This window comes from Parasphingorhabdus sp. (genome assembly GCF_048269915.1).
Classification (GTDB): domain Bacteria; phylum Pseudomonadota; class Alphaproteobacteria; order Sphingomonadales; family Sphingomonadaceae; genus Parasphingorhabdus.
In genome coordinates, this window is record NZ_JBLWTY010000010.1 from 1 (window position 1) to 53,575 (window position 53,575).

At 55.1% G+C, this 53,575-nt stretch carries 53 protein-coding genes, 1 tRNA gene, 1 rRNA gene and 1 pseudogene; 18 read left to right on the forward strand and 38 right to left on the reverse strand.

Annotation, left to right across the window (positions count from 1 at the left end; translation table 11 throughout):
- Positions 1-26 precede the first annotated feature (26 nt).
- The 9 genes from rplD to ACN0WX_RS14735 form a co-directional block, all read right to left on the reverse strand.
- Positions 27-653, reverse strand: a complete 627-nt coding sequence (gene rplD / locus ACN0WX_RS14695) for a 50S ribosomal protein L4 (protein WP_417623094.1) — start codon at positions 651-653, stop codon at positions 27-29.
- Between the two features lie 3 nt (positions 654-656).
- Positions 657-1,478 (reverse strand): 50S ribosomal protein L3, encoded by an 822-nt coding sequence (gene rplC / locus ACN0WX_RS14700; protein ID WP_417623095.1) that lies wholly within the window; start codon positions 1,476-1,478, stop codon positions 657-659.
- Positions 1,479-1,674: 196 nt separating this feature from the next.
- Complete coding sequence (gene rpsJ, locus ACN0WX_RS14705; RefSeq protein WP_417623096.1) at positions 1,675-1,986, reverse strand: 30S ribosomal protein S10; 312 nt, start codon at positions 1,984-1,986, stop codon at positions 1,675-1,677.
- 122 nt (positions 1,987-2,108) lie between these two features.
- The gene (gene tuf, locus ACN0WX_RS14710; protein ID WP_417623097.1) at positions 2,109-3,299 is read right to left on the reverse strand and encodes an elongation factor Tu; all 1,191 of its coding nucleotides are present in this window, start codon (positions 3,297-3,299) and stop codon (positions 2,109-2,111) included.
- Between the two features lie 152 nt (positions 3,300-3,451).
- Positions 3,452-5,545 (reverse strand): elongation factor G, encoded by a 2,094-nt coding sequence (fusA, locus tag ACN0WX_RS14715; RefSeq protein WP_417623098.1) that lies wholly within the window; start codon positions 5,543-5,545, stop codon positions 3,452-3,454.
- 149 nt (positions 5,546-5,694) lie between these two features.
- Positions 5,695-6,165, reverse strand: a complete 471-nt coding sequence (gene rpsG / locus ACN0WX_RS14720) for a 30S ribosomal protein S7 (RefSeq protein ID WP_089132924.1) — start codon at positions 6,163-6,165, stop codon at positions 5,695-5,697.
- Between the two features lie 22 nt (positions 6,166-6,187).
- Positions 6,188-6,559 (reverse strand): 30S ribosomal protein S12, encoded by a 372-nt coding sequence (rpsL, locus tag ACN0WX_RS14725; protein ID WP_067198316.1) that lies wholly within the window; start codon positions 6,557-6,559, stop codon positions 6,188-6,190.
- Between the two features lie 245 nt (positions 6,560-6,804).
- Entirely contained in the window at positions 6,805-7,161 is a 357-nt protein-coding gene (locus tag ACN0WX_RS14730; RefSeq protein ID WP_417623099.1) for a hypothetical protein, read from the reverse strand.
- A gap of 285 nt (positions 7,162-7,446) precedes the next feature.
- A complete protein-coding gene (locus tag ACN0WX_RS14735) occupies positions 7,447-7,833 on the reverse strand; it encodes a host attachment family protein (protein WP_417623100.1) in 387 nt (128 codons plus the stop codon).
- 337 nt (positions 7,834-8,170) lie between these two features.
- Between ACN0WX_RS14735 and ACN0WX_RS14740 the strand changes: the two genes are divergently transcribed.
- Positions 8,171-10,498, forward strand: a complete 2,328-nt coding sequence (locus ACN0WX_RS14740) for a TonB-dependent receptor (RefSeq protein WP_417623101.1) — start codon at positions 8,171-8,173, stop codon at positions 10,496-10,498.
- Between the two features lie 402 nt (positions 10,499-10,900).
- On the forward strand, positions 10,901-11,989 hold the full coding sequence (locus tag ACN0WX_RS14745; RefSeq protein ID WP_417623102.1) for a diguanylate cyclase domain-containing protein: 1,089 nt from the start codon (positions 10,901-10,903) through the stop codon (positions 11,987-11,989).
- Between the two features lie 97 nt (positions 11,990-12,086).
- On the opposite strand, the gene ACN0WX_RS14750 is transcribed toward ACN0WX_RS14745, so the two are convergent.
- From ACN0WX_RS14750 to ACN0WX_RS14765, 4 genes are all read right to left on the reverse strand, one after another.
- A complete protein-coding gene (locus ACN0WX_RS14750; protein ID WP_417623103.1) occupies positions 12,087-12,470 on the reverse strand; it encodes a DUF1304 domain-containing protein in 384 nt (127 codons plus the stop codon).
- 344 nt (positions 12,471-12,814) lie between these two features.
- Positions 12,815-13,357: an isoprenylcysteine carboxyl methyltransferase family protein gene (locus ACN0WX_RS14755; RefSeq protein WP_417623104.1), complete on the reverse strand. Its 543-nt coding sequence runs from the start codon at positions 13,355-13,357 to the stop codon at positions 12,815-12,817.
- Positions 13,354-14,403, reverse strand: coding sequence for a type III polyketide synthase (locus tag ACN0WX_RS14760; protein WP_417623105.1), 1,050 nt, complete (start codon positions 14,401-14,403; stop codon positions 13,354-13,356). Before ACN0WX_RS14760 ends, ACN0WX_RS14755 begins: the two co-directional genes overlap by 4 nt.
- A gap of 393 nt (positions 14,404-14,796) precedes the next feature.
- Positions 14,797-15,060, reverse strand: coding sequence for a hypothetical protein (locus tag ACN0WX_RS14765; RefSeq protein WP_417623106.1), 264 nt, complete (start codon positions 15,058-15,060; stop codon positions 14,797-14,799).
- Between ACN0WX_RS14765 and ACN0WX_RS14770 the strand changes: the two genes are divergently transcribed.
- From ACN0WX_RS14770 to ACN0WX_RS14780, 3 genes are all read left to right on the forward strand, one after another.
- Positions 15,047-15,571: a phasin family protein gene (locus ACN0WX_RS14770; protein ID WP_417623107.1), complete on the forward strand. Its 525-nt coding sequence runs from the start codon at positions 15,047-15,049 to the stop codon at positions 15,569-15,571. The two genes, ACN0WX_RS14765 and ACN0WX_RS14770, sit on opposite strands and share 14 nt — an antisense overlap.
- Positions 15,572-15,791: 220 nt before the next feature.
- Positions 15,792-16,127, forward strand: a complete 336-nt coding sequence (clpS, locus tag ACN0WX_RS14775) for an ATP-dependent Clp protease adapter ClpS (RefSeq protein ID WP_417623144.1) — start codon at positions 15,792-15,794, stop codon at positions 16,125-16,127.
- Positions 16,128-16,146: 19 nt separating this feature from the next.
- Positions 16,147-16,806: a DsbA family oxidoreductase gene (locus ACN0WX_RS14780; RefSeq protein WP_417623108.1), complete on the forward strand. Its 660-nt coding sequence runs from the start codon at positions 16,147-16,149 to the stop codon at positions 16,804-16,806.
- Between the two features lie 6 nt (positions 16,807-16,812).
- Here ACN0WX_RS14780 and ACN0WX_RS14785 read toward each other — a convergent pair whose 3' ends face one another.
- The 4 genes from ACN0WX_RS14785 to ACN0WX_RS14800 form a co-directional block, all read right to left on the reverse strand.
- On the reverse strand, positions 16,813-17,610 hold the full coding sequence (locus ACN0WX_RS14785; protein ID WP_417623109.1) for a DUF1295 domain-containing protein: 798 nt from the start codon (positions 17,608-17,610) through the stop codon (positions 16,813-16,815).
- Positions 17,607-18,245, reverse strand: coding sequence for a lysophospholipid acyltransferase family protein (locus tag ACN0WX_RS14790; protein ID WP_417623110.1), 639 nt, complete (start codon positions 18,243-18,245; stop codon positions 17,607-17,609). The genes ACN0WX_RS14785 and ACN0WX_RS14790 overlap by 4 nt, the downstream gene beginning before the upstream one ends.
- A 123-nt stretch (positions 18,246-18,368) precedes the next feature.
- Positions 18,369-19,343 carry a cation diffusion facilitator family transporter gene (locus ACN0WX_RS14795; RefSeq protein WP_417623111.1) on the reverse strand — a complete coding sequence of 325 codons (975 nt, stop codon included), beginning with the start codon at positions 19,341-19,343 and terminating at the stop codon, positions 18,369-18,371.
- A gap of 127 nt (positions 19,344-19,470) precedes the next feature.
- Positions 19,471-19,650, reverse strand: a complete 180-nt coding sequence (locus ACN0WX_RS14800; protein ID WP_417623112.1) for a PspC domain-containing protein — start codon at positions 19,648-19,650, stop codon at positions 19,471-19,473.
- A gap of 615 nt (positions 19,651-20,265) precedes the next feature.
- On the opposite strand from ACN0WX_RS14800, the gene recF reads away from it, so the two are divergent.
- The 3 genes from recF to mobA all read left to right on the forward strand — a co-directional run bounded on the left by recF (position 20,266) and on the right by mobA (position 22,738).
- On the forward strand, positions 20,266-21,339 hold the full coding sequence (gene recF, locus ACN0WX_RS14805; RefSeq protein ID WP_417623113.1) for a DNA replication/repair protein RecF: 1,074 nt from the start codon (positions 20,266-20,268) through the stop codon (positions 21,337-21,339).
- A gap of 170 nt (positions 21,340-21,509) precedes the next feature.
- Positions 21,510-22,106, forward strand: coding sequence for a CHAP domain-containing protein (locus tag ACN0WX_RS14810; RefSeq protein ID WP_417623114.1), 597 nt, complete (start codon positions 21,510-21,512; stop codon positions 22,104-22,106).
- A gap of 41 nt (positions 22,107-22,147) precedes the next feature.
- Positions 22,148-22,738, forward strand: coding sequence for a molybdenum cofactor guanylyltransferase (gene mobA, locus ACN0WX_RS14815; RefSeq protein WP_417623115.1), 591 nt, complete (start codon positions 22,148-22,150; stop codon positions 22,736-22,738).
- A gap of 65 nt (positions 22,739-22,803) precedes the next feature.
- On the opposite strand, the gene ACN0WX_RS14820 is transcribed toward mobA, so the two are convergent.
- The gene (locus ACN0WX_RS14820) at positions 22,804-23,070 is read right to left on the reverse strand and encodes a hypothetical protein (RefSeq protein ID WP_417623116.1); all 267 of its coding nucleotides are present in this window, start codon (positions 23,068-23,070) and stop codon (positions 22,804-22,806) included.
- Between the two features lie 202 nt (positions 23,071-23,272).
- On the opposite strand from ACN0WX_RS14820, the gene ACN0WX_RS14825 reads away from it, so the two are divergent.
- A complete protein-coding gene (locus ACN0WX_RS14825; protein WP_417623117.1) occupies positions 23,273-24,703 on the forward strand; it encodes an amidohydrolase in 1,431 nt (476 codons plus the stop codon).
- 3 nt (positions 24,704-24,706) lie between these two features.
- Here ACN0WX_RS14825 and ACN0WX_RS14830 read toward each other — a convergent pair whose 3' ends face one another.
- From ACN0WX_RS14830 to ACN0WX_RS14875, 10 genes and pseudogenes are all read right to left on the reverse strand, one after another.
- Complete coding sequence (locus ACN0WX_RS14830) at positions 24,707-27,916, reverse strand: amidohydrolase family protein (RefSeq protein WP_417623118.1); 3,210 nt, start codon at positions 27,914-27,916, stop codon at positions 24,707-24,709.
- 84 nt (positions 27,917-28,000) lie between these two features.
- Complete coding sequence (locus ACN0WX_RS14835) at positions 28,001-28,951, reverse strand: XdhC family protein (protein WP_417623119.1); 951 nt, start codon at positions 28,949-28,951, stop codon at positions 28,001-28,003.
- A gap of 377 nt (positions 28,952-29,328) precedes the next feature.
- Positions 29,329-29,709, reverse strand: a complete 381-nt coding sequence (locus tag ACN0WX_RS14840; RefSeq protein ID WP_417623120.1) for a hypothetical protein — start codon at positions 29,707-29,709, stop codon at positions 29,329-29,331.
- A gap of 54 nt (positions 29,710-29,763) precedes the next feature.
- On the reverse strand, positions 29,764-30,357 hold the full coding sequence (locus ACN0WX_RS14845) for a hypothetical protein (protein ID WP_417623121.1): 594 nt from the start codon (positions 30,355-30,357) through the stop codon (positions 29,764-29,766).
- A gap of 71 nt (positions 30,358-30,428) precedes the next feature.
- The gene (locus ACN0WX_RS14850; RefSeq protein ID WP_417623122.1) at positions 30,429-30,734 is read right to left on the reverse strand and encodes a hypothetical protein; all 306 of its coding nucleotides are present in this window, start codon (positions 30,732-30,734) and stop codon (positions 30,429-30,431) included.
- 184 nt (positions 30,735-30,918) lie between these two features.
- A complete protein-coding gene (locus ACN0WX_RS14855; RefSeq protein WP_417623123.1) occupies positions 30,919-31,680 on the reverse strand; it encodes a helix-turn-helix transcriptional regulator in 762 nt (253 codons plus the stop codon).
- Between the two features lie 236 nt (positions 31,681-31,916).
- Positions 31,917-32,311, reverse strand: a pseudogene (locus ACN0WX_RS14860) (integrase core domain-containing protein); the annotation flags it as partial.
- Positions 32,312-32,647: 336 nt separating this feature from the next.
- Positions 32,648-33,679: a 4-hydroxy-2-oxovalerate aldolase gene (gene dmpG / locus ACN0WX_RS14865; RefSeq protein WP_417623124.1), complete on the reverse strand. Its 1,032-nt coding sequence runs from the start codon at positions 33,677-33,679 to the stop codon at positions 32,648-32,650.
- Entirely contained in the window at positions 33,676-34,620 is a 945-nt protein-coding gene (locus tag ACN0WX_RS14870; RefSeq protein WP_417623125.1) for an acetaldehyde dehydrogenase (acetylating), read from the reverse strand. The genes dmpG and ACN0WX_RS14870 overlap by 4 nt, the downstream gene beginning before the upstream one ends.
- The gene (locus tag ACN0WX_RS14875; protein WP_417623126.1) at positions 34,617-35,402 is read right to left on the reverse strand and encodes a 2-keto-4-pentenoate hydratase; all 786 of its coding nucleotides are present in this window, start codon (positions 35,400-35,402) and stop codon (positions 34,617-34,619) included. The genes ACN0WX_RS14870 and ACN0WX_RS14875 overlap by 4 nt, the downstream gene beginning before the upstream one ends.
- 105 nt (positions 35,403-35,507) lie before the next feature.
- Here ACN0WX_RS14875 and ACN0WX_RS14880 point away from each other — a divergent pair, with 105 nt between their 5' ends.
- Complete coding sequence (locus ACN0WX_RS14880; RefSeq protein WP_417623127.1) at positions 35,508-36,275, forward strand: IclR family transcriptional regulator; 768 nt, start codon at positions 35,508-35,510, stop codon at positions 36,273-36,275.
- A 342-nt stretch (positions 36,276-36,617) separates the two neighbouring features.
- Here the strand turns inward: ACN0WX_RS14880 and ACN0WX_RS14885 are convergent, their stop codons facing one another.
- From ACN0WX_RS14885 to ACN0WX_RS14915, 7 genes are all read right to left on the reverse strand, one after another.
- Entirely contained in the window at positions 36,618-37,202 is a 585-nt protein-coding gene (locus ACN0WX_RS14885; RefSeq protein WP_417623128.1) for a hypothetical protein, read from the reverse strand.
- Between the two features lie 58 nt (positions 37,203-37,260).
- Complete coding sequence (locus ACN0WX_RS14890) at positions 37,261-38,103, reverse strand: alpha/beta fold hydrolase (protein ID WP_417623129.1); 843 nt, start codon at positions 38,101-38,103, stop codon at positions 37,261-37,263.
- A 35-nt stretch (positions 38,104-38,138) separates the two neighbouring features.
- Complete coding sequence (locus tag ACN0WX_RS14895) at positions 38,139-38,891, reverse strand: SDR family NAD(P)-dependent oxidoreductase (RefSeq protein WP_417623130.1); 753 nt, start codon at positions 38,889-38,891, stop codon at positions 38,139-38,141.
- Positions 38,888-40,306 carry an FAD-dependent oxidoreductase gene (locus ACN0WX_RS14900; RefSeq protein ID WP_417623131.1) on the reverse strand — a complete coding sequence of 473 codons (1,419 nt, stop codon included), beginning with the start codon at positions 40,304-40,306 and terminating at the stop codon, positions 38,888-38,890. The genes ACN0WX_RS14895 and ACN0WX_RS14900 overlap by 4 nt, the downstream gene beginning before the upstream one ends.
- 8 nt (positions 40,307-40,314) lie before the next feature.
- A complete protein-coding gene (locus ACN0WX_RS14905) occupies positions 40,315-41,163 on the reverse strand; it encodes an isocitrate lyase/PEP mutase family protein (RefSeq protein ID WP_417623132.1) in 849 nt (282 codons plus the stop codon).
- Between the two features lie 3 nt (positions 41,164-41,166).
- A complete protein-coding gene (locus ACN0WX_RS14910) occupies positions 41,167-41,760 on the reverse strand; it encodes a cysteine hydrolase family protein (RefSeq protein WP_417623133.1) in 594 nt (197 codons plus the stop codon).
- A 91-nt stretch (positions 41,761-41,851) separates the two neighbouring features.
- Positions 41,852-44,122: a TonB-dependent receptor gene (locus ACN0WX_RS14915; RefSeq protein ID WP_417623134.1), complete on the reverse strand. Its 2,271-nt coding sequence runs from the start codon at positions 44,120-44,122 to the stop codon at positions 41,852-41,854.
- A gap of 136 nt (positions 44,123-44,258) precedes the next feature.
- Here ACN0WX_RS14915 and tcuA point away from each other — a divergent pair, with 136 nt between their 5' ends.
- On the forward strand, positions 44,259-45,716 hold the full coding sequence (tcuA, locus tag ACN0WX_RS14920; protein WP_417623135.1) for an FAD-dependent tricarballylate dehydrogenase TcuA: 1,458 nt from the start codon (positions 44,259-44,261) through the stop codon (positions 45,714-45,716).
- Here the strand turns inward: tcuA and ACN0WX_RS14925 are convergent.
- On the reverse strand, positions 45,713-46,615 hold the full coding sequence (locus ACN0WX_RS14925) for a LysR family transcriptional regulator (protein WP_417623136.1): 903 nt from the start codon (positions 46,613-46,615) through the stop codon (positions 45,713-45,715). The genes tcuA and ACN0WX_RS14925 overlap by 4 nt on opposite strands.
- Positions 46,616-46,740: 125 nt before the next feature.
- On the opposite strand from ACN0WX_RS14925, the gene ACN0WX_RS14930 reads away from it, so the two are divergent.
- From ACN0WX_RS14930 to ACN0WX_RS14960, 7 genes are read left to right on the forward strand one after another with little or no spacing between them, the layout of a single operon-like run.
- On the forward strand, positions 46,741-47,640 hold the full coding sequence (locus ACN0WX_RS14930; protein ID WP_417623137.1) for a VOC family protein: 900 nt from the start codon (positions 46,741-46,743) through the stop codon (positions 47,638-47,640).
- Position 47,641: 1 nt separating this feature from the next.
- Positions 47,642-48,214 (forward strand): flavin reductase family protein, encoded by a 573-nt coding sequence (locus ACN0WX_RS14935; RefSeq protein WP_417623138.1) that lies wholly within the window; start codon positions 47,642-47,644, stop codon positions 48,212-48,214.
- 10 nt (positions 48,215-48,224) lie between these two features.
- The gene (locus ACN0WX_RS14940) at positions 48,225-49,427 is read left to right on the forward strand and encodes an acyl-CoA dehydrogenase family protein (protein ID WP_417623139.1); all 1,203 of its coding nucleotides are present in this window, start codon (positions 48,225-48,227) and stop codon (positions 49,425-49,427) included.
- Between the two features lie 3 nt (positions 49,428-49,430).
- Complete coding sequence (locus ACN0WX_RS14945; RefSeq protein ID WP_417623140.1) at positions 49,431-50,231, forward strand: aspartate/glutamate racemase family protein; 801 nt, start codon at positions 49,431-49,433, stop codon at positions 50,229-50,231.
- Positions 50,228-51,577, forward strand: coding sequence for a flavocytochrome c (locus ACN0WX_RS14950; protein WP_417623141.1), 1,350 nt, complete (start codon positions 50,228-50,230; stop codon positions 51,575-51,577). Before ACN0WX_RS14945 ends, ACN0WX_RS14950 begins: the two co-directional genes overlap by 4 nt.
- Positions 51,574-52,323: a hypothetical protein gene (locus ACN0WX_RS14955; RefSeq protein ID WP_417623142.1), complete on the forward strand. Its 750-nt coding sequence runs from the start codon at positions 51,574-51,576 to the stop codon at positions 52,321-52,323. The genes ACN0WX_RS14950 and ACN0WX_RS14955 overlap by 4 nt, the downstream gene beginning before the upstream one ends.
- Positions 52,320-53,066: an electron transfer flavoprotein subunit alpha/FixB family protein gene (locus tag ACN0WX_RS14960; RefSeq protein WP_417623143.1), complete on the forward strand. Its 747-nt coding sequence runs from the start codon at positions 52,320-52,322 to the stop codon at positions 53,064-53,066. Before ACN0WX_RS14955 ends, ACN0WX_RS14960 begins: the two co-directional genes overlap by 4 nt.
- 140 nt (positions 53,067-53,206) lie before the next feature.
- Here ACN0WX_RS14960 and ACN0WX_RS14965 read toward each other — a convergent pair.
- Both ACN0WX_RS14965 and rrf read right to left on the reverse strand, forming a co-directional pair.
- Positions 53,207-53,283 (reverse strand) — tRNA-Met (locus tag ACN0WX_RS14965).
- 132 nt (positions 53,284-53,415) lie between these two features.
- Positions 53,416-53,530: ribosomal RNA gene (gene rrf, locus ACN0WX_RS14970) — 5S ribosomal RNA — on the reverse strand.
- Positions 53,531-53,575: the final 45 nt, after the last annotated feature.

The following is a 53,575-nucleotide window of genomic DNA, read 5'->3' on the forward strand; positions in this document are numbered from 1 at the left end:
AATGACGAATATCGACAGCTTCTTTTTTAGCCATTGAAGCGCGCCTCCAGCTTTTCTACCGCTGCGCGCGTCAGCACCAGGGTTTCATGGTTCAAAATGTCATAAACATTGGCACCAGCAGCTGGCATCACATTGACGCGCGGGATGTTGTTCGAAGCTTTCGCAAAAGCTTCATTCACCGCATCTCCGTCCATGATCAGCGCCGACTTGCCAAAACCGAGCTTCGCGATATTGGCCAGAAGCGCCTTTGTTTTGGCATCCTTCAGTTCAATATTCTCGAGCACGATCAAATTGTCGTTCTTAGCCTTGTCGCTCAGAGCCATTTTCAGACCCAATGCACGAACCTTCTTGTTCAGCGATGGGTTGAAGTCGCGCTTGCGGGCACCGTGGGCTTTACCACCACCAATGAAAATAGGAGCACGACGGTCACCATGACGAGCGGTACCACCACCCTTCTGGTTACCGAACTTCTTGCCGGTGCGAGCAATATCTGAACGCTCACGAGTCGGACGAGCCGTTCCGCGCGCTTTTTCACGCTGCCAATTGACGACACGGTGAAGAATATCTGCACGCGCCTCCAGGCCGAACACGTCATCGTTCAATTCGATGTCGCCCTTGGCTTTGGCGTCGAGGGTTATCACTTTCAATTTCATGGCTTAGCCCTCCTTCCCTGCGTCATCTGCAGCATCAGATTTCTCTTCAGCCGGCGTTTCTGCAGGAGCCTCAGCAACAGGCGCTTCGATTTCAGCATTCGCTTCAATCATTCCCGCTGGCGCATCTTCCGTTGCCGTTTCATCGGCATTGCGGCGCATGGCACCAGGGAATGGAACTCCTTCAGGAAGAGCGACTTTCACGGCATCCTTAACCAGCAACCAACCGCCTTTTGAACCAGGAACGCTACCGCGGACAAAGATCAAGCCGCGAGCGGCGTCTGTACGAACGATTTCCAGATTTTGCTGGGTGCGATTGCGCGCGCCCATATGGCCGGCCATCTTCTTGCCTTTGAACACCTTGCCCGGATCCTGGTTTTGACCAGTCGAACCATGCGCACGGTGAGAGATGGATACGCCGTGCGTTGCACGCATACCACCGAAACCCCAACGCTTCATCGCACCGGCAAAGCCCTTACCCTGGGTCACGCCCTGGATATCGACCATCTGGCCAGCAATGAAGTGATCAGCGGTTACGGTCGCACCGATCGGGAGCAAAGCATCTTCGCTATCAACCCGGAATTCGGCAACCCGCGCCTTTGGCTCAACTTCTGCCTTGGCAAAAGCTTCACGCTGCGGTTTGTTCACATTTTTCGCTTTGCGGGCACCTGCACCAAGCTGAACAGCAAAATAGCCGTCACGTTCTTGATTCCGGGCCCCAACAACCTGACATTCTTCCAGCGAAAGAACGGTAACCGGCACATGCCGACCGTCTTCCTGAAACAAGCGGGTCATCCCCATTTTCTTCGCGATCACGCCTGTACGCACGACCAATCTCCTTCACAGAGGCCGAACGAACCATTTCGCCCGGCGTGCCAACCCAAATTGTAATGCATCACCCCGTCCGGGCTGTAATTGTTCCGAAAACTCCGGAACGAGACGGGGGACGCTGCCCGGTAAAAACCGGCGGTATCCCTTGTTCGTCTGGATTTCTGCAAAAAACAGAAACCTTCGATCAAATGGCTCAGGCCAGCTTGATCTCGACATTGACACCGGCAGCAAGGTCGAGCTTCATCAAAGCATCAACAGTCTGCGGCGTAGGCTGCACGATATCGAGCAACCTTTTGTAGGTCCGAACCTCGAACTGCTCGCGGGACTTCTTGTCCACGTGAGGTCCGCGGTTAACGGTGAATTTTTCGATGCGCGTTGGCATTGGAATAGGACCACGGATGAGCGCGCCAGTGCGGCGTGCAGTTTCAGCGATATCACCAGTTGCTTGATCTAAAACCCGATGGTCAAATGCCTTCAAGCGAATGCGAATATTCTGCGTTTCCATGTACCTGTTACCAATGTCAAAGAGCCAAAAATAAACCGCCCCGATTTTCTAACGAAAAAGGCCGGAGCGGCGAGAATACTGGCTGCCCGAATCACCGATCCGGGCAGCGAGGCGTTTCTATATTACTTTGTTACGTTGCTGACAACCCCTGATCCAACGGTGCGTCCACCTTCGCGAATAGCGAAGCGCAAGCCGGGATCCATGGCGATTGGAGCAATCAGCTTGACGCCGATTGTCACGTTGTCACCAGGCATAACCATTTCAGTGCCTTCTGGAAGGATCACTTCGCCGGTTACGTCAGTCGTACGGAAGTAGAACTGTGGCCGATAGTTGGCAAAGAATGGCGTATGACGGCCACCTTCGTCTTTCGACAACACATAAACTTCAGCCGAGAATTCGGTGTGCGGAGTGATCGAACCGGGCTTGCAGAGAACCTGGCCACGCTCAACCGACTCACGGTCGATGCCGCGGATCAACGCGCCGATGTTGTCGCCAGCCTGACCGGAGTCGAGCAACTTGCGGAACATTTCCACACCGGTAACGGTGGTCTTCGTGGTATCCTTGATACCGACGATTTCAACTTCGTCACCAACATTCACGATGCCGGTTTCAACACGGCCGGTAACAACCGTACCACGACCGGAAATCGAGAACACGTCCTCGATTGGCATCAGGAACGGCTGGTCAACCGGACGTTCTGGCTGAGGAATATATTCATCAACCGCTTTCATCAGTTCAAGAATCTTGTTCTTGCCGATTTCGTCGTCACGGCCTTCAAGCGCAGCGAGAGCAGAACCCGCAACGATTGGAATATTGTCGCCGTCAAAATCATAAGAAGACAGAAGTTCGCGGATTTCCATTTCAACCAGCTCGAGCAACTCTTCGTCGTCAACCTGATCAACCTTGTTCATGAACACAACCAGAGCAGGAACACCAACCTGACGGGCAAGCAGGATGTGCTCACGGGTCTGTGGCATTGGACCGTCGGCAGCGTTAACCACGAGGATAGCACCATCCATCTGCGCAGCGCCGGTGATCATGTTCTTCACATAGTCAGCGTGGCCTGGGCAATCGACGTGTGCATAGTGGCGAGCTTCGGTTTCATATTCAACGTGTGCCGTCGAAATGGTGATGCCGCGCTCACGCTCTTCAGGAGCCTTGTCGATGTTTGCGAAGTCAACAGCGGTACCGCCAGTTGATTCAGCAAGAACCTTGGTGATCGCCGCAGTCAACGTCGTCTTGCCATGGTCAACGTGACCGATGGTGCCAATGTTGCAGTGCGGCTTGTTGCGCTCAAACTTCTCTTTAGCCATTTTATATTACCTCTGATTTTCTATCGTCTTGATAGTCTGCGCCGCGCTTTGGCGAGACTCTCTAATTCTGTCAACACCCTTTTGCCGGTCTGACGGATTTCCCGCCGGACCTGCGCAAAAGGAAAGCGCGTTACCTCGAAAAGGAGTGGCGGTTAGGCCATTTTCTCCTTGATCTCTTCGGCCACGTTACTCGGCACTTCCTCATAGTGAGAGAATTGCATCGAATATTGCGCACGTCCCTGACTGAAGGAACGCAGCTCGTTCACATAACCGAACATGTTGGCCAGCGGCACCATGGCGTCTACAGCCTGAGCGATACCGCGCGTATCCGTACCCTGGATCTGACCACGGCGGGAGTTAAGATCGCCGATCACGTCACCCAGATATTCTTCCGGGGTAATAACTTCAACCTTCATGATCGGTTCAAGCAGCTTGATGCCGGATTTCTGTGCGGCTTCGCGCATTGCTGCACGCGCCGCGATTTCAAAGGCCAGCGCCGAACTGTCAACATCATGATAGGCACCGTCATAGACACGGATGTTGAAGTCGATGATCGGGAAGCCAATCAGGGAGCCGGTATCAGCGGTTTCGCGCATGCCCTTTTCAACCGAAGGGATATATTCTTTCGGAATATTACCGCCCTTGATTTCATCTTCAAAGGTGATGCCGGAACCACGTTCGCCGGGAGTGACTTCAAACTTGATACGCGCAAACTGACCGGAACCGCCAGACTGTTTCTTATGCGTATAATCAATATCGACAGCCTTGCCGAGCGATTCTCGATAAGCCACCTGCGGCGCACCGACATTGGCCTCGACCTTGAATTCGCGCCGCATGCGATCGACAAGAATGTCGAGGTGCAGCTCGCCCATGCCCTTGATGATCGTCTGGCCCGATTCGTGGTCAGTCGTCACCCGGAAGGATGGATCTTCAGCAGCCAGGCGGTTCAGGGCGACGCCCATTTTCTCCTGGTCAGCCTTGGTCTTTGGTTCCACCGAAAGCTCGATCACCGGCTCGGGGAATTCCATGCGCTCGAGGATGATGGGATGAGCCGCGTCACACAGCGTATCGCCGGTAGTCGTCGTCTTCATACCCGCCAGAGCAACAATGTCGCCCGCGAACGCCTCTTCAATGTCCTTGCGGTCATTGGAGTGCATTTCGAGGATACGGCCGACTTTTTCCTTCTTGTCCTTGACCGAGTTCAGCAACGTGCCCTTTTCCAGCTTGCCGGAATAGATTCGGCAGAAGGTCAGCGTACCCACGAATGGATCGTTCATGACCTTGAACGCGAGCGCGGCAAATGGCTCATCATCGGACGATGGCCGCGTGTCTTCGGTTTCGCCGTCCAGCTTCACGCCCTTAATGGCAGGAACGTCGAGCGGGCTTGGCATATAGTCGACAACCGCGTCGAGCAAAGGCTGAACACCCTTGTTCTTGAACGCCGAGCCGCAAAGCACGGGAACGAAGCTCTGGTTCAGCGTGCCCTTGCGGATCAGCTTCTTGAGCGTTGCAACATCAGGCTCGTTGCCTTCGAGATATTGCTCCATGACATCATCGTCCTGCTCGACAGCAAGCTCGATCAGCTTTTCGCGATATTCAGCCGCTTCGTCAGCCATATCCGCAGGAATTTCACCATAAGTATATTCAGCGCCGAGATCTTCGTTCTTCCAGGTAATCGAACGCTGATTGACGAGGTCAACCAGACCGACCAGATCAGCTTCGATACCGATAGGAAGATAAAGAACGGCAGGCGTAGCGCCGAGACGCTCCACGATCGAATCGACACAGAATTTGAAGTTGGCGCCGGTGCGGTCGAGCTTGTTGATGAAGCACATCCGCGGCACTTTATATTTGTCTGCCTGACGCCATACGGTTTCAGACTGTGGCTCAACGCCGGCTACGCCATCAAAACAGGCAACCGCGCCATCGAGCACACGCAAGCTCCGCTCGACTTCAATGGTGAAGTCAACGTGGCCCGGGGTGTCGATGATATTGATCCGGTGCTCAGGGCCCTTGCGGTCTTCAGCATTCCAGAAACAGGTGGTCGCAGCAGAGGTAATGGTAATACCACGCTCCTGCTCTTGCTCCATCCAGTCCATCGTCGCCGCGCCATCATGCACTTCGCCGATCTTGTAGGACTTGCCCGTATAATAAAGAATACGTTCGGTGGTCGTTGTTTTACCAGCGTCAATATGGGCCATAATGCCGATATTGCGATATCGTTCGAGCGGATGGCTGCGTGCCATAGTCTTTACTCCAGTATGTGGGGAACCAAATTCTGGCCGCCCTATAGTGAAATGGGCTGAACAATGCCAGCCCTGTGATGGTCTAATCTATCAGTTATTTCACCGTAGCGGCGACCCGGCAGGTCACCGCTACGGCCAATAATATTTACCTACCAGCGGTAGTGAGCGAAGGCGCGGTTGGCTTCAGCCATCTTGTGCGCATCTTCCCGCTTCTTCACCGCGTTGCCGCGATTGTTGGAAGCGTCAAGAATTTCACCCGACAGACGCGCTGCCATTGTGGTTTCGCTGCGACCGCGAGCGGCGGCAATCATCCAGCGGATCGCCAGAGCCTGCGCACGTTCGGGACGCACTTCGACGGGAACCTGATAGGTCGCACCACCGACACGGCGGCTGCGCACTTCGATGCCCGGCTTGATGTTGTTCAATGCATCATGAAACAGTTGAAGCGGATCTTTTTTCGCTTTGGCTTCAACGCTGTCAAATGCACCATAAACAATCCGTTCTGCGGTGGATTTTTTTCCATCCATCATCAGGTTGTTCATGAATTTCGAAAGCACCAGATCCTTGAATTTCGGATCGGGCAAAATGACCCGTTTTTCGGGACGACGACGACGTGACATATCTTATAACTCCGAAACTGAATTATTTAGGACGCTTGGCGCCATATTTCGAACGGCTCTGCTTGCGGTCCTTGACACCCTGGGTGTCGAGAACGCCGCGCAGAACGTGGTAACGCACACCGGGAAGGTCGCGCACACGGCCGCCGCGGATCAGGACAACACTATGCTCCTGAAGGTTGTGGCCTTCACCGGGAATATAGCTGATGACCTCGCGCTGGTTGGTCAGGCGAACCTTGGCAACTTTACGCAGAGCGGAGTTTGGTTTCTTCGGAGTCGTTGTATAGACACGGGTGCAAACGCCACGCTTCTGTGGGTTAGCTTCCATGGCTGGCACCTTGGACTTCGTCTTCTGGGGCACCCGCCCTTTACGGACGAGCTGGTTAATCGTTGGCATAAAGTCTTCACCTTATTGGATCTAGATAAACTAGGGTTACTCTCATGGCCAAAGCGCCATAAGTGTTTTGCCTATGTAAGTTTTCTGCGGCGTCGAGCAGAGCCCGATGCAGCGGAAGCGCGGCCCTTAGACGGGATTCGGGTTTGGGTCAAGGGTTACGGATCGAATGGATGTGCGCAGCAGCCCCCAAGCGCTGCAAACGCATGACTGCCAAGCTTCCAAACTGGCGCCGACAGCTCGACCCGTCAGTTCGTCAACCATGTTTCCAGCTGTTCCAGGATCAGCGTCTCGGCTTCAAAGTCGGTCGTGCATTGCTGGGATTTCGCCAGATAAAATTCCGGCTCGGCAGCGAAGCGATCCATTCGTGAACTCAAATAGGTCGCATTCGCCTGCCCTTCTCCGCCCAGTCGCCCGAAATAATATAGCGCCATGGTCGCAATGGCATCTTTGTCGGAGGCTTCCGCCTGTTCCGTCAGCATCATGAGCGAGATGGTACAGTCAGCGTCCGATCCCGCGTCCCTCGACATCGCCGCATGGGCAGGTCCGGCTGAAGCAAGCGCTAGAACCGTGGCCACAAGACAGGATCGCCAGAAGTTTTTCATGAAAAATCCCCAATTAGAGCGCCCCGGGAACAGAGTCTCTGACATAGCCGGGGGCAAACGGGAACCGCTTCGATTGACGCGATGACAAGGAATATGGCGCGCGGCAGCCTGGTGCCGTTCAACCCGATATCCCTGCAGAGAGCGCTTCACGTGATTCCAGGCTCTGCTACCCCATCCCCCTCCACGCAAAGCGCCGGGGGAAAAACACCGGTGCCTCTTTTTGAATATCTGCAATCCGCGCGCGCCGGACCGCACCATAAATGCCGCCATCCGGGCAAACCCGCTCTAATGACAAATCGACTTCTCGATATCCCCAACCGGCGAGTTGATCAGCGTTTTCGCCTGTTCCAGCACGATCTTGTCGCTCACCTCCTGGTGCAGCAGCGGGCGTATCTCGCCCAGCGTACCCGGATCGGCCACCAGGATCAGCCGCTCGAAACCGCCTTGGTGCGACTGGTCATACAGGCGCTCGGCGATTTGCTTGGAGAAGGTCGCTTCCATGCTGTCTTTTGCCGACTGCTCGGGCGGCGATTTACCCGAGGGGCCGTCGTCGGCCAGATGGCCGGGGGTCCAGTCGCCGTCATGTTCGAGTGAACCGCCCTTTACGCGAAAGGTCTTGGCCTCCTCGCCCGTGGCAATGACGACAAATGTATCTTCTGGAAAGCTTAGCATGCTCAATGGACATTCCTTTTGGTTGTTCAAATATTTAACGCATTGGAGCCGAAAAGGTTGCTTTTCGTGCCCGTCACCCCAACCGTATCGTCAGTCTGAACCGGCTTACCTTCGGTGGCTTCCGGCTCGGAATCTCGAGCATCGGTGCGCTCTCTGGAGGGATTCTGAAACGAGTTCGGGATGACGAGGAGCTGCAGCACCCTCCGCAATGCCAGCCGTCACAAGAGTGTCGCACAATATTATCCGAAATGTCATCCAATACCCGTCAGCCCGTCACAACTTTGCTGCACTGCACCATCCATTCCAGTGTCGCACATAATAAAGGCTGATTCCTTCCATGTTGAAACTCTCTCCCGCCGCCCTCTCCCGCACCTCGCTTGTGGCGCTCGCTTCCGCTCTGTTTATAGCCGGAACGGCTCCGGCCGCTGCCCAGGCCGGTACCGATGACGCCGCCGAAGAGACCGATGACAATGTCATCATCGTCACCGCGCAGAAGATCGAGCAGAAATCGACCGACGTGCCGATCACCATCTCGGCCAATAGCGGCGAGCGGATGAAGCAGCTCGGCGTTTCGGATCTTGACGAGCTGTCCAACTATGTCCCCGGCCTGAATATTCAGGAGCAGAGCGCCAACAATCCCGGTGTTGTCATTCGCGGCATCACCTCGGACAGCGGATCGGCGCAGCAGGCGGCGCGCGTGACGCTCTATTATAACGGTGTCGACATTTCGCGCTCGCGCGGTTCCTATCAGGACCTCTATGACATCGACCGGGTCGAGGTGATCAAGGGCCCGCAGGCGACTTTGTTCGGCACTGCCTCTGCGGTCGGCGCCATCAGCATCATTTCTGCTCGGCCGGAACCCGGCCTGTCCGGCGAAATTTCCGCCAGCTACGGCAATTTTGACGCCTATACGCTGAGCGGCCATCTCAACGCCGGGAATGATACCGTCGCGGTGCGGCTCGCCGGTGCCTATAAAAAGCGGGACGGCTATGTCACCAATCTGGCCCCAAACCAGGATGACCTCTATGCACAGGATCAGCTGGGTGCGCGCGCATCCTTTCGCTTCACGCCGAGCAGCGATTTCACCGCCGACCTGATTCTGACCTATGATCGCCAGCGCAATTCGGGCACGCCGTTTATCTCCGGCACGCTGCCGACCAGCGCCGGACCGGCCGATCCGTTTGGCGTCGCCGACATGCGCGGCTCGCCTTTCTCTGCCGCTGTCCTCGGAGATGCCGATCTCGGCCTGACCCGCGATGTTTATGACGCCAATCTGACGATGAGCTGGGACATTGCCGATGACTGGACGATCACAACGGTCAACGGTTATCGCAAGTTTAACAGCAACGAAGTGTTCGACGCCGATGGCTCAGCCGCTTTCTTCCTGGAATTTGCCGAGGACGCCAATGGCGAGCAAGGCAGCCACGAAACCCGCTTTGCCTATAATAGCGATACATTCCGGGGGAGCTTTGGCTGGAACCTGTTCCGCGAGGACAGCAACCAGCGAGTGCCGTTCTCCACCGACGAAGTCACCTATTTCCAGTGTCTCGCCGGAATCGTTGTGCCGGGCGTGCCTTGCGTCGATAGCAACGGCGTACCCGCTGGCGATGCAATCAAGGCGCTGACGGGCGGTGCGGTCGGCACCGTCCCCTATCAGGCGGTGTTTGAAAATCTCGGCAAGAATGACAGCTATTCGGTCTTCGCCGACGGCACATGGATACCGACCCCCAGCCTCGAGCTGACCGCCGGTGTCCGCGTGCTGATCGAAAAGCGCCGCTCGGGCTACCGCGCGACCGCGCCGGGTTCCTTCTTTACCGGTGCCCCGCCCTTTCCGATCACCGACACGGCTGGGCAAACATTCCGCACCGAGGACAGTTTTTCGGCCGTCTTGCCGCGTTTCAACATCCTCTACCGCTTCTCCGACGAAATTAACGGCTTTGCCACGGTCTCCAAGGGGCGTCGCTCGGCCACTGTGAACGCCGGTGCAACCAGCACTCCGACCGGACCAGTCGGAAATTTCACTGATATCGCACCGGAAATTGTATGGAATTACGAGGTCGGCCTGAAAGGGGCGGTTGGCCCGGTATCCGGTTCGCTGGGCGTCTATTACCAAGCCTATGATAATTTTCAGGTCACGATCAATGACCCGGCCAATCCGGGCACGACGACGACCCTCAGCGCCGGCAGCGCGACCAATTTCGGGGTTGAGGCCGAAGTCAATATACGCGCGGCGGACTGGTTGAACCTGTTCGCCAATATCGGCTATATTGATGGCGGTATTGACGACAAGCCCGGCAACGGCAATCTCGCCGGTTCGCGCTTTCGTCTCCAGCCGGAAGTGCAGGCAGCGGGCGGATTCACGGTGGATTATCCGGTCAACGACAGCACCCGCATATTCGCCACGCCATCGGTCACCCATCGCAGCCGGGTATATTTCGAAGCCCCGAATAATATCCTGACCAGTCAGGCAGCGGTAACCCTGGTCAATCTGCGCGCCGGCATTTCCTTTGCCGACGAACGGTTCGAGATTGCCGGGTTCGCGCGCAATCTGACCAACAAGAAATATCTGCTGGACGCGGGCAACACCGGCGGTGCCTTTGGTATCCCGACCTTCATACCGGCCGAACCGCGCTTTTACGGCATTCAGGCCAGCGCCAAATTCTAGACGATATCAGCGAGGGCGCTGAAGGCTTTTTACCTCCGCCGCCCGATATCCATCCAGAGCAACCAACGGCCTGCCTCCTTCGGGATGGCAGGCCGTTTTGCGTCGGTCGATGCTCCGCTGCCGAGGACAAAAACAAATATCATGATAGCCCCGGACCAGACCGTCTACCAACCCAGGTGCCTGTGATCTTCTGATCGCGCCAAATCTGCGCTGGAAATATTTTGTTAAGCCTATTTTTACAACCGCTCCCTAGGCAGAACCATCGCAATTCCACCAGCTATTACAGGGTCGACCAAATTCATGGTTCTCGCGTCACAATTCGAAGAAAATTGGCAAGCATCCTGGCAAGCGCCATGGCGGTCGCCTGATATACCCGAAGAGATCCAGCCATCGGTAGAGGCAATGCAATTGCGACGGGCGCTGACTCATGTGCCAATGATCTATCTGGTCGCCATTTTCAATCTGGTCGCGGTGATGATCTTGTCAGCCCACGAAGGGGTTGAAATAATTTACTACGCCTGGATGGGGGTTTTCGCGATTGCCTGCGTAGCGCGGATGATTATGTGGATGCGCTTTCCAAACGACCGGGATCCAGATGTTAACCCGCAAAAGATACTCAGAAGCCTCTCCGTCATTTCGGTCGGCATCATTACATTTCTCAGCGTCTGGTCGGTATTTGCAATTTCAACCGACATGTTTGCCAATCAGATGTTCATTCCTATGTCGCTGGTATTCGGATCGACTTGTATCGCCCATTGTTTGGCCTGCATAAGAAAGGCAGCCGTCACCGTTTTATTTGTCGGAGTCCTTCCCTCTGCCGTGGCGATGATATTGGTTGGCGATTTTGATGATATGATCATGGGATGGAGCATGATCACAATCGCGCTGCTGATGATCCGGTTCATCATCGACAGTTATAACCAGATCATATCTGGCCTGATCATGCGTCATACCATATGGAAACAGGCCCATAGTGATCCGTTAACAGGACTGGCTAATCGTCGCGCCATGATGAGTCACCTTCATCTGGCCGAGCAGTCTTTCGCGAACGAAGGCAACGGTTTTGCCATTGCCCTGATTGACCTGAACCAGTTCAAGCAAGTGAACGACAATTTGGGTCATGATATCGGCGACGAGCTGTTGGTCGAAGTTGCCAGCAGACTAAACCAAAGCAGTGCCGCAAAAGAAATTGTCGGGCGTTTGGGCGGGGATGAATTTTTGATCTTCATGCCGGATGTTACCGAACAGGAGCAGGCATCGGCGAGGGCAACAGCCTATCTTACCGGCTTTGCCAGACCAGCAAACATCAATGGCCATATTCTAACACCATCGGCCAGTGTCGGGATTGCTGTTCAGGCCTGCGACGGTCATGGTGCAGAGCAATTGCTCAAAGCGGCTGACAGCGCCCTGTATAAGATGAAGCGCGCAGGCGAAACGACAAGAAACAGCGTCGGCAAATTCGCGACCCCGCCATTTCGCAAAATTGCCTGATGCAGCGATAGTTCAGCGCGCACCCAAATCCGGGCCATAAATAAGCATCGCCTGTCATCCCCAAAGCGATTTCGGGATGAAGAGCGATGGACAAAGGTCACCGCCGACGTGTTTTTCCCGTCGGCAACCATAGCAACATCAGCGCAATCACCGCAGGACCGGCCTGAACCAGCGCGATATCACGAGATATGCGCCAAGCGCCCAATAAACCGGCTGCTGCAACGAACAGCAGAAAGGCGGTCCCGACCTTGCGCTGCCAGGTGGCATCTCGGATGCACAGCGACCAGACCAGACCAGCCGCAAGACAGAGATTATAAACGCCCTGATTGGCAGCCATCGCGGTGGTTGGTGAGAAGAGATTGGCTGGCAAATCCGGAAAGGTGGCGGGTCCCTGCGTCTGCCAGGCATATATTCCGAACCAGGCGATATAAAGATGCAGGATGACAATTAGCGCAATCATGATCTTGGCAAGTTTGGACAAGCATCGTCTCCCTGGGGCATTCCCACCCTATAACCTGCCGTGCGGCAAGCTCAAGGTGGCTTGCCGGACTGGCGCCAAAGCGCTTTCCTACGGGCACGCACACCACTAAAAGCGGCAATGATATTTTGACAGCTTGTAGAGCGGGATTTTTGGCTCGGTGAAATCCAAAAGCATATCTCGTCTGCCGCAGTTTTTCGGTTTTTTAGACACTGTAAACTTTGGAAATTTTGGGCCATCCCGGCGTGGTTATTTTATCCCGGCCCATGATCCGGCTGCAACAGTTCAGACATGATCTGAAATCACGACAAAATCTCGTCTTGATCCCCGGTTTGACAAGCTTCGAACTAACCGCGCTCGTCGAGCACCTCATTCTCGACGCTGATACGATGGCGCAGCAGGACCGCATTGAGGACCGAATAGACCAGGGCCACCCATGGCAGGCCGAGCATCAGCGGAACAATCGCGATCTCGAGCACAACGACAAGATAATTGGGGTGGCTGATATACTTGTATGGCCCGCGCCGCACCCGGTCGAAATGGGGTGCCGAGATGATTCTGGTGGTCCACCAGCGGCCAATGCTGGCGAGCGTCCAGACACGCAGCAACTGTGTGCCGATAAACAGCGCCAGCAACACGGGGAGAATATCGTACTGCGGGTTCACGAGCAAAGCGATAATCGCGATCCAGCTGCTGTGAAGAAAGATGAAATAATGATAATGATCGGCGCCATGTTCCTTCCCTCCCTGCCCGAGCAGGCGCTTTGTGTTGCGGTTGGCGTGGACCAGCTCGCCCAGCCGCTGGACAACGAGATAGAGCAACAGCCAGGTAACGAGCGTCGGACTGGTCGTGAAAATGGCGCCAAGATTGACGGGCAGATCACCGGTCATGCTGCGCCTGCCGGATCGAGAATACCGAGCGCCGCAGTGAAACCGGGACCAAGCGCGGTGAGCAGAATCGGCTTGTCGGGCTTCTGCCTGAGCAGCCGTTCAAGTATGAACAGGACCGTCGGCGACGACATATTGCCATGCTCACGGAGAACCTCCCGGGTTGCCGGAATCCCGGCAAGTTCCGGCGCGAAATAATCCTCCAGTGCTTCCACCACCCTGCCGCCACCGGGATGGCAGGCAGGTTCGGAGAGACCGGACTTGGCGAGGTCCTGTTCCGCCAGAAACGCGTCGCAGACCGGCGCAAAGTCCCTGGCCACAAAGGTCGGGATATCGCGAGCGAGAACGAGATCAAAGCCGGTTGCAGCGACCTCCCACCCCATCATGTCACAGGTGTCGGGCCAGGTCTTTTGTTCGAACGCGCGAAAGCTCGGAGCATCGATCGGCCCTGCCTTGCCACTGACGACGGCAGCGGCACAGCCATCAGCAAAAAGGGCAGTGGCGATCATGTTCTTCTTGTCAAACTGACTATAGTCGTAAGACAGGCTGCACAATTCGAGTGCAATCATCAGGACGTTCTGACCGCCATCGACTGCAGCGAGATCATTCGCCAACCGGAGACCAAGCACACTGCCTGCACAACCGTAGCCAAATACCGGTATCGTCCGGGTCGAGGAGCCGAAACCCATTGCCTCAATCATCCGGCTGGGGATCGAGGGGGTCATCGTACCGGTGGTGGAGATGAGGATGATCGCATCAATATCGGCTGGCGCGAGCGCCGCCTTGTCGAGCGCATCCTGCGCGGCCTCGTGGGCCAGCCGGGTGCCGACCTGATTATAGACCGCCGCACGGTTGGCCCAGCTACGCGGCTCCAGATAGTAATCCGCCTCGCAGGCAAGATAGCGCTGCTCTATTCCGCTATTGCCGAGAATTTGTTCCAGCCGGGCAGGCAACTCCGCCCCCCTCGCCTTTGCCAGAACCGCAAGCACTTCGGCTTGCGTGATCCGGTGATCGGGAACGGCGGTCGCGATAGATATCAGGGCAGACATAGGGGGCTTTCGAACAAGATATTTCGCTTGTTACAGCAGAAGCTGCGCCGCACCACCGCATTTCTGTCATCCGATACCAAATCTGCGACGGTTGGCGGACTGGCTGAGCCGACAAATGCAGCAATTACATATTGCGCGCTTCTATCGTCGCGATGCTGGCGGCATGTCGCGCCAAATTTTGCTCGCCAGCGCTACGCCATGGCAATGCGATACCGATCGATTCTCAAGAAAGCGACTTATTGTGCACTGCAACATTTTTCTTGACATCAAGTGCCTCGACCATTAATTGTGCACTGCAACAAATGAAGTGAGATATATGATGTCTGACACCAAAAACGACCCATCCACTGCTCCGGCAGCAAAAAAGCCTGATTCGCTCTCTGCCGAGGCGGCTTATGCTGCGGCAGCGTCTGCGACCAATGTCTCCGACCTTCCGGCTTCCAAAACTGCGGTAGCCGAGAAAACCGAAACCGAACAAATGCCGGTGGCTCCCGCTGCTAAACCGGCAACAGCGGCAACGCCTGCTGTCAAAAAAACCGCAGCATCCAGGCCGGCAACAAAGAAGGCCGCAGCAAAACGTAAAGTCGCTGCGAAGCCAGTTGCCAAATCCACATTGAACAAAAAGACTAAAGGAACGAAGAAAATGGCTACCACCAAAACGACCGCAACCGCCGCCACGAAGCGCGTTGCGAAAAACACCAAGGCTGCCAACACCAAGGCTGCCAACACTGCCAAGAAAACGGCTGACAAGATCGGTTCGCGCTTTGAAAAGCTGACTGCCGACGCACAGGCTCGCGCCAAGGAAGCTGCTGATCGGGCCGTAGCTCTTTCGAAAAATGCGGTTGAGTTCAACCGCGAAAACATCGAAACCCTGATCGAAAGCGGCAAGATTGCTGCAAAAGGCGCTCAGGAAATCGGTCAGACCAACGTAAAATACACCCGCGAAAACTTTGTCGAAGCCAGCCGCGCACTGCAAGGCTTGTTCAGCGTTGCAACGCCGAAGGACATGTTTGAAAAGCAGGCTGACTATGTACGCAGCGGCCTGGACCGGGTTATGGACCAGACTTCGAACAACGCCGATGCGGTCGTGAAACTCGCTGGCAAAGCCTATCAGCCGATTGCTGATCGCGTCAGCGAAATCCGCAAGGAACTGAAAAAAGCCGCTTAAGCCGCTTTTACAAGTGACCATGAACGGGCCGTTCCACTGGAGCGGCCCTTTTCATTTGTGTTCCAAAGACACGGGCAATCACAAAAGCGGTCAAAACTATCAATCCGCCACTTGCCCTCAGGGATAAAAATACCATATCTTGAGGCTCATGATGATCCAGCAGATTCTTTTCCGATTGCCGAAAAATAGCGAACAAAGCCGCATGATCGATCAACCGGTCATGGGCGATGATGCCGACAAAGGTTCCGGCGACGATGATGACACAAATCTTGGCATCGCAACCAAGACCCGGGCCAAGACCAAGAAGCCCAGCCCCTACAAGGTCCTGATCCTCAACGATGACTACACGCCGATGGAATTTGTCGTTCTCGTTTTGAAACGATTCTTCAATATGGACATCGACGAAGCGACCCGCGTCATGCTGCATGTCCACCAGAAAGGCGTCGGCGTCTGCGGCACTTTCAGTTACGAAGTTGCAGAAACCAAAGTTACCCAGGTGATGGATTTCGCCCGCAAGAATGAGCATCCGCTGCAATGCACCCTTGAAAAGGCCTGATACCAACCAAGGAACATACATGTCCGAGACACCCGTTATCACCGTCGACATCGTCTCCGACATCGTCTGTCCATGGTGCATCATCGGATATAAGAAGCTTGAGAAAGCGATGGTACAATTCGAGGGAAAAGCCCGTTTCGAATTGGCGTGGCATGCCTTTGAACTAAACCCATCCATGCCGCCGGAAGGACAGGACATCAACGAGCATATGGCGCAGAAATATGGCGCCACCCCCGCACAAAGCAAAGCCAATAGAGAGCGGCTGCGCAGCGCCGGTAATGATCTTGATTTTGAATTTAACTATCACGAGAATATGCGGATGGTGAACACATTTGATGCGCACCGCATGCTCCACTGGGCGGGCGAGACCGGCCGGCAAACGGCTCTTAAAATGGCACTGTTCAAGGCCCATTTCACCAATGGGGAAAATGTCAGCGATCACCAGACTTTGGCAGAGATAGCCGCGTCTGTCGGACTGGATGAGAAACGCGCGCGTCATCTGCTTGGCTCCGATATCTATGCAGCCGAGGTGCGGGCAACGGAATCGGAATGGCAAGACCGATTCATCACCGGCGTTCCCGCCTTCATCTTCAACAAGAAATTCATGGTACCAGGCGCGCAAGAAACCGACGTTTTTGCCAATATTATCGAAAACAAGCTTCTCAAAAAAGCCGCTTAGGAATAGTCATTTCTTTGGTGGCATAGGGAAAAATCCCGAAGTGCGGGCGATATAATCAACATAGTCCGGCCGGTTTTGTTTCAGACTTTTTTCCAGCAGAGGTGCCCCGCTCCACTTCATCAGCGTGAAGCTCAGGAATAACGGTCCGACTATCGCGATCCAAACTGGCCAACCAGTCTGTGCAGCCACCAGCCATATGCCCCACCACGCACAAAAATCTCCAAAATAATTGGGATGCCGGGTATATTTCCACAGGCCCGTATCAAGAACTTTTCCTTTGTTGGCCGGGTTGTTCCGGAATGCTTTGAGCTGCATATCGCCAATGGTTTCAAAGGCGATGCCGGTCAGCGCGATAGCTGCTCCCAGCACGGTAAGGAGACCACCCGAACTAGCCCCGGACAGCAATATGCCCAGCTGTGCCGGCAAACAGACGAGGAACAGCAACGGGATTTGCACTATCCATGCCTTCAATAGCGCCGCCTTGGCAAAGCTCATCCCCTGCTGGTCCATCGCTTTGCCGAGAATCTTCTTGTAGCGAGGGTCCATCCCGTCCTTGCGCCAGCGCAGGAACAGATGCGTTCCCAGCCGGATTCCCCAGAGCGCGGTCAGCGCCCAGATCATGTACGCCAAATATCCCGGATGGTCGTTTTGCATGAAGGCCGCACTGGCCATTATTGCCATGCCATAGGCCCAAAAGGCGTCGATAAAGGACACGTCGCGAATGCGAATGGAAATCAACCACAAGATGATCATCACCGCCACCAGCAAGCCAAAATTGAGGCCCAAGGCTGATAACAGAGTCATCCGGCATTTCCTCCCGTCTGATTAATGTCTGGCGGTCCCGGATCCGTGGAAACGATATCGCGCATAGCCTTTTCAGGAAATTTAGGAGTTACGCTGCGATAAAAATCGCTCACCTTCTGCATATCGGCTTTATAGTCCCCCGACGGCATGAATGATGGGCCTAGCCCGCCCGTTTTTTTCGAATAGTCCATCAGACCGATAATCAACGGCACTTTTGCCTTGAGCGCGATATAGTAAAATCCTGTCCGCCATTGCCTTACACTGCCGCGGGTGCCTTCTGGCGGGATCGTAAGAAGAAAATCATCACGCTGACTGAACTGTGCAACCATTGCATCAACCATGTTTTGTGATTTTGTACGGTCCACCGGTATGCCGCCCATTCGCCGCATCATACCGCCCCATGGCCATTTGAATAAAGTATCCTTGCCGATCCAGTAGGACTTGATCCCCAGCTTGTTCGTCAACCCAAAAAAATACAGAAAATCCCAGTTGCTGGTGTGCGGTGCCGCGATGATGACCGCCTTCCGCGGCGGCGGATTCTCCTGACTGGCCGACCATCCATTGATGGTGAACATGAAAACAGAGAAACGACGGACAATTTCCGATAACCAGTTCGGTTTAATCTCGTCGTTCACATATCCTCCCACTCGCGGATCAGGCGCCGCGTTTAACTCGCAATCATAAGTGTATTTTTGGACCGTGCAATGAAAGATGTCCGGGGGACAGAATTGGCCAACCCGATATCGTGGCTCACCTGTTCACTTTGCCGCGCGCGCAGCCTGCCGGCCGCAATCGGTAAGACACACGCCCACTTCTTCGTCTTCAAGCTCAATCTGAATGGTGATATGGTGAATGGAGAATCGCGCCTTCATTTCTATTTGAACCTTGGCCAGGAAACCCTTCCCCGGATGGCCCTCCGGTAAAACCAAATGGGCCGTCATTGCCGTTTCACTCGTACTCATCGGCCAGATATGAAGATCATGGACCGCTTCAACACCGGGCAATGACGTGAGATATTCTTGCACTTTCTCCACATCAATACCAGGCGGCACCCCCGCCAGCGACATTCGCACAGCCTCCGACAAAAGTCCCCAGGTGCTCCAGAATATCAGGCCGACAATGGCCAGGCTGATCAACGGATCAATCCAGTATAAGCCAGAAAAATAAATGATTATTCCCCCAACCACCACACCTGCCGATACGCCGGCATCGGCCATCATATGCAGAAAAGCACCGCGTATGTTGATGTCGTCTTTCTGCCCGCGAATGAAAAGCATGGCAGTTCCAAAATTGATGATGATTCCAAGCGAAGCAACAATGACCACGGTGGAGGACGCGATCGGGCTTGGGGCATGGAAGCGTCCAACTGCTTCCCAGGCGATGGCACCACATGCCACGAGCAGAAATAGCGCGTTTAACAGAGCCGCCAGGATAGACGACCCACCCAGACCATAGGTGAATCGTTTGCTCGGGGGCCGTTTGGCAAGCTCTGCACCGGCCCATGCGACGGCGAGCCCCAGAACGTCCGACAGATTGTGGCCAGCATCCGCCAGAAGCGCCACCGATCCAGCCAGCAAACCAAATATCACCTCAACAATGATGTAAATGCTGTTAAGCACAATGCCCAGCGCAAAGGCACGGCTGAAATTTCTCGGCATATGGCCATTCGGACCATGCCGATCATGATGACTGTGGGGGAAATGCCCGTGGCTGTGATGATGACCTGCGGACATTAACGCTCCGACATTTACAATGCGAGTTTCCAAAAAGCCAATTACACGGCTTTGCCAGAGCGGTCTATTCTTTTTATTCCATATTTTCCGTATGTTATATCATCTACCGATGATAGCGACACCGGATTCAATCGACAATCAAGCCAATTGCGAGATATATGATGATCGCAGAACCAAAGCCAAAGATCGTTGCAAGAACGAAGATGAGCCGCAGCAGATTGACATCCATGCCACTCCAGTTTGCCAGCCCGGAACAGACGCCCATGAGCTTGCCATTTGCTTTGTCGAGTTTCAGTTTGTTTTTCATCGGCTGATTACTTTCTTTGCTTGATTTAGTGGGTTCCGGCCAATTGCTCGACCGGGGTTTGCGATCTTCATTCTTGCTAGCCATCAGACCACCGCTGACGATAGATTGTTGATGGACGGTCCAATGCTGGCGCCAACGAATAGAGCGGTTGATACGATCGCTCCGAATATGGCGAGGAATGAATTTTGAAGACTGTGAGACATGGCTTGACCTTTCTGTGGTGTAAATGGGAGGTTAGGCGATGAGCGATGAAGCGTTGCCAATTGCTGGACCAACGCTAGCGCCGACAAATATTACGGTGGAGAACAAGGCAGCTACAGCTGCTGCGAGACTATTTGAGACATTCGAGAACATTTAGATATCCTTTCAATTTTAAACCCTGTTTCGCATCATTGCGAAGATATCCATTCCGTTGCACAGTCCGTGCCAGTTTATATTTTTATATATTTTTCAGCTACTTAAAACAATTTAAGAACAAATGCGATCTTGTGAAAAACCGATTATTGGTGCCATTTGCCATTTTTTAGCAATCATGAATAGCAGATGAATATCGATTTTTCTCAACCCGAATTTACTTCTCTTTGAAGGTCCCGAAAGCTACTAAAAAGACCTGCCATGAACCTGTCCCAGCTCACTCTGCACAACTTTCGCAACTATCCAGAACTCCGGTTGGAGGCAGCGCCGGGATTCATGGTATTCAGCGGCGAAAATGGTGCCGGTAAAACCAATATATTGGAGGCCCTGTCACTGCTCGCTCCGGGACGGGGCCTGCGGCGTGCATCTCTCGGCGACATGGCCTGTCAAAATGGCCCTGGCAACTTCGCCGTTGCCGCGCGACTGGGCGATATCAATATCGGGACAGGCACTGATTCCGCAGCACCGGAAAGGCGCAAGACACGAATCAACGAAGCGAATGCCCCCACCAATGATCTGGCCGAGTGGCTTTCCATATTATGGCTAACCCCCGCGATGGACCGCTTGTTCATGGAAGGGGCAGCGGGCCGACGAAATTTTCTGGATAGACTCGTCATGGCGCTTGAACCCGCCCATGCACGAAACTGTGCCCGCTATGACGCGGCGCGGCGCGAACGCAATCGGCTTCTCGCCGACGAATATCGGGCAGAAAGAAATTGGCTTGAAGGACTGGATGCCCAACTGGCTCAATATGGTGCACTGGTCGCCGAAGCGCGGCAACGGATGGTTCTGGCTTTGAACCGAATCTTCGACCAGTCCGACAGCGAATTATTTGCGACTCCGGTCTTGCGGCTGGAGGACAGTCAGTTGCGTAGCGAGGCTCAGATTCATCAAATGCTCAAGCAGAATCGAAATGCGGATCAGGCTGCTGGACGAACCTTGCGTGGCCCACATCGCGCCGACCTGATGGTTGCCCATGCCGCGAAACAACAAGCAGCCGAGAAATGTTCAACCGGAGAACAGAAGGCTTTGCTGTTTTCGATCATCCTGGCACAGGCAGATTTGATTGCCGATCGGCGCGACAATCGACCGATCCTGCTGCTCGATGAAGTCGCGGCTCATCTCGACCCACAGCGCCGGGCAGCCCTTTTCGGCAAATTGGCGGAACGCGGGGGCCAAGTATGGCTTACCGGTACAGAGCCAAGCTTGTTCACCGATGTTCCTGATGATGCGCGGCATTTCAAAGTTTCAGACGGAGCCGTCACGGCACGCTAAAATCCGGTTAAGATTATTCATGGTTTACAGGTGATTCACGATAGTTGTTATCGTAGATTTTGCGCCCGATATTTATTTCAGACCGGATGAACAGGGTTGCTCTAAAAAATACGGTTACTGCGCTTCGGAATGCGAGCGTTCCGATCCTGCTGGTATTGCAGGCGATTTTCATGCCCACTCCGGTCAGAGCCAATGACTATCTCCAATGCGTGCCGTTTGCGAGGGACCTGAGCGGTATCGAAATTTACGGCGATGCGCATAGCTGGTGGGATCAGGCCGCCGGAAAATATCAACGCGGCGTGGAGCCCGCCAAGGGTGCCGTCTTGTCACTGCCCAGTCATGGCTCCATGAGGCTGGGCCATGTGGCTGTGGTTCGCGAATTAATCGATGATCGCAATATCCTGATTAGCCACGCCAACTGGTCACCAATCAACGGACGGCGCGGTCAGATCGAACGGCGGGTTGCGGCGCAAGATGTGTCTGAAAACAATGACTGGAGTCTGATCCGGATCTGGTACGGACCTATTAGCAGGCTCGGAACCACTGCATTCCCTGTAAATGGCTTCATTTATCCTCAGCGCCAGCCCAAGAAGAGTGGTCGTCAATGGGCATCAGCAAAATCAAATTACAATGGTCAACGCCCCCGTCGATCCCTGTTTGACCGAACGCTCAAAGCAGAACTTGCCCAATCTGCAGCAGCAGAACGGAGAAAGGAGACAGAGCCGAATGACTTGATCGGGGATTTGCTGGACAGAGTGGGAAGCTGAGGTCAGATTGAAGCGCATCGCTTCAAACCGGAATCATCGACATGACCAAAAATCCGTCTGCCTGCCTCGTGATCCTCGCCGGCGGACAATCAACCCGGATGGGAACCGACAAGGCAGCCATCAATTTTGACGGACAAAGGCTGATTGATATTATCATCGGCCGATTTTCATCGAAAGCTGAAAGGATATTTCTTTCTGCTCGAAAAGATTATGAAACCGGCTTCGAGGTTATTCTCGATGATCCGGATACTCCCGACGGACCGGTTGGTGCCATTTTCTCCGTCGCCGCAATGTTGCGAAAAGTCCGCCCGGAGCTAATCGGTTTTGTAACAATTCCCGTTGATGCCCCTTTCGCACCCCCAGACTTGATCGAGCGCCTGACGGCAAGCGGCACCTGTACCGTGGCGCAGGATCTTCAGCGCATCCATCCAACCTTTGCCTATTGGCGCTGCGATATCGTGAACAGCGTTCGCGACAAACACGATCACGGGGAGCGATCACCATCCCTGCATTGGCTCGCCCGCCAATGCGCAGCTGAGCTCGAGACATGGACAGACGAAAAACTGTTCCTGAACATAAATCGGCCGGATGACCTGTTGGTTGCCGAGCGCCACAAAAAAGCCGGCGCCTGATACAGGCACCGGCTTTTTATCTAACAACATCACGTGTTACGATCGTGATTCAAAGAAATTGGCGCTTAGTCCAAGCGGCGGATTTCTGTCTTGGTAAGTGTGGTCATCAACTTACCCTCATTATTTGAAAGCGTTGAAGCTTCGATCCGGCGCACTTTGCCTTTGTAGATTACCAGCACATCACCGGAATCGGTTACGCGGTTTACCTTGGCAACGCTGGCACCGCTGGCATCATAAAGCCGGTCGTTACGCTCGGCTTCGGCAGCATTTGCTACGGGTGCGACAAGAGTCATTGCGGTGGCCGCAAGGATGAGGGAGGATAGTTTACGCATGGTTTTACTCCATTGAGTCTGAAATTGTTCTCGGACTATGAACGCCCCCAGTTAAGTTGCAATATGAAATGTTGCACCTGCGAGTTGCATTTTTGCAATTGACGGAGAATCGGATGAGAAAAATGCAGGGCAGAAGTATCTTGCTCGTTTCGCCTCTGTTGTGCCATCCTCTGCCGAGTTTGTTAAACAGATGAGGTTCCCCATGATCCGCTATGCCCTGATTTTCGCTCTCGCAGCCGTTCCCGTCACCGTGGAGGCCCAGCAGACTGACACAATGTCTGATATATCTGCGCTGATTGATGCGCGTTCTGAAAAATCAGCAGAAACAGCTCGTCAGTTATGGGAATGGGCCGAGGTTGGCTACCAAGAACAAAAATCCAGCGCCTTGTTGATGCAATCTCTGAAAACAAACGGATTCAGCATCAAGTCCGGCATCGCAGATATCCCTACCGCTTTCATGGCAGAATATGGAGATGATGGGCCGGTAATTGCGATTTTGGCCGAATATGACGCATTGCCCGGTATTAACCAGGATGCTGTTTCCTCCCGCGCCCCGATAACCGGAAAAGGCGCGGCCCATGCCTGCGGCCACAATTTATTCGGTGCCGGATCGGTCGAAGCTGCCATTGCGGTCAGCAAATGGCTGAATTCCACCGGAACTGCTGGGCGAGTCCGGCTTTATGGCACGCCCGCCGAAGAAGGGGGCAGCGGCAAGGTTTATATGGTGCGCGCCGGATTATTCGACGATGTCGATTTCGCGCTACACTGGCATGCTGATGACGAAAATTCGGCCGCTGCGCGGACAACTCTTGCTAACCGGTCTGCCAAATTTCGCTTCCGCGGCGTTTCCGCCCATGCAGCAGGCGCTCCGGAGAAGGCACGCTCCGCTCTGGATGGTGTTGAATCCTTCAATATGATGGTCAACATGATGCGGGAACATGTTCCGCAGGAAAGCCGGATTCACTATGTGATAACTCAGGGCGGTACGGCTCCCAATGTTGTGCCCGATTTTGCCGAAGTTTTTTATTATGTCCGTCACCCCGATCCCGACGGTGTCGACGCCATCTGGACAAGACTGGAAGATGCCGCCCGCGGAGCCGCGCTGGGCACTGGAACCAAAGTGGACTGGGAGATCATCCACGGCAACAACCCGCTGCTCGTCAATGAAACGCTCGCGAGAATGATGGACGCGAAATTGCGTCAGGTGGGCGGTGTCGAATATACGCCCGCAGAAAAAGAATTTGCAAAAACCATATATGCCAGCTTTGACAAGCCATCCCACGAACTTGGCAGTCAGGCAGAGATACAGCCTTATAGTAAATCGCTCGGTTTCGGGTCCACCGATGTTGGTGATGTGTCCTATGCAACGCCGACCGTGGGATTGCGCACGGCAACATGGGTCCCGGGAACGTCTGCACACAGCTGGCAATCCTCTGCAGCGAGCGGAATGTCTATCGGATTCAAAGGCACACAGGTGGCCGCCAAGACGCTCGCCCTCGCGGCCATTGAACTTTTTACCAATCCACAGCTTCGTGCGGAAGCCCGGGAGGAGTTTGATAAATCCCGGGGGCCCGACTACCAGTATAAATCGCTGCTCGGAGACCGTGATCCCCCTCTGGATTATCGCAACTAGGCTTCATTCCCACCAATAAGGCGCGCGCTTTCGGGTCCCGGTAACAGTCTCATTCATGGTGGCCGGATCATAGAGATGCCCATTCAGCATCACGCGGTAGATTTTATCACTGTTGCGAATGTCGGCCGTCGGATCAGCATCCAGCACGACCAGGTCAGCCAGCTTGCCGGATTCCACCGAGCCAATATCGGCATCCATGCCCAGAGATCTTGCGGATTCGATCGTCCCTGCTGCGAGCGCCTCTATCGGAGTCATCCCGCCACGTACAAATGACCAAAGCTCCCAATGGCTTCCTATGCCTGCCTGCTGCCCGTGTGCACCGATGGAGACCTTTACGCCGGCATCGGCCAGTTTCTTGGCTTCCCGTGCATTGTCGTCGTCGACAAAATTACTCTCCGGCGCTTTGGTGCGACGGACGGTCTCTGCGGCGAGTATTGCGGGCGGGCTATGCTTAAGTAACGGATGCTCCCAAACATTCGTCGCTTGCCGCCAATAGGGATCGCCAGCCAAACCGCCATAGCTAACCACCAGAGTCGGCGTGTAGTTGGTCTGCGATTGCGAAAACATCTGCACGACATCGTCGTAGAATATTTCAAGCGGGATATTATGTTCGAGCGTGGAATTGCCGTCTGCGACCAAAGCCATATCCATACCAAAGAGCGAGCCGCCTTCCGCCACAACCAGCATGTTTTCCTGACGCGCCGCCTCAACAACTTGCTGCCGTTGTTCCCGTCGTGGTTGATTATAATTTTTGACGCTGTGGCCACCCTGCGCCTTCAACCGGCGGACATGGGCTAGTGCATCATCGAGATTGTTGATCTCGGCATAAACGTCAGCCGCTTTTGCTCCATATACTATCTCGCCCGTCGAAAATATCCGTGGTCCAAGAACCAGGCCGGCGCGCTGCATTTCACTCGCGACAAATATCTCGCTGGCACGGCTCGACGGATCATGGATCGTTGTCGTGCCAAGCGCCAGATTTTGCAGCAAGGACCAGTTTTGCTGCGGTACGATCTCGTCACTACCCTGAGCGCCATGCGCATGGGCATCAATCAGACCCGGAATGATCGTTTTTCCGGTTACGTCGACCATCTGCGCCCCATCAGGGATGCTGATCCCTTCCCGAGTTCCAACAGCCGCAATCCGGTTTGCCTGAATGATAACGACGCCGTCATCAATGATCCCGCCATTGTCTCCAGCCATGGTGACAATCCGCGCGCCAACAAGAGCAACAGTTCCGGATGGTTTCTCCGCCGAAATCGTCCGTTCCAGCGATACTCCGATTGAAACCGGCTGGTATTTTGGCGCGCCCTTTGATGCCGGCTGCACAGGGAACAACCTGTTGGTCTGCTCTGAAAAGACTGTGGGGCCGAGACTCCAGTGCAGCTGCTGCCCACCGTTTGACCAGTGAATATAGTCGGCACCGCTGGCGCTGACCCTGGTTACCGGAAGCGATTTGCTTGTCGGACTTACATCTACTGCCTGCGTACCTGGCATCAGGGGCATGACATAGGCTTCATAGCTTTGGCGGAAAGCGACATTCTGCCCGTCAGGCGACACGATATAATCGTTGGTCAACTCGCCGGTGGCATGCGTGCGCTTTGCTTCTCCATTGATATCCGTGCTTATGAGAACACGCTTGTCCGCATCATTATTCACCATGAATATACGATCGCTGGTTGCGCCATATTGCGGGCTGGCCGCGCCTTTCATAACCCGTACGGGCGCTCCACCAGAAGCAGAAATCCGGTAGACGCCATCTTCCATCGACCATTTTGGAGAGGTCAGATAACCGCCACCCTGCATTTCAAAGACGATTGTTTTGCCGTCGGGCGAAAAGTGAGGACGGGCGTAATGACCGGGACGATTGGTCACGGTTCGCGCAGATCCGCCGCCTGCCGAAACCGTTTTAATCTGCCCCAGCTGCGCATCGGTCCATCCGACAAAAACAATCGATCGGCCATCCCGCGACCATGACGGGAACAGTTCCAATTCTGTACTGTTATTGGTCAGGCGTTTGGCAGAGCCGCCTGCCATCGGCTTTACATAAAGTTTGCCGAGACTTTCAAATACGACCTGTCGTCCGTCAGGCGAAACCGCTGCAAAGCGCGGCATCTTTGCGACAAAGCTGTCTGGTGCTACTGCAATCTTGGGGTGCGGAGCATCCACTACAGCGCGAGTGTCATTGACCTGAAACGCTATTATGGACGATGTGCCACCATCGGCAGCTACCCGACGAATTTTTCCCTTCGCCCAGAATATGATTTCTTTGCTATCTGGCGTCCAGTCCATGTTCGGATAGACGCCGGTAACAGCCCAGGTTTCCTGAACATCCTGATCAAGATCATCATAGACTTTTCGTTCAATGCCGGATTCCAGATCCTTCACATATAATTTGGATCTGGTCATTTCCCGGCGGACAAAGGCAATTTTTTTGCCATCCGGAGACGGATTCGCGCGAACAGATCCGCCGAAACCGGAAACTGCTGTCGTAACCTCGCCGGTTTCCAGATCATATTTTTCAATGTTGAACAGGTCGGAATTGCTATCCTGAGCATAGATGAACGTACCGCCCGGCGTGATATTTTTCGTGTAATAGACCGCCTTGCCATCAGGAGCATAAATGGGCTCTCCGAGCTCCTTCTGGTGCTTTTCGCTTGGCTTCTCGACCAATCGGACTCCGCCTCCACCGGAGACGTGATAGATCCATATCTCTCCGGTGCCCAGAGAACGCGCCGTGGTGAAGTGCTTTTTCGCTACGATATAACGGCCATCGGGGCTCCAGCTGGGCTGGTTGAGCAGCCGAAATTCTTCACTGGTAACCTGCCTCTTGTCGCTTCCGTCACGCTGCATGATCCAGATATTGTCGCCACCGCCTCGATCCGAGGTGAACGCAATCCTTTTTCCATCGGGCGAAAAACGTGGTTGCACTTCCCAGGCAAGGCCTTCTGCGATCCGGACCGGCTTTCCGCCAGAAATCGGCATAGTATAAATGTCACCGAGCAGCGCGAATGTTATGCTCTGCCCATCCGGGCTGACATCAACATCAATCCAGCTGCCTTCGTCCACGTTAATGGGTATTTGCTTGATAGTTGCACCATCAGGCGCGTTGACGTTCCATTTTTTGGTTGCGGAATTATCGCTATGTTCCTGTGCTTGTGCCACGCCCGACAACAGCATCGCTGCAATAACTGATAGTAGACTATATTTCATTGGAACCCTCACACCTGCACCTATTGATCTTCTAACCTTATTTCAGCTTTCTTCAGCGAGTAACAGAGAAGATTCAGTCAAAGGCTAAGCCCGGGACCCAAAATGTCGGTGATAGCTGTCCACAACTTCTGCCAAAGTCGATAATGCCAGTGTCGCCGGGTCCCGGGTTGATTGAATCAAACCTATTGGTGCCTTCATCCGTTTATAATCTTCTGCGGAAACACCGATCTTTGCGAGGTATTTCTGCCGATCCTTGTGGGTTTTCCGACTGCCCATCGCGCCCACATAAAAAGCCGAAGATGCCAAGGCCTGCTTCATCAAGCGCGCTTCCCAGTCATGATCATGAAAATAGAAAATGCAGGCCGTCCATGGATCTGGATCAAGGAAAGCTGACTCTCGCGGCGTTTTCAGTTTTCTCGCCGAGATTGCCAAGCTCTCTACCGCATCGATTATTGCGGGATCCGGCGACAATATTTCGCAATCGATACCGTAGCTTGTCGACAGTTTGACCAGGCTTTCTACCGAGGGACCATGTCCTAATATTATGATCTTGGCGGCCGGAATATGATTCACCAGAATCTGCGACCCTATGCGCTCCACCGAAATCTTGTCCGAATATTGTGTATCACATCGGATATTGGTGCTTTCACTGTCGAGTATAATCGACACCGGTTCGCGCCTTTTAATCCGGCCAAAAATATCGGAAATGGCGGGACTGTCGGCTATCGGCGTGAAAAGCAAATCGATACTGCCACCACAGGGCAACCGGATATCAAGATAGCGGGAGCCTGCACCATATCGTATTTCACGCGGCATCCCGTGCTTGATAACATCCAGCGCTTCAGAAACGACCGCTGCCTCCACGCAACCGCCGGAGAAGGAGCCGATCGACGAACCATCCTCTGATACCGCCATATGGGCGCCCGGATTTCGCGTCGATGCGCCAGTTACAGCGATCAAGCTAATCAAAACCGTTTGCTGACCAGCTTCCGCTTTTGATTTCAGGAAACTAAAAATGGGCAAGATATTGTTCAAACGTGACTGTCCCGCGAATTACCCCAGTGGTGATAGTGGAGTAAATGCCCATGCCGCAAACGGATTGGTTGGGCAATCATTTGGGACGAAAAAGGGAATAACGCTGTCGAATTGCTTATTGCCAGCCGGAACCAACAAGCTGAAAACATGCAAACCTTGATTGAGCACACTCAGGCAGTTGAGTAACCAATAGTCCATGGACCAAAAATCCCGAACCAGAGATCAATCGGGATCATCAGATCGGTTTTAAATTCGGATTCGACGGGCCAATGATAGTGCTGTGTTTCCCTGCTCCCCGCAGTTGAGAGCTTCATGCCACAATAGCAGCCGCTCAAACATCAAGTCGATCCGACCTTCGAGGCCGATTATATCACTGCCTAAGCGCCCAGCTCACGAAGCTGGGATTCAATTGCCGGTTTGCGCGCGGTATCAGCCCCGTCGAGTTCGTGGCGAAGCTGTAAAGTCAACTGCCCAGTCAGTTCCCCTAGACGGCCCTTGGCGCGTCCAGCGCTAATCATCATAAACGCCGCGAACAGCGTCATGAGGGTCAACACGATCACCCAGCTCCCAATCGATTCCTGAGCCTCTTGGGAATAGCGCAATGCCATTTCGGATGTCTGACCGATCTTGTTGAAGAATAGCAGCCATCCAAGCCCGGCCACTACGCTCGCGATACTGCCTATACGTTTCTTCTTTGCCTGAGCCCTGCGCAAATCGCGCCATGCTACGATTTTTTCATCCATAGTCGTCGGGTTCATCTCATGCCTTTCCGTAGCCAACACCTGAATTTCCGCAACCAGCGTCTCTGAAGTCTATCGTAGAGGGGTCGCCTTGAACGTCATCAAACCCGGCTGGGAACGGTTGTAAGCCATTTCGATATTCATTCCGCTTTTAGTTTTGAAAAGTGGGCGATAGTCTGTCCCTGGCATGTGCGGAGCAGCGATTTTGTAGCGAGTTAAAGCAGCAAGAAATTCCTGCTTTTCGTTTGCACCGGATATGCCGGTCATGCGCGAGAGGAGATCGTAGAGCCTTCTGTAGCCGGCGGGGTGCGGATGAATGCCGAAGTCAGAGTACACCGTTCCTTTGGGGAACTGGGCGCCATCACTTGTGAACAAGGCAATTGCATAATTTTCATCACTTGCGGTCCTGCCTGAACATAGCAAAAGATCAGCGCCCTCGAAATCACCACTCGTCCCTTGCGTTTCCTTGAAGAAGCGGCACCGATCTTGTCCTTCATTCCTGAATTTTTCTAGCAGGGCAGTCTGATCCTCCAAACGCGGCATCGCCGCAGAAGAGGCCTGATCGGATACCTCGGCTGTATCATTTTTTGCGCTATTATCCGGAGCGCTACAAGCAGCGAGGCCAATAGCGATTATGATGAAAAAATTTTGGGGCCAGCGGTTCATATCAGTATACCATCTTTGCGTGGGTTGAATGAGAGAATTTCTAGTGGATGAAATTGTGGTCGGAGGCAGATTTACTCGCACTCGATCAGATCGACTGTTCTGCCCTCTTTCATATTGACCACTTTGGTCTCAGCGATGTCTTTGGCATTAACACGCATCGTATTTCGCTTGATCTCCTCGCCATCCGATCCGATTGCAGCGATCGTCACAAGCTTCGGTTCGTCCGTCGTATTTCGGATGCTTACGTCGATCAGATCGAAAACATCATTGCGCTTGGCATCGAACTCGATGCCGGAACATCCGCCAGTGATCGATCCGCAGCTTGCCAAGAATATCGGAAGCCCGAGAATGAAAAACGATTGAAGTTTTGTACGCATATCCCCTCCGTAACGAACGCAGGAATCTTCGCGATTTCAACCAAAAGAAAATCAAACGAAACATCCTAACCCGGTTCTTGACGAGCGGCATAGGAAAAGAGAATGGCGAGCGCCTACCTATAAAAAGACAAAGGATAATCCGATATTGCCCTTCTTCGAAGGACCATTATTTGACGGACTATTCCTAAACCAGTCTCCCCAGGAGCCCGAGATGATAGGCGCGCGGCAATATCTCCCGGTTCAGATGACATCCAAGCTTGTTGCGCAGTTCACGAAGATGGAAGGATACAGTGACTTCCGAAACTTGGAGCCGAGCCGCGATCTGCTTATTCGCCAGTCCGTCCCACAGGGCAAGTAGCACTTCATGCTGGCGTGGTGAAATCCGATAAATATCAAGGCTGATATTGCGGCGTCTTTCGAAATGCAGTTTGTGATATGCAATCGAATAAATCATATAGAGTAACGGCAAGTCTCGCTTTACAACAGTTCGAAACTCGGCCGCCGACATCTGATCGGTCCCGAGCGCAATTCCGCCGTCAATTACACCATCGCCGTTCTTGTGAGAAAAACCAATCGCACGCTCCATCCCCGCTTCGCGTGCCTCAGCGACGAGGCGCCTTCCTTTCTCTGACCAGACCAGGGGCTGCTCCTCGTCAACAGCCAACATGATTGCTGGAACATCACTATTGAGCACATGGGGAATCAAGGCGTCCTCCAACTCATATTCTTGACGCGCATAATGCGCTATCCAGTCATTTTTGAAGTTTTCGATGAATTGTGGTTGAGTGAAAGTTTTGGTGTCGGGAAAAACCGTATAGTTGACGACGTTGAAACCAAGATCATTCATGGTTTGAGTCAGACATTCCCAGCCCTCTTCGAAGGACTCAGCCGCCTCAATCTTCGAGATGAAATCGACCAATCTGTGCTGTATAAGCTGTGTCTTCATTCCATTCAAACCGAGCTACATACAGGGTCTGCAAGGCCCCACACCAACCAGTCCTTTTAGATATCAATGCCTTGGTGAAGAGCCTATCGAAAACATTGCCCTGAATCCAATGTAAACTCGCCCCGTCATGAACCGATACTTATCCGTCGTCAGATAATTTGAGACTGATGTCGTTTTAAAATGGGTAAGTAATTGGCTCCATCTGACGGTTGATATTACGCTGCGATCTTGCGGTATTACAAGCGCCGATGTTCGATGGTTTTTCGCTTGATCCTTTCTCTTAGTTTGATGATAGATTTTGCCCTGCCAAAATAGGCATCGGCGGATGTGACGTTTTTCAAGCTCTCGTGGTAGCGCTGGTGATTGTAATATTCGACGAACGCTTCGACCTGCGCTTCCAGATCGCCGGGCAGATAATAATTCTCCAGCAGGATGCGGTTCTTGAGGGCTTGGTGCCAACGCTCGATCTTGCCCGGTGTTTGCGGATGGAAGGATGCAGCACGTGCATCTGGTCACAGCCTGATGCCTCCAATGCCCGTTCCAACGTATCGGTGACATCCTCGGCCCACATCGTCGGGCACAGCTTCCAGCTGATAATGTGGCGGGAGTAATCATCCAGGATGGTCGACAGTTAGACAGTCCGCAGCTGAGGTCATTCGGTAGAGGTTACACATGCGCGGGCCAGGCTAACGCACGATAGCAGGAGCATCGCGGTCCAGCCGGTGAATTAAGTCGATAATAGCAAGCCAGGACTGATAGCCATCCCCGTCGTTCCTTTCTAACATCGCATCAGCATTACCAGCCCAAAAAAGCTGCCGCTGCTCGCAATCGCAATCGCAAAAGCGCGTCACCAGCTTAAATAGAAGAATTTATTGATCGCTAGACCGCGCATTATTTGGTTTGATTACAACTCAGTTCATATCGAACCGACGCTGCATTAATTAAAAGTGCAAACTCAAGCAGACTTCTATTGCTTCTGTGCCTCGATCATATCCAGCGCGACATCAACGATCATGTCCTCTTGCCCCCCCACCATATGCCGCAGGCCTAATTCGACTAATATGGACCGTGTATCCAAGCCGTAATCCTCTGAAGCCTTCTCGGCATGCCGGAGGAAGGATGAATAGACACCAGCATATCCTAGCGTCAACGTTTCGCGATCAACGCGGACAGGCCGATCTTGAAGCGGGCGGACCAATTCCTCCGCAGCGTCCATAAGAGCAAATAAATCGGTCCCATGTGTCCAACCACAGCGATCAGCCGCAGCAATGAACACTTCTAGCGGTGCATTTCCTGCGCCAGCGCCCATCCCAGCAAGAGAAGCATCCACGCGCAAGGCCCCATTCTGGACGGCGACGATAGAATTGGCGACTCCAAGCGAAAGATTGTGATGAGCGTGTACGCCCCGCTGGGTTTCGGGCTTCAACACTCTGTCATAGGCTTGAAAACGCGCAGCATAGCTGTCCATTGTCATCGCGCCGCCGCTATCGGTAACATAAATGCAATGAGCGCCATATTCCTCCATCAGCTTAGCCTGCTCTGCCAGCGGTTCAGGCTCCGACATGTGGCTCATCATTAAAAAGCCAGAAACATCCATGCCCAGATTGCGGGCCGCCTCAATATGCTGCTTCGACACATCGGCCTCGGTGCAATGGGTGGCGATGCGAACCGAGCGCACACCCATGTCATAGGCGCGTTTTAGGTCACGCACCGTGCCAATTCCGGGCAGCAACAAGGTGGTGAGGACACTATGTTCCAGAACTTCGGCGACTGCGCCAATCCAGTCCCAGTCGGTATGCGCGCCGAAGCCATAATTGAAGCTGGAGCCCTGCAAACCGTCGCCATGCGACACTTCAATGGCATCAACCTTGGCCCGGTCTAGAGCGCGGGCGATGTCCTTGACATGCTCGATACCATATTGATGGCGGATCGCGTGCATGCCGTCGCGCAGAGTGACGTCCTGAATATAAAGCTTCTGCGTGGTCGGGTCAAAGCTCATGCCGCTATCCTTTCCACAATCCGTTCGGCCGTTCGCAATGCGGCCGAAGTCATGATGTCGAGATTGCCAGCATAGGCGGGCAAATAATGCGCCGCGCCCTCGACCTCTAGAAAGATGCTAACTTTGAGCCCGGTAAATTCGCCGCCTTCACCATCATTCATCTCGGGGATCCGCAGCGGCTTGTTGGAGCCAATATGTTCGAACTGCACTTTCTGCTTGAGCCGGTAGCCGGGCACATAGCTTTGCACCTCAGCGACCATGTCCTCGACCGATTTGGCAATTGCGTCTTGCTCCGCCTCCTCGCACAAGCAATAGACAGTATCGCGCATGATCAGTGGCGGCTCGGCTGGATTGAGGATGATGATCGCCTTGCCGCGGGTTGCTCCGCCAACATCGACAATGGCTTGCGAGGTCGTTTCGGTAAATTCGTCAATATTTGCGCGGGTACCGGGGCCGGCGCTTTTCGACGAGATCGAAGCAACAATCTCGCCATAATATACTTTGGCGACGCGGTTCACGGCGTGGACCATCGGGATCGTCGCCTGACCGCCGCAGGTAACCATGTTGACATTGGGCGCATCGAGATGATCATGACCGTTGACAGGGGGGATCGTATAGGGGCCGATTGCTGCAGGTGTCAGATCGACAACGCGCTTGCCATGTTTTTGCAGGATGTCATTATGATGCCTGTGCGCTCCCGCCGAGGTGGCATCAAAGACAATCACGATGTCCTGGAATTCGGGCATCGCCACTAGCCCGTCAATGCCGTCGGAGGTGATCGCCACGCCCATCCGTTCAGCGCGTTTCAGGCCATCGGATTCGGGATCAATGCCGACAAAAACACTCATTTCCAGCACTTTGGACAGGCGCATGATCTTGATCATCAGGTCGGTGCCGATATTGCCCGAGCCGATAATGGCGACTTTGGTCTTGGCGCTCATACTGATTCTCCATAGGTGAAGCTGCATTCGCCAATCCCGCCAATGATTGTGTGCACGTGATCGCCCGGCGTCAACGTTACCATCGGGCCAAGCGCTCCTGCCAGCAGGATGTCACCTGCATGCAGAGGTTCGCCGCGCTCTGCCAGTGTGCGAGCAAGCCAGGCCGCAGCATTGAGCGGGTTGCCAAGTGCCGCTGCACCGACGCCGGTCGACACGGTTTCACCATTTATGGTCATGGTCATCGGAGCGCATTCGAGGTCAAGTCCGGCAAGCGCCAGTCCGTGTTCGGCCAGCACGAAGAAGGCTGATGAGCCATTGTCGGCTACCGTATCGGCAAAGGTGATCTTCCAGTCGGCGATACGGCTGTCGACGATCTCGATCGCTGCATGCACGCTGGCGACGGCAACAGCCACATCTTCAGCAGTTGTATTGACAGAAGGTATATCCGCGCCAAGGACAAAGGCGATTTCCGCCTCCGCCTTGGGCTGCAAGCAATTGGCCGGGTCGATGTTGCCACCATCAGCCACGCGCATGTCGTCAAACAACACACCGAAATCGGGCTGGTCAACGCCAAGCTGCTTCTGAACCGCCTCAGCGGTGAGCCCGGCCTTTCGCCCAACAATCCGGCGTCCCTGCGCTTCCCAATAACGTGTGTTGATTTCCTGCACCGCATAAGCGCCCATGACATCGGTGGAGTCGAGCCATTGGCGTAGGGGCGCCATTGCTGGACCTTTATAGGCAGCGCGCAACAGTTGCGCGGGTTCTTGGTAATTCGTGTCCATACACCATGCTCCTTGCGCAGCCTTACTAGACTTCCGGTCATACCGCGCAATCATCTGACAGCAGGGAATTCTTGCATAGTGAAAATTCCTGCTGCAGAATAGGCCATGGCAACCAGACAATCCTCCACCCTCGCGAAGGGTCTGCGCCTGCTGCAGGCGATCGTGGCCGACGGCGGCCGCTCGACGCTGGGGGATGTAGCTGCTGAACAAGAAATACCTCTGCCCACGGCGTATCGGCTTGCCGTCACCCTCGAAGCCGAAGGTTATCTCGAACGCCAGTCGAAGGGCTGCTATCTGCCTGGTCGCGAAATCTCTCGGCTCATGCCGCTAATCCTTCGGCCCAAAGACCGTATCGCCGTACGTCTACGCCGTCCCATGAAAGTGCTCGCTGCCAAATACCGGGTGTTCATGCATTTCGGCGTTCTTGAGGACGGGATGGTCACTTATCTCGTAAAAGAGAATGGCGGCGTGCTGGAGCTTTTTACCGAGGAACGCATGCAGTTGGAGGCTTATTGCTCCGGCATTGGCAAGATATTGCTGGCCGCGATGCCCGAAGAGGAACTGCAGGCCTATCTTTCAACCGGACCGTTTCCGGCCTTGACCGCCCGAACGCTGACTGATCCTGTGGCGATTCGCAACGAGCTGGCCGCGGTGCGAGAAGATGGAGTCGCCTTCGATCGCTTCGAGATTCGCGACGACATTTTCTGTATGGCGTTGCCAGTGGCTGATCCGAAGGGAATCGTCATCGGTGGGTTATCGGTCAGCTTCCTTGACGAAATCCCCGACGCCTTAAAGCTTGCTAGCCTGCGACGTTCGATGACGGGGCTTATCAAGAGTGCTTTACGCAAGGAATTTACTACGAATGAAGTCTGATCCGATGCGATCGTCCATCGATGGTTGGCGTTGTCTCCTTGTAGGACAAAAGACCGCTCATTCCGGTTGCTTTGGCAAGCTGACAATCAAATCTCTCGCGCTGATCCTGTTATGGATTTTGCGAAACGCTGGAACCGGAAGGTTGCTCTTTGTGGGGATTCACAACCCTGCTTCCGGCAGGCAATCATATTCCGACCGACGCCGCGCAAGCAGATCGCAGTACATCGAAGTTGTGGCTTCGAAGGGAAGTTGGGAAACGAACGTCATGCTGCGGTCAACACACTTTGTCGGGAGGGCAAGAGCACTGCAATTACCGGCCGTTCAACAGGTGGAAGAATCAATTCAAGCCAACAGTCGACTTGCTGCCCAAGGATCACGACCCAGCAATTGCCGAATGCGTGTACTGGAGATAACCTCCCCCTGCTCGCAGCATACCGCATCCAGTATTTGCACATTAAATCGCGTGGAAAGCAACGCAACATCACCAATGCTTTGGAAGCCGAAACGGAAGTCCGCGCCCACCCATATCTCGCACGGGTTCAGCTTCGCCAGCTCTTCCATGAACTCTTCGGCACTGCGCGAAGCAAATTCATGATCAAACTTGGCCACCACGGCACGAGACACTCCGAGCAATTCTATCTTGCGGAGTTTTTCTTCGGCTGAGGTAAGCACTCGGGCACCTGCAAAGAAGGCCTTGGGTGGCGTGTCGAAAGTATAGACAACCGACGGGCAAGATATTTGTCGTGCGGAAGCCACAGCCGAACCTATCAGTTTCTGGTGCCCCCGGTGTACCCCATCGAATGCGCCTATCGCCACGACGCTGGCGTCCAGCTCGAGCTGGTTCGCAGAAAAGGAACGCAAACGGCCATGAGTGAGCGCCATCGCCGCGGGTTCGCTGTTAGCGGATCGGTTACTAACTATTGGCATCGCAAATGTTCCTCTTCACGCAATTTCGCGTCCGGTCGGACGAAAACGCGCACCTGCCTCAATTATGCTTGATGAAATCGGCCACCATCCGGTTGAACTCTTCGGCATGCTCGATCATCGCCCAATGGCCGCAGCGGTTGAGCAGAACGAGCCGCGAATTGGGGATATGTGCGCAGAGCAACAGTGAATGCTCGTATGGCACGACGCGATCATCGCGACCATGAATCAGCAAGGCGGGGATCTGCATCTTCATCAACTGGTCCATCGGTGCCCAGCTGTTGATGGGGCCGCCTTTGTTCAACATGTCGAGGAAGTTAGTGAGATGCTCAGGCCGGCCCATGGCCGCGTCGGAACGGGCCTTGCACAGATCGGGGGTGGCAAATGACTTGTCAAAAACCATGATGTTCACCAGCGCCATCATCGCTTCCGGCGTGGGTGTACGATAGGCTTGCTGCAAATATTTCAAGCCCTCGGTCGGCCCATCTCCTGCGCTGAACAGCTTGGGCATGGGGCTGGAGCCGGAGCCCATGGTGATGAGGTGACTTACCCGATCAGGATGGTCAACCGCAACCGATAGCGCAACAATGCCGCCCATCGAATTGCCGATCAGAGCGGCCTTTTCGATTCCCAATGCGTCCATGAACTGAATGGTGGCACTGTTATGGTCGAGCGTTTCTTTGGTGCACGCCTGTGAATCCCCCCAGCCCGGCATGTCCAGCGCATAAACGTGGAAATTCCTCGCCAATTCCTCGATATTGCTGGAAAAATTGCTCCAGCCGGTTGCCCCCGGCCCGCTGCCGTGGATCAGGATCAGCGGATAGCCTTCGCCTGCTTCATAATAGCGCAACTTCCAGTCCTTTGTCTGGATGTCACGCGAAGTTTGTTCTTTGGTAAGTGCCATATTCCATTCCTTCATGTTGGGCGTCCTGGGGAGAGTCAATCCAGCCAAAGACCGCCGTTAACGTCGATAATTTCACCGGTCACAAAAGCATTTTCACGCGAGCAAAGCCAGGCGACCATCCCGGCGACTTCATCGGGCTCGCCAAGGCGTCCGGCGGGGATTTGACGGACGAGCGCTTCGGGAAAGCTCGTCGTCATCGGGCTAGCAATGGGGCCTGGGGCAACGGCGTTAACGGTGATGCCATACACCGCGAGTTCCTTGGCGAGGTAAAGTGTAAGCGCGTGGACTCCGGCCTTCGCTGCGCCATAAGCGGCATTGCCTGCGTGGTCCTGTTCGCTTGCATCGATCCACGGCCTGGGGTTGCCACCATTCTTGCCGAGGACAGAACCGATGTTGATGATGCGTCCAAATTTATTTGCCTTCATCGGCGCGATGACTGCTTGGCAGGCGAGAAAAACGCCTCGCAGATTAATGGTGTGGACACGGTCCCATTCGTCGGGCCCAATCGTTTCAAACGCGCCAAGCGAGGTGACACCGGCGGCGTTGACAAGGCAATCGATCCGGCCAAAATCGGTCATCACCATATCAACCAATGCACGGACTTGGACGGGGTCGGCCAGATCGGTGGCATAGCTGCGGCTTTCCCCGAACATGTTTGTGGGCGCTTCCTGGTCAGCGAGCGCGACTAATGCACCGCCTTCTGCCATGCGCCGCGCAACAGCGCTACCGATCATCCCGCCCGCGCCGTTGATCAGCGCGACCATGCCGTCGAGCGCGATACGGGTCATTGCGCTTGTCCGCAGGCGTGAAGCGCTGCCTGCCGACCGAACACCGCGCCGCGCAGTACTGAGGTTGAGCCGGTATAGGTGCGATAGTAGATGCCCATCGTCTCGCCTGCTGCGTACAGGCCGGGGATCGCACGCCCGTCCTGATTAATCACGCAGGCGTTGCGGTCTACCTTGAGCCCGCCAAATGTGAATACATTGGCCGAGATGATGGGCCATGCGCGGTAAGGCGCGCGGTCGATTGGGCGTGCCCAGTTAGATTTTGGAGGTGAGAGCCCTTGGGTGGCAAGGCCGTCCTTTTCGAGCGGTTTGAACAGACCCTCCACACAGGCGGCATTATAGGCACTAATTGTTGCCGACAGCGCTTCTGCAGGAAGACCCATTTTCCGAGACAGATCGGCGATGCTGTTCGCGATCACGGGAGCCTGATCAGTGCGGCTGCCTTTCTGCCAATTGGGGACGTTATCCAGCTGCGCGTCGGCTATCATCCAAGCTATGCCGTCGCGCTGCTCGAATATTCGGCGCGTCACGCTTTCATAATGCGCATCGACTGTTCCGGGGGCCTCGTCGGTAAAACGTGCCCCAGCCTTGTTGACCAAGATGCCATAAGGGAAGGTAAAGATGGCAGGCTCGGCTACGCCCGAGCGCGGGTCAATCGGTTCGGCATGATAGCTGCCGAAATCGCCATTGGGCGCTGCCCCGATATCGAGCGCCATCCGGATGCCTTCGCCCTTATTATAATGTCCGCCACGCGCGACCGGGCGCAGGTTAATGGCACTGGCGCCGATATAGCGGGCGAGCATCTCCGGATTGCCCTCAAAACCGCCGCAGGCAAGGATCACGGCGTCACCCTTTACATCACCGATGTTAGTCGAGAGGCCGGTGATGCGGCCTCTGGCCATGAGCAAATTCTGCGCCGTCGTTTCAAATCGGAATTCGACACCCTTGGCTTTGCAGGCCGCGGTTAGTGTTTCCACCATCGCAAGCCCGCCGCCGACAGGCAGCAGGCGCGTCGTCGTTGTGGTAATGAAAGCGGTCGGCAGGAAATCGAAACGCAGTCCAGCGCTCTCGAGCCAGCGCAAGGTTAGACCGGCATTGTCGGCGAAGGCACCAAGAAAATCGGGATCAACTGTCGATTGGCTACGTGCGAGCGGCGACCAGTCAGCATGGTCACGCACCATTTCCTGTTCAATGCTTGGATCGGTGTAGCCACCTGCATTGGCCATGAAGTGATCGATAAAATCGTCCGCGACGTCATCTATCGATTTCATGCGCAAATAGGCTTCGGTATAGCGGGTGTTGCCGCCGTGCTCGCCTTCGCTGGCGCGTTCGATGATCGTGACCTGTGCGCCACTCTCGGCAGCCGACAGCGCTGCACTCAATCCCGCAATTCCGCTTCCTACGACAATAATATGCATTGGGTTGCTCACTCCGCTTTGAAGCGCTGCTCGAGCGCGTCCCACTTGCCTTTGGCTACGGTGGCCTGGCGTTCATCGAATGATGCAAGCCGATCATGGACCGCATTGAGCGAGCCGGTAGCCTTAAGCGAGGCGAGTACATCGGATGATGCCCGAACGGCAGCCTGCAGCGCAGCATTGGCGTAGAGCACGATGCCGAAGCCCATGTCCGCCAATTCGCTTTGCGTGAGTGCAGGCGTCTTGCCGCCGTGGACGATGTTCGCGACCTGCGGAACGCCGAGCGCCGCAATCCGTCGCATCTGGTCCGCATCGCGTGGCGCTTCGACAAAGGTCATGTCCGCTCCCGCTTCGATGAAGGCTTCCGCCCGTTCGAGTGCCGAGTCCAGACCCTCCATCGCGAGCGCATCGGTGCGCGCGATGATCAACGTGTCCTTCGTTCGCGCGTCCGTGGCAGCCTTGATCTTGGGGAGCATCTCGCTGAGCGGGACGACGCCCTTGCCATTGAAATGTCCGCAACGCTTGGGAAAGACTTGATCTTCAAGCTGGATTGCACAGGCACCGGCGCGTTCCAGAACTTTCATCGTCCGCCAAGTATTGACCGCATTGCCAAAGCCTGTGTCCGCATCGACTATGAGCGGCAAGGTTACGGCATCCGCGATGCGGGAAACGGTCTGAGCGATGTCATCCAGCGTAGTGAGACCGATATCGGGTGCCCCCAACGCCATATTGGCGATTCCAGCTCCTGTGATATAAATGCACTCAAACCCCTGATCTTCGATGATCCGGGCGAACAAGGCATTTGCTGCTCCGGGAGCTAATACAGCCTGACGCCGTGCGACAATCTCCCGCAACGTCATTGCTTATTCCTCGCCGGCCGACGCCACAAAGTCAGCAGTTGTGCTGACGGTGCCCACGGCAGATGCAATCATTGCAATGAAATGGTCGTGCAGTGCGGGATTGGGTGCAGCGCAAATATCCTCGATCACCACCGGCGCAAAACCAGCGTCATCGGCGAAGCGTGCCGCGCTTTCCACGACGAGATGCGTGGCGACGCCGCCCATATAAAGGCGCTTGATGCCGTTCTGCATTAGCCAGGTCATCAGTCCGGTGTTGAAAAATGGATTGACGCACTGTTTGGTAATGACCAGCTCGCCGTCGAGCGGCGCAACCATTGGGTGAAACTCGGTTCCGAACTCGCCAACGATCGCCGCGCGGTTGTTCTTCAAGCCCTCAATCCGGGCGGCGACGCTCAAACAATCGACATAATCGGGGCGGAAGCCAAGCCGGACATGAACCACTGCCATGCCTGCTTTGCGCGCAGAATCAAGGCAATGTTTCGCATTTACCAAAACGCCACGATCCTCGACTATCTTGGCGAGGCCGTGCGCGCCTACCTTGCCTTTGGGATCGACCATTTCATTTTGCAGATCAAGCAATAACAGGGCAGATTTCATTCTGGGGACTCCGATTGTTCAATGTCTCTCCCGTGACTCATGGCCAGACCGGGAGAAGAGATGGATTTAAAAATGAGGCGATCCTGACGGATCAGTAACGGAATGACAGGGTAGCGCCGTATGTCGCGGGTTTACCGGCAAACCGCGCAGACACGTCCGCGATCCGGTAAGCGTTGGTCCAGTAATATTTGTCCGTGATGTTGCGGCCCCAGATGCTCAGTTTCCAACGATCATCGTCCGAACCCACCCCAGCACGAAGGTCGAGCAATGTGTAGCCGTCAATGTTCAGGATAGCATATTCGCCAAGCCCGCCATTGGTCTTGCTACGCATTGTGGCATTTGCGCCCAGGAAACCGTTGACATTGCCCCACACGGGAAACTCGTAATCTGCAGCGAGCGAACCCTGCCATTTTGGCGTGTTAGGATAGGCTTCACCCTCGAAATTGCGTGAGACGCCGAACGGATCGATATTGGTGAAATCGCCGATACGAGTGTGAACATATGTCAAGCCACCATTGAGAGTTAGCCCCTCGACCGGGCGAAGGATCAGTTGAAGCTCAGCACCCTTGATCTTTGACTTGGGAATATTGACGAGCCTGTTCAGCGTGCCGAAAGGAGCAACATTGTCGCTACCGAGCACTTGTTTATCCGCATAATCATAATAGAAGACCGCGCCGTTAATCTGCACCGCACGGCTGGGCGAAAGCTTGAACCCCACTTCATAGGCGGTCAGCTTTTCCTGCGTCGCCGGATCATATTGGAATGCAAGCGCGGCAGGGATCAAAGGGAATGCGCCAATCTTGAAACCGCGGCTGACATTGGCATAGACCAGCGTATCCGAATTCGGCGTGAAATCGAGTCCGATGCGCCAAGATAGATTGTCTTCCTCGAGCGTGTTGAAGGTAGGGGCCCCTGCGCCGGTCGCGTTGAACTGCGTGCACTGAGGATTACCGGGAATGCCAAGGATGGGGGCAAGTGCGCCGTTTGCCGAGTTTCCTGTGCAGCCTACAAACTTGTCACGCGTTTCCGTATAACGAAGCCCGGCGTGCGCCGTGATCTGATCGTTGAAGGCGAAATCGACGTTCGCAAAGGCCGCCAGATTGCGGATTTTCTGCGAGGACGAAATGTCGATCGCATCGGGGATGGGGGCGCCGAAGAAGAGGTTGAACGCGCGAAAACCACTGCCGCTGGATGAGGTTAGCGTTTGCGTTTCAAGAACCTTGTTTTTCTCATAATTGCCACCGATGATCCAGCGGCTGCCTTCGCCAAATTCGCCTGACAAACGGATTTCCTGAAACAGCGCCTTGATCGATCCACGGTCGATGGTATCCACAATTTGCAGGTTGGTCGCATCTGGATCCACCCGGTCATTTTGCTTGTAATGCGCATAAGACGTCAGCGAGGTCAGCGTCACGGCGTCGCCAATTTCATAATCGAAGCGTGCAATTGCCTGTGCTTGACGGTCGTCGCGCTTGGGCTGCAGCGACGCGGTCCAATCTGCCTCACGCGCACCGGAAGCCAACGGAAAGGCGAACAGCTGGGCATCAACGGCGGGAGAAACAAGCGGATTGACCTGGATCAGCTGCGCCGCCTGTACGTCTGATTTGTCCCAGAATGCGCTGACACCTAATTTGGCGGTTAGGCGCTCGCCGGCTTGAATATCGAACTGCAACCGCATTTGCGTAAAATTGCGTTTGCCGAGTTCGTCGTTGCGGGTGGTACTTCGCTGCCAGTTGCCGGAGCCTTCGTGGCGAGCAGCAAGGCGGACACCGACATTGTCGCCGAGCGGACCGGAGACAAAGCCGCCAAGCTCCCAGGCGTTAAAGCGGCCATATCCGGCATCGATACCGCCTTCAAAACTGCTGGTAGGACGTGCGGCAATGTAGTTCACGGCTCCACCGGTCGAGTTCGAACCAAACAACAAGCCTTGCGGACCTTTCAGTACTTCGACACGTTCAAGATCAAAGCTCGCACCGCGTGACATTGCTGAAAAAGGCAGCGGAGCTTCGTCCTGATAGACGGTGACCGTCGGGGTCGAGGCAATATCATAATTGTAAAAGCCGACACCGCGCAGCGAGTAGACCGGAGTACTGTAAGCCGATTGCGTGAAAGTGAAGCCGGGCACAATCTTACCTAGATCATCCGCGCTTCTGATACCGGCTGCGACCAGATCATCACCTGACGCCGCTGTAATCGACATAGGTACATCATTGACTGATTCGGCGCGCTTCGTTGCGGTCACAATAATCACGCCGCTGTCGGCAACCTCATCAGACTCCTGGGCATATGCTGTGCCTGAAGCAGCAAGTACGGCTGCCACCGTGAAAGCGGATGCGGTTGCGAGATGGCGCATTGATTTCATGAGTTTGTCACTCCCCTACCTAAGATTGCCGCCAAACGACGGCCAGTTATTTTTCTATTGACGGAACTGCTAAATCATAGGCATCATCGAGAAAAGCGATATTTTTTGATAGTCTCTATTGATATAGGTGATACCAATGAACAAAAGTCGACATGTTTTGGTGGTAGGCGCGGGTAATGCCGCGCTGTGTGCAGCGATCTCTGCTGCTGAAAATGGGGCGCGTGTGACCATGTTGGAACGTGCGCCTGCTGGCGCACGCGGAGGAAACTCCGCCTTTACCGGTGGATGTTTCCGCACGGTTTATGATGGAGTTGAAGATATCAAAAAGCTTGTCCCGGACCTGACCGAGGAAGAGCGATTATCGAGCGACTTTGGCCACTACGATGCCGAAAAGTTCTACCTCGATCTGTGCGAACTCAGCGGCTACCGCGCTGATCCTGTTCTGATCGATCTGCTGGTCGAACAAAGCCTGCCCACCCTCTTGTGGATGAGCGATCAGGGTGTGCGCTTCCTGCCTGCTTATGGCCGCCAGTCGTTCAAGGTGGACGGGCGCAACATCTTCTGGGGCGGGCTCACAATTGAGACAGCGGGCGGCGGGATCGGGTTGGTCGACGCGTTGTTCCGCCGGGCTGAAGCGCTCGGTGTGGAGGTCCACTATGATCACAAGGTTGAACGGCTCCTAGGTGACCGGCATCATGTGCGCGGGGTTGTGGTCAACGGAGACGAGCTTCTCGCCGACGCCGTTATCCTCGCCGCCGGGGGCTTTCACGCCAATACCGAATGGCGCGTGCGTTATCTCGGTCAAGGCTGGGATCTCGCCAAGGTGCGCGGCTCACGCTATAATACCGGCAATGTCATCCAGGCTGCGCTCGACATCGGTGCGCGGTCACATGGCAACTGGTCGGGCTGTCACAGCGTGTTCTTCGATGCAGGCGCGGACGATTTCGGCAACATCGCCATACTCAACCAACAGAAGAATTATTTCACGCTGGGCATCGTCGTCAATCGCGACGGCCAGCGTTTCTTCGATGAAGGCAGCGATTTCCGCAACTATACCTACTCAAAAATGGGCGCGGCGATCCTGAAGCAGCCGGGCGGAACGGGCTGGCAGATTTTCGACGCACAATCGACTACGATTCTCCCAGATGAATATCGGGTGCCGCGAGCCGCCCGCTTCGAGGCCGAAACCCTCGAAGCGTTGGCGGCGAAGCTGGAGGGAATCGATACGGAAGCCTTCCTCAAAACTGTGGCGGACTTCAACTTAGCCATCGATGAGGCCGCCCCGTTCAACCCAGCCGTCAAGGATGGGCGCCGAACCAGCGGCCTTGCCAATGACAAGAGCAACTGGGCGCGCGCGATCAGCGAACCGCCCTTCGTCGCCTACCAGGTGACCTGCGGCATCACCCTCACCTACGGCGGCCTTGCCATTGACGAACAGGCGTGTGTGCAGAATGAAGAGGGCGAACCTATGGGTGGGCTGTACGCAGCGGGCGAACTGGTCGGCGGGCTCTATTATGATCGCTACCCAGGCGGCGCCGGTTTAACCAGCGGCTCTGTATTCGGACGCATCGCAGGCGCAAATGCAGCAAGCTAAATGAGCGCAATATCAACCAGCGTCTGCCTTAGCCACGTCAACGCAATATCCTTCCCCTGATCGGGGCGCCACATTGCCGCAATCTCCAGTTCCGGAGTGGGCAGCGGGACGTCGATCCATTTGAGGTTCCATTCGCCGGTCAGTGATTCGGCAAGGCGTTTGGGGAGGATCGCGACGGCATCGCTCGATGAGACAATGCGGGCGAAAATGAGGTAGTTCCCCATCGTTAGGCGCAAATTGGTGTGTTTGTCCAGATCGTCCCACAACATCATCTCGTGATTGAAGATGACGCGGGGCAAGGCGGAATAGCCGATATGCGGCAGCGCCAGAAATTCGTCCGATGAGATGTTTGCATGGAGCGCGTCATTGTCTTTCGCGGCGATACATACATAGCTATCCCGATAGAGGACCTGCTTGTCCATGCCCTCCGTACGCAGCGCGTTTGCGGGGATAATGAACATGTCGATATCGGGCCGGGTGGAGCGGTTGATAAATTGAGGGCGCATGTCGACGAAATCGAACGACAACTGCGGTGCTTCGGCCATCGCGCGTTCAAACAGCCTTGCGCCGAACAGCGCCGCGAAATAGTCCGCCGTCGCGATCACAATCCGCCGCTCGACCGTTTCAACTTTGCCGAACGACTTGGTGAGAACCGTGCGAACCCCATTGAGCAGTTGCGCGACGTCGGGCATGATCTGTTCTGCGAGCGGGGTCGGCACCATCTCACTGCCCGACCAGGTAAAAAGCTCATCGTCGAGCGCAAGGCGGAGCCGGTTGAGCGCGGCGCTAACGGTCGACTGGGCCAGGTTTAACGTCTTTGCTGCATTTGAGACGTTTCGCGTCGTCCAGATCGCTTCCATCGTGGTCAGCAGGTTTACATCAAAGTCCCTTAGCTGCATTGTTCGCGCTCCCTATCATCTTTCATGATAGTGCGTATCCAAATATATCGTTTTATGCAATAGACAGGACTCAGCTAGCACACTCAAAGGAAATCGCGACTCAATGTGCGATCGGAGAGTGATGAATGGCCGAACTGCAGAATCTTGCCTATGTCGTTGTTGCAGCGAGCGATCTGGATGAATGGAGAGACTATGCGCGCGGCGTGATCGGGCTGGGAACGGTTGATACGGACGCTGGCGATCTGGGCCTACGGATGGACGATCATCCCTGGCGGTTGCTGATTGAGCCGGGCGTGGACGACGACCTAACCCATGCGGGATGGGACTTAGGTTCCGATGCCGACCTCAATGACTATGTTGCAGCGCTCCGCGCAAAGGGACAGGATGTAAGGGAATTATCCGCCGACCTTGCGGCCAAACGCCATGTCAGTCGCCTTTTCAGTCTCGTCGACCCGAACGGCTTTGCCCACGAATTCTTCGTAAGTCGGACTGACGTGCAACAGGATGGTGGCGCGCTCTCTCCCATTCTGCGTGGTCCGGGATTTCAAACAGGCGACTTGGGAATTGGTCATATTCTTCCTGTGTCAAAAAATTATGAAGAGGGCGTACGTTGGTATCAGGACGTACTCGGCCTGCGTTATAGCGACCGCATCCGGCAGGAAATGGCACCAGGCATCTACGCCGATGCGACCTTCTTTCACAGCGCGACAGGGCGTCATCACTCGCTGGCAACAGGAACGTTCCCTTCGGCCAAGCGGCTTAATCACCTCATGCTCGAATATCGAGACATGAATGATGTAGGCTTAGCCTATGAACGCGCCAAGAAGGCCGGAATTCCGATCGTGCTCGAACTGGGACATCACCCCAACGACCAGATGTTTAGCTTCTACATGCGCACGCCTTCGGGTTTTGGCATCGAACTTGGCTATGGTGGCGTGGTCATCGAAGAAGATACTTGGGAGCCCCAGCTATATGATGTGATGTCGGACTGGGGCCACGCTCGCAATATGACCATGGTCGACTGAGATGTCCGGAGACTTGGCTGTCACTGGTGCCGAAAGCACTCCGCCGCAACATGCGTTGCCGCAAACGCCCGATCTCTTTCGGCAGGGGATGCGGCGTTTGGCCGGAGGGTGTACCATCATAACGTCTGTCGCGCCGGGACAGGGGCGAGAAGGCTGGACGGGAATGACTGCTACAGCCGTTGTATCGGTAACCGCTGATCCAGCCCGCCTGCTGGTTTGCATCAACCGTTCGACATGGGCCCACGGCATTGTCAGCCAGTCACGAATTCTCGGCGTGAATGTCCTTGGCGAGGATGCCTTGCCGTTGGCCAAGCGATTTGCCGGCGGCGTGCGTCCGGAAGAAAAATTCACTGAAGGGAACTGGCTGACCACCACCTCTGGAGCTCCATTGCTTGCCAGCGCTTTGGCGAGTTTTGATTGCCTGGTCAGCGAAAGCATTGAGGCGAGTACGCATGACATCTTCATCTGTGATGTGCTCGGCGTGCTGCTGCGCGAGCCAGGGGGAGATCCGCTGATCTATTTCGATGGATCGTTCCTTCCAGAACGCTCGCCCCACCAGAACCGAGAACAATAGGAGACTTTTCATGCAACCTGCAGTACTTGAAAGAACAAATATCCAAATACCGACCAGCGACGAGCTGGTTGCACGTGCCGCAGCGATGGTGCCTGGCCTTCGGGATCGTGCAGACGAGATTGAAAAGGCCCGACAGGTGCCGAACGACGTAGTGCAGATGTTCAAAGATGCGGGCTTCTTCCGCATCCTTCAGCCAAAAGCTTTTGGCGGATGGGAAATGAATCCGATCGTGTTCATGCGCGTACTCGGTGAACTCGGCCGGGGATGTTGCGCAAGCGCCTGGATCATGATGATCCTGGGCGTGCACAATTGGGAATTCGGGCTGATGGAAGCGCGCGCCGGCGAAGATGTATGGGGTGAGGACGATGAAACGATCATTGCCTCGTCCTATCCCCCAGTGGGCGACATAACCAAGGTCGAAGGTGGTTGGCGGATAAAGGGCCGCTGGCCAACGTCGAGTGGTAGCGATCACGGAAAATGGGCATTCATCGGTGCACTCGAAAAGAACGAAAAAGGTATTCCCGTCGACCGCCATGCGTTGCTCGTGAAGCGCGAAGACTATGAGATCATCGATGACTGGTTCACCTTCGGTCTGTCGGGCACGGGATCGAAGAGCCTGCTGATCAAGGATGCTTTCGTCCCCGATCACCGTGCGCATTCGATGATCGACTACAAGCTTGACGACCGGCCCGTGAACTATCTGTTTCCGTTTGCGATGGTGTTTTACTCGTCGGTGTCGTCCGTCATCATCGGCTTCGCGCAGGGCGCAATCGACGTCTTCATCGAGCAGATGCAGGTCCGGGTCGACAATGGCTCCGGTGCCGCCACGCGGCTCAGCCCCTATGTCAAGGACCGGCTAGCCAATGCAGTGGCCAAGGTCCGCGCCTGCCGTGCGCGGATGGAGCATATGATGGCACATTGCACCGCTATCGTGGAACGCCGTGAACTCGTTTCCAACGACGACCGCATTCACTACATGCTCGACATGGCCCGGATCGGCCGCGAGTGCGAAGAAGCTGCGCTCACCATCTACAAGTGCACCGGCGCTCGTGGCGTGTATTCTTCCAATCCGATCCAACGCTATCTGCGCGATACACTGGTTGCGGCAAACCACATCACCCAGGACGCCGACAATAATGCAGGAGCATTGGGCGGCTATCTGCTGAGCGGCGAGCTTCCTCCGATGCTTTACGAAAAGCCGAAACTGGTCTGATCCATGGCGATCCGTATCTGGCACCAGAGCTTCACCGTCCTCAGTGACCTTGAAGCGTATGACTCGGCCTTGAAGGAGCATTTCCGGCGCGTAGCGCGGCAGGACACGATCATCGACATGCACGGCATGCGGGAAGGCACGTATCGGACCAATTATCCGGGCGATGACATTAAGCATGTCGGCTTCCAGTTCCTGCACTCGATCCAGTTCATGCAAGGCGCATTGCTCGCTGAACGACAGGGCTATGATGCCTATGCTCTGAGCACCCTGCCCGAGCCAGGGCTGCGCGAGATCCGGGCGCTGATTGACATTCCAGTGGTTGGATATGGTGAATGTGCAGCACGTGCTGCCGGCAGGAACGGTCGCAAGTTCGGGGCGCTAGTGTTCATCCCGGAACTGGCTGAATTGTATAGCGACAATATCCAACGTCATGGACTGGGCGGCCAGATTGTCGGAGCGCGCGATGTCGGCTTCCGTTTCACAGATGTGCTAGCCGCTTTCGACCGTCCCGGGCCGCTGATCGACCAATTCCGCGACGCTGCGCGCCGACTGATCGCGGCCGGTGCACAGGCGATCGTGCCCGGAGAAGCTCCGCTCAACGTGTTGCTGGCGATGAACGGGGTAACAGAGGTCGACGGGACCGAGATCATCGATTCGCTTGGCGCGTGGGTACGAACTGCCGAAGCGGAGGTTGAGCTCCGTCGAACGGGTAGGGTCGAGGTAGGTGCCGGCTATTTCGGTGTCATTCCCGATCCTGTGCGCCGTGACGAAATTCTCGCCTTTTATGGGCTGAAACCGACATGAGTGACGTGATTGTAATTGGCGGCGGGGCAGCGGGATGGGCTGCGGCACTTGCCGCGGTGCAGGGAGGCGCCAGCGTGTTGCTGCTTGAAAAACTCCCCGATTCCGGTGGATCTTCAGCGCTAAGCGGCGGCTGTCTTGCTCTCGCCGGAACTGATCTTCAGGCGGTAGAAGGCGTCGCCGACGGCCCGGACCTGCTATTTAAGGATTTGTGTGAGGTGGGCCAACATGTCAACGACGCTACATTGGCCCGGACCTATTGTGACGCCCAGCTGGCGACCTATGATTGGCTTAAAAAGGCTGGAGTCAGTTTCAGCCCAGTGATCGAAACCGCTTCCGGTCAGTCTGTCCCCCGTGTTCACAGTGTCGATCCAGCAGATCTGGTGCGCGCGCTCAAGGCGATGGCCGAGCAGAGCGGTCGGGTTGTTTATCGGCCGAATGCTGCAGTTAAGAATCTGCTCTCCGCTCCCGAGGGGCCAGTGACCGGGGTACGACTAGAGAGTGGACAGGAACTGCTCGCGGATAAATCCGTTATCATCGCGAGTGGCGGCTTTGCCAAGAATCCCGAAATGCTCAACCAATATGCCCCGCAATATGCCGAAGCTGTATTTGTCGCGGGTGCGGGATCGCAGGGTGACGGTTTGCGCATGGCAACCGCCGTCGGCGCTGATCTTCGCGACATGAACTATGTCAAGGGCACGTTCGGCAAACACCCCACCGACGAAACCAACGATCACACGCTGCAAGCGGTTTACAAGGGCGCAATCGCGGTCAATCAGGATGGACAGCGGTTTGTCGATGAAAGCATTTCCTACAAGCTGCTCGGTGATGCCGTCATGGCCCAGCCCTGGCATACCGGCTACCAGATCATGGACCAAGGCATCTTCGATACTGGCGATGACCGCGTTCGCATTCTCGATTTTGGAAGGCGCCTTGAGGAAGGACTTTTCTATGTCGGCGACACGCTGGAAGAATTAGCGACGCAAATCGAGATTAATGCTGACACGCTCGTAGCGACAGTCGCGCGGTACAATGGCTATGTCGAGGCCGGAAACGATCCCGATTTCGGCCGAAAACACCTTGTCCATCAGCATGGCGTGCTTCAGAAGATCCAGACACCACCATTTTATGCCTATCCGTCGACCGCGGTGGTCTTTGGCACCTATTGCGGACTGCGCATTGACACCTATGCCCATGTGCTGCGCGCCGACGGATCGCGCATCGATGGGTTGTTTGCGGCTGGCGAAGTCACCGGCGGCTTTCATGGTGCCGCCTATATGACTGGTTCGGCATTGGGCAAGGCGGTAGTGTTCGGCAAGATCGCTGGCGAAGCCGCCGCCGCATCATGAAGATCACCGTCCTGTTGGCGGGGGTTCTCGACCCCAAATGGCCGGTTGCCCCCGATGATAATGGGCTACCCGTTCGGCCGGCTGGTCAATTGGCACTAAGCCCATTTGACGAGGCCGCGCTGGAGATTGCTTTGAAAATTCGGGACAAAGCCTCAGACACGGAAATCAGGGCCATCGTCGGCGGCGGCGAAGAAGCGATCAAGATCGCCCGCACGGTCTGTGCGCTCAATGTCCCCGATGTCGTTACGATCGCCCATTTGACGTTGTGGGACCAAGCAGCTGTGGCGCGCGAGCTTGCCCAGTGCTGCCTTGGCAGTGACCTTGTCCTGATCGGCCGCGAATATGGCGATTGCGACGACGGCCTTGTCCCCTCGATGCTGGCGCGGTTATTGGGCTATGACTATTTTGGCAGGGTGCAGGCTCTTGATACAGGCGAGCCACCAAAGCTGCTGCGCGAGAATGGTGCTTTCGTGGAACAGCTCTTGCTTGACCGGCCCGTGGTCGCCAGCGTCACCAATGATCGCCGTTCGCGCCTGCGCAAACCGCTAATGAAAAACGTGATGATTGCACGGCAGGCACAGGTCGGGACAGTTGGTGCTGTTGCAGCCCAAGGCGATACTCTCAAGCTGGCTGGAGTGAGCCAAATGGCCGGTTCGCGTTCAGCCATCGAATGTACGATCATCGAAGGCACGCTTGAACAGCAGGCCGAACTGCTGGCCGCACTGCTGCTGGATGATGCTGCATGATCGGCTGGCAGGTTTTGTGCGTGACAGCGCTTGGGCCCGAGCCGACCGCGATTCCGCCGCTGTCCGGTCCGACCGTGCTGGTCTTTCCCGCAGATGCGACCGGCGATGCGCTGGCTGGCGCAACAGCGGTAGTCTGCGGGGCCGAAGTGCTGGGTCGGATCACGCACTTGTCCGTCGTCGGCGATAGGGTGGAGGCGAGCCGGTCTTCACATGGTGGGCGCATTACAATTAGAGTAAGCAGCACCAAAAACCTTGTTATCGCAACTGCCAACACCATGCCTGCATGCGACGGCGAAATCACTCTGGGCGCTGCATCTCCGCTTACTCTGGAACGAGAGGTAATTGTCGACCAGGCAATTGCGCTGGAAGGCGCGCCGATCGTCCTGGCGGGAGGGCGCGGACTCGATGAGGCGAGTTTCGCTCAACTTGAGAAACTTGCTGTGCTGGTCAAGGGAGCGGTGGGGGCGAGCCTTCCGGCAATTGATCTAGGCCTTGCATCGGTATCGCGGCAGGTCGGGCAGTCGGGCAAGTTTGTTACGCCGCGTATTTACTTGGCTGCGGGGCTTTCGGGCACGCCGCAGCACTTGGCGGGGATCGGTGTTGCCACCAGACTGCTGGCGATCAACTCCGATGCCGAGGCGAGCATCTTCCGGTATAGCGAAAGCGGGGTTGTGGGCGATGCCCGGATCATCCTGCCGAAATTGGTCACGGCGGTTGAACGAAAGCTAGCCCAATGCAGTTAGACGGTCTTCTTGGCGAATGATATTACTCAGAAATGCGCTTCTCTGCGCCCCCGTCTGCTTGCTATATGCTTACAGTTAGAACGCAAAAAGCCCCACTGGTAACAGCGAGGCTTGTAATGCTTTGAATATATTGGGCTTGTTGGTTGCGGGAGTAGGATTTGAACCTACGACCTTCAGGTTATGAGCCTGACGAGCTACCGGACTGCTCCATCCCGCGCCACCAAATTGGAAAGCCGGTGCGGCTCATCCAAAAATGAAAAAGCGGCCGGCCCGTTGCCGGACAGGCCGCTTTTTGAAAAAGTGAATGGGTTATTTCCTCGTGACTACATCTTCATGCGCCTGCTGCAATGCCTGGCGACGTCCTACTCTTCCATGCCTTAAGACAAAGTACCATCGGCGCAACCTGGTTTCACGGCCGAGTTCGAGATGGGATCGGGTGGGGCACAGGCGCTATGGCCACCAAGCAATGAAGCAAGCGCATAAGCTGTAATCACGGGTCTTTTAATCGA

Coding starts and splice junctions, on each gene's coding strand:
- rplD (WP_417623094.1), bottom strand. CDS start 653: ATGAAATTGAAAGTGATAACCCTCGACGCCAAAGCCAAGGGCGACATC.
- ACN0WX_RS14915 (WP_417623134.1), bottom strand. CDS start 44,122: ATGAAATCAATGCGCCATCTCGCAACCGCATCCGCTTTCACGGTGGCA.
- fusA (WP_417623098.1), bottom strand. CDS start 5,545: ATGGCACGCAGCCATCCGCTCGAACGATATCGCAATATCGGCATTATG.
- ACN0WX_RS14960 (WP_417623143.1), top strand. CDS start 52,320: ATGATCGGCTGGCAGGTTTTGTGCGTGACAGCGCTTGGGCCCGAGCCG.
- ACN0WX_RS14855 (WP_417623123.1), bottom strand. CDS start 31,680: ATGAAGACACAGCTTATACAGCACAGATTGGTCGATTTCATCTCGAAG.
- ACN0WX_RS14810 (WP_417623114.1), top strand. CDS start 21,510: ATGCCCACTCCGGTCAGAGCCAATGACTATCTCCAATGCGTGCCGTTT.
- ACN0WX_RS14850 (WP_417623122.1), bottom strand. CDS start 30,734: ATGCGTACAAAACTTCAATCGTTTTTCATTCTCGGGCTTCCGATATTC.
- ACN0WX_RS14735 (WP_417623100.1), bottom strand. CDS start 7,833: ATGCTAAGCTTTCCAGAAGATACATTTGTCGTCATTGCCACGGGCGAG.
- ACN0WX_RS14845 (WP_417623121.1), bottom strand. CDS start 30,357: ATGAACCGCTGGCCCCAAAATTTTTTCATCATAATCGCTATTGGCCTC.
- ACN0WX_RS14950 (WP_417623141.1), top strand. CDS start 50,228: ATGAGTGACGTGATTGTAATTGGCGGCGGGGCAGCGGGATGGGCTGCG.
- ACN0WX_RS14820 (WP_417623116.1), bottom strand. CDS start 23,070: ATGCGTAAACTATCCTCCCTCATCCTTGCGGCCACCGCAATGACTCTT.
- ACN0WX_RS14870 (WP_417623125.1), bottom strand. CDS start 34,620: ATGAGCGCCAAGACCAAAGTCGCCATTATCGGCTCGGGCAATATCGGC.
- ACN0WX_RS14760 (WP_417623105.1), bottom strand. CDS start 14,403: ATGTCTGCCCTGATATCTATCGCGACCGCCGTTCCCGATCACCGGATC.
- ACN0WX_RS14880 (WP_417623127.1), top strand. CDS start 35,508: ATGGCAACCAGACAATCCTCCACCCTCGCGAAGGGTCTGCGCCTGCTG.
- dmpG (WP_417623124.1), bottom strand. CDS start 33,679: ATGAGCTTTGACCCGACCACGCAGAAGCTTTATATTCAGGACGTCACT.
- ACN0WX_RS14945 (WP_417623140.1), top strand. CDS start 49,431: ATGGCGATCCGTATCTGGCACCAGAGCTTCACCGTCCTCAGTGACCTT.
- clpS (WP_417623144.1), top strand. CDS start 15,792: ATGGGCGATGATGCCGACAAAGGTTCCGGCGACGATGATGACACAAAT.
- ACN0WX_RS14955 (WP_417623142.1), top strand. CDS start 51,574: ATGAAGATCACCGTCCTGTTGGCGGGGGTTCTCGACCCCAAATGGCCG.
- ACN0WX_RS14840 (WP_417623120.1), bottom strand. CDS start 29,709: ATGAACCCGACGACTATGGATGAAAAAATCGTAGCATGGCGCGATTTG.
- recF (WP_417623113.1), top strand. CDS start 20,266: ATGAACCTGTCCCAGCTCACTCTGCACAACTTTCGCAACTATCCAGAA.
- tcuA (WP_417623135.1), top strand. CDS start 44,259: ATGAACAAAAGTCGACATGTTTTGGTGGTAGGCGCGGGTAATGCCGCG.
- ACN0WX_RS14830 (WP_417623118.1), bottom strand. CDS start 27,916: ATGAAATATAGTCTACTATCAGTTATTGCAGCGATGCTGTTGTCGGGC.
- ACN0WX_RS14780 (WP_417623108.1), top strand. CDS start 16,147: ATGTCCGAGACACCCGTTATCACCGTCGACATCGTCTCCGACATCGTC.
- ACN0WX_RS14755 (WP_417623104.1), bottom strand. CDS start 13,357: ATGACCGGTGATCTGCCCGTCAATCTTGGCGCCATTTTCACGACCAGT.
- ACN0WX_RS14895 (WP_417623130.1), bottom strand. CDS start 38,891: ATGACCCGTATCGCGCTCGACGGCATGGTCGCGCTGATCAACGGCGCG.
- mobA (WP_417623115.1), top strand. CDS start 22,148: ATGACCAAAAATCCGTCTGCCTGCCTCGTGATCCTCGCCGGCGGACAA.
- ACN0WX_RS14825 (WP_417623117.1), top strand. CDS start 23,273: ATGATCCGCTATGCCCTGATTTTCGCTCTCGCAGCCGTTCCCGTCACC.
- ACN0WX_RS14740 (WP_417623101.1), top strand. CDS start 8,171: ATGTTGAAACTCTCTCCCGCCGCCCTCTCCCGCACCTCGCTTGTGGCG.
- ACN0WX_RS14930 (WP_417623137.1), top strand. CDS start 46,741: ATGGCCGAACTGCAGAATCTTGCCTATGTCGTTGTTGCAGCGAGCGAT.
- ACN0WX_RS14925 (WP_417623136.1), bottom strand. CDS start 46,615: ATGCAGCTAAGGGACTTTGATGTAAACCTGCTGACCACGATGGAAGCG.
- ACN0WX_RS14910 (WP_417623133.1), bottom strand. CDS start 41,760: ATGAAATCTGCCCTGTTATTGCTTGATCTGCAAAATGAAATGGTCGAT.
- ACN0WX_RS14885 (WP_417623128.1), bottom strand. CDS start 37,202: ATGCCAATAGTTAGTAACCGATCCGCTAACAGCGAACCCGCGGCGATG.
- ACN0WX_RS14770 (WP_417623107.1), top strand. CDS start 15,047: ATGGCTACCACCAAAACGACCGCAACCGCCGCCACGAAGCGCGTTGCG.
- ACN0WX_RS14785 (WP_417623109.1), bottom strand. CDS start 17,610: ATGACTCTGTTATCAGCCTTGGGCCTCAATTTTGGCTTGCTGGTGGCG.
- ACN0WX_RS14745 (WP_417623102.1), top strand. CDS start 10,901: ATGCAATTGCGACGGGCGCTGACTCATGTGCCAATGATCTATCTGGTC.
- ACN0WX_RS14905 (WP_417623132.1), bottom strand. CDS start 41,163: ATGACGTTGCGGGAGATTGTCGCACGGCGTCAGGCTGTATTAGCTCCC.
- ACN0WX_RS14730 (WP_417623099.1), bottom strand. CDS start 7,161: ATGAAAAACTTCTGGCGATCCTGTCTTGTGGCCACGGTTCTAGCGCTT.
- ACN0WX_RS14935 (WP_417623138.1), top strand. CDS start 47,642: ATGTCCGGAGACTTGGCTGTCACTGGTGCCGAAAGCACTCCGCCGCAA.
- ACN0WX_RS14795 (WP_417623111.1), bottom strand. CDS start 19,343: ATGTCCGCAGGTCATCATCACAGCCACGGGCATTTCCCCCACAGTCAT.
- ACN0WX_RS14800 (WP_417623112.1), bottom strand. CDS start 19,650: ATGAAAAACAAACTGAAACTCGACAAAGCAAATGGCAAGCTCATGGGC.
- rpsJ (WP_417623096.1), bottom strand. CDS start 1,986: ATGGAAACGCAGAATATTCGCATTCGCTTGAAGGCATTTGACCATCGG.
- rpsG (WP_089132924.1), bottom strand. CDS start 6,165: ATGTCACGTCGTCGTCGTCCCGAAAAACGGGTCATTTTGCCCGATCCG.
- ACN0WX_RS14875 (WP_417623126.1), bottom strand. CDS start 35,402: ATGGACACGAATTACCAAGAACCCGCGCAACTGTTGCGCGCTGCCTAT.
- ACN0WX_RS14890 (WP_417623129.1), bottom strand. CDS start 38,103: ATGGCACTTACCAAAGAACAAACTTCGCGTGACATCCAGACAAAGGAC.
- ACN0WX_RS14940 (WP_417623139.1), top strand. CDS start 48,225: ATGCAACCTGCAGTACTTGAAAGAACAAATATCCAAATACCGACCAGC.
- tuf (WP_417623097.1), bottom strand. CDS start 3,299: ATGGCTAAAGAGAAGTTTGAGCGCAACAAGCCGCACTGCAACATTGGC.
- rpsL (WP_067198316.1), bottom strand. CDS start 6,559: ATGCCAACGATTAACCAGCTCGTCCGTAAAGGGCGGGTGCCCCAGAAG.
- ACN0WX_RS14900 (WP_417623131.1), bottom strand. CDS start 40,306: ATGCATATTATTGTCGTAGGAAGCGGAATTGCGGGATTGAGTGCAGCG.